This is a genomic window from Limnoraphis robusta CS-951 (genome assembly GCF_000972705.2).
In genome coordinates this window covers 1-53,247 of sequence record NZ_LATL02000253.1, presented here as the reverse complement: position 1 = coordinate 53,247, position 53,247 = coordinate 1, and the positions used below count along the sequence as shown (strand labels likewise).

43 protein-coding genes are annotated in these 53,247 nt (G+C 40.7%); 26 read left to right on the top strand and 17 right to left on the bottom strand.

The annotated features are described in order from the left end of the window. The first annotated feature begins 531 nt into the window (after positions 1–531). Positions 532–1,194 carry an MOSC domain-containing protein gene (locus WN50_RS21595; RefSeq protein ID WP_046280936.1) on the top strand — a complete coding sequence of 221 codons (663 nt, stop codon included), beginning with the start codon at positions 532–534 and terminating at the stop codon, positions 1,192–1,194. 431 nt (positions 1,195–1,625) lie between these two features. Here the strand turns inward: WN50_RS21595 and WN50_RS21590 are convergent, their stop codons facing one another. Both WN50_RS21590 and WN50_RS21585 read right to left on the bottom strand, forming a co-directional pair. Further along, the gene (locus WN50_RS21590; RefSeq protein ID WP_046280937.1) at positions 1,626–1,982 is read right to left on the bottom strand and encodes a peptidoglycan-binding domain-containing protein; all 357 of its coding nucleotides are present in this window, start codon (positions 1,980–1,982) and stop codon (positions 1,626–1,628) included. Between the two features lie 288 nt (positions 1,983–2,270). Continuing rightward, positions 2,271–2,648 carry a rhodanese-like domain-containing protein gene (locus WN50_RS21585; RefSeq protein WP_063847412.1) on the bottom strand — a complete coding sequence of 126 codons (378 nt, stop codon included), beginning with the start codon at positions 2,646–2,648 and terminating at the stop codon, positions 2,271–2,273. Between the two features lie 382 nt (positions 2,649–3,030). Here WN50_RS21585 and WN50_RS21580 point away from each other — a divergent pair, with 382 nt between their 5' ends. From WN50_RS21580 to WN50_RS21555, 6 genes are all read left to right on the top strand, one after another. After that, a complete protein-coding gene (locus tag WN50_RS21580; RefSeq protein ID WP_046280938.1) occupies positions 3,031–4,176 on the top strand; it encodes a DegT/DnrJ/EryC1/StrS family aminotransferase in 1,146 nt (381 codons plus the stop codon). Between the two features lie 156 nt (positions 4,177–4,332). After that, positions 4,333–5,217, top strand: a complete 885-nt coding sequence (crtB, locus tag WN50_RS21575) for a cyanoexosortase B (RefSeq protein WP_046278036.1) — start codon at positions 4,333–4,335, stop codon at positions 5,215–5,217. A 61-nt stretch (positions 5,218–5,278) separates the two neighbouring features. Beyond that, positions 5,279–6,067 (top strand): cyanoexosortase B system-associated protein, encoded by a 789-nt coding sequence (locus WN50_RS21570; protein ID WP_046278032.1) that lies wholly within the window; start codon positions 5,279–5,281, stop codon positions 6,065–6,067. Positions 6,068–6,469: 402 nt separating this feature from the next. Next, entirely contained in the window at positions 6,470–8,110 is a 1,641-nt protein-coding gene (locus WN50_RS21565) for an SLBB domain-containing protein (protein ID WP_046278033.1), read from the top strand. Positions 8,111–8,208: 98 nt separating this feature from the next. After that, positions 8,209–10,431, top strand: a complete 2,223-nt coding sequence (locus tag WN50_RS21560; protein WP_046278034.1) for a GumC family protein — start codon at positions 8,209–8,211, stop codon at positions 10,429–10,431. Further along, entirely contained in the window at positions 10,428–11,144 is a 717-nt protein-coding gene (locus tag WN50_RS21555; protein ID WP_046278035.1) for a 4'-phosphopantetheinyl transferase family protein, read from the top strand. Before WN50_RS21560 ends, WN50_RS21555 begins: the two co-directional genes overlap by 4 nt. A gap of 31 nt (positions 11,145–11,175) precedes the next feature. On the opposite strand, the gene WN50_RS21550 is transcribed toward WN50_RS21555, so the two are convergent. Both WN50_RS21550 and WN50_RS21545 read right to left on the bottom strand, forming a co-directional pair. After that, positions 11,176–13,428: a GumC family protein gene (locus tag WN50_RS21550; RefSeq protein WP_049560682.1), complete on the bottom strand. Its 2,253-nt coding sequence runs from the start codon at positions 13,426–13,428 to the stop codon at positions 11,176–11,178. Positions 13,429–13,499: 71 nt separating this feature from the next. Continuing rightward, the gene (locus WN50_RS21545; RefSeq protein ID WP_046276974.1) at positions 13,500–14,978 is read right to left on the bottom strand and encodes an SLBB domain-containing protein; all 1,479 of its coding nucleotides are present in this window, start codon (positions 14,976–14,978) and stop codon (positions 13,500–13,502) included. Between the two features lie 105 nt (positions 14,979–15,083). Here WN50_RS21545 and WN50_RS21540 point away from each other — a divergent pair, with 105 nt between their 5' ends. Beyond that, entirely contained in the window at positions 15,084–16,436 is a 1,353-nt protein-coding gene (locus WN50_RS21540; RefSeq protein ID WP_049560680.1) for an O-antigen ligase family protein, read from the top strand. Here WN50_RS21540 and WN50_RS21535 read toward each other — a convergent pair. Next, positions 16,426–17,349: an alpha-1,2-fucosyltransferase gene (locus tag WN50_RS21535; RefSeq protein WP_049560224.1), complete on the bottom strand. Its 924-nt coding sequence runs from the start codon at positions 17,347–17,349 to the stop codon at positions 16,426–16,428. The genes WN50_RS21540 and WN50_RS21535 overlap by 11 nt on opposite strands. A 144-nt stretch (positions 17,350–17,493) precedes the next feature. On the opposite strand from WN50_RS21535, the gene WN50_RS21530 reads away from it, so the two are divergent. The 10 genes from WN50_RS21530 to WN50_RS21485 all read left to right on the top strand — a co-directional run bounded on the left by WN50_RS21530 (position 17,494) and on the right by WN50_RS21485 (position 29,137). Next, entirely contained in the window at positions 17,494–19,032 is a 1,539-nt protein-coding gene (locus WN50_RS21530; protein ID WP_046276976.1) for a lipopolysaccharide biosynthesis protein, read from the top strand. A 3-nt stretch (positions 19,033–19,035) separates the two neighbouring features. After that, the gene (locus WN50_RS21525; protein WP_046276977.1) at positions 19,036–19,878 is read left to right on the top strand and encodes a sulfotransferase family protein; all 843 of its coding nucleotides are present in this window, start codon (positions 19,036–19,038) and stop codon (positions 19,876–19,878) included. Between the two features lie 7 nt (positions 19,879–19,885). Then, the gene (locus WN50_RS21520; protein WP_046276978.1) at positions 19,886–21,016 is read left to right on the top strand and encodes a hypothetical protein; all 1,131 of its coding nucleotides are present in this window, start codon (positions 19,886–19,888) and stop codon (positions 21,014–21,016) included. A 29-nt stretch (positions 21,017–21,045) separates the two neighbouring features. Next, the gene (locus WN50_RS21515) at positions 21,046–22,272 is read left to right on the top strand and encodes a glycosyltransferase (RefSeq protein WP_046276979.1); all 1,227 of its coding nucleotides are present in this window, start codon (positions 21,046–21,048) and stop codon (positions 22,270–22,272) included. Between the two features lie 351 nt (positions 22,273–22,623). Continuing rightward, the gene (locus WN50_RS21510; RefSeq protein ID WP_046276980.1) at positions 22,624–23,541 is read left to right on the top strand and encodes a glycosyltransferase family A protein; all 918 of its coding nucleotides are present in this window, start codon (positions 22,624–22,626) and stop codon (positions 23,539–23,541) included. A gap of 35 nt (positions 23,542–23,576) precedes the next feature. Further along, positions 23,577–24,296 (top strand): CatB-related O-acetyltransferase, encoded by a 720-nt coding sequence (locus WN50_RS21505; protein WP_072075606.1) that lies wholly within the window; start codon positions 23,577–23,579, stop codon positions 24,294–24,296. Continuing rightward, positions 24,293–25,531 carry a glycosyltransferase family 4 protein gene (locus WN50_RS21500; protein ID WP_046279664.1) on the top strand — a complete coding sequence of 413 codons (1,239 nt, stop codon included), beginning with the start codon at positions 24,293–24,295 and terminating at the stop codon, positions 25,529–25,531. The genes WN50_RS21505 and WN50_RS21500 overlap by 4 nt, the downstream gene beginning before the upstream one ends. Positions 25,532–25,550: 19 nt before the next feature. After that, positions 25,551–26,804, top strand: a complete 1,254-nt coding sequence (locus tag WN50_RS21495; RefSeq protein WP_049560214.1) for a glycosyltransferase — start codon at positions 25,551–25,553, stop codon at positions 26,802–26,804. Between the two features lie 29 nt (positions 26,805–26,833). Continuing rightward, positions 26,834–27,967, top strand: coding sequence for a glycosyltransferase family 4 protein (locus WN50_RS21490; RefSeq protein ID WP_046276623.1), 1,134 nt, complete (start codon positions 26,834–26,836; stop codon positions 27,965–27,967). Between the two features lie 45 nt (positions 27,968–28,012). Further along, positions 28,013–29,137 carry a glycosyltransferase family 4 protein gene (locus WN50_RS21485; protein WP_046276622.1) on the top strand — a complete coding sequence of 375 codons (1,125 nt, stop codon included), beginning with the start codon at positions 28,013–28,015 and terminating at the stop codon, positions 29,135–29,137. A 170-nt stretch (positions 29,138–29,307) separates the two neighbouring features. On the opposite strand, the gene WN50_RS21480 is transcribed toward WN50_RS21485, so the two are convergent. Then, complete coding sequence (locus tag WN50_RS21480; RefSeq protein WP_046276621.1) at positions 29,308–29,796, bottom strand: pentapeptide repeat-containing protein; 489 nt, start codon at positions 29,794–29,796, stop codon at positions 29,308–29,310. Positions 29,797–29,916: 120 nt separating this feature from the next. On the opposite strand from WN50_RS21480, the gene WN50_RS21475 reads away from it, so the two are divergent. Then, positions 29,917–30,273 carry a phage holin family protein gene (locus WN50_RS21475; RefSeq protein WP_046276620.1) on the top strand — a complete coding sequence of 119 codons (357 nt, stop codon included), beginning with the start codon at positions 29,917–29,919 and terminating at the stop codon, positions 30,271–30,273. 72 nt (positions 30,274–30,345) lie between these two features. Here WN50_RS21475 and cobJ read toward each other — a convergent pair whose 3' ends face one another. Continuing rightward, a complete protein-coding gene (cobJ, locus tag WN50_RS21470) occupies positions 30,346–32,205 on the bottom strand; it encodes a precorrin-3B C(17)-methyltransferase (protein ID WP_049560199.1) in 1,860 nt (619 codons plus the stop codon). 119 nt (positions 32,206–32,324) lie between these two features. On the opposite strand from cobJ, the gene WN50_RS21465 reads away from it, so the two are divergent. Together WN50_RS21465 and WN50_RS21460 are read left to right on the top strand one after the other, a co-directional pair. Continuing rightward, positions 32,325–33,119 carry a cyclic nucleotide-binding domain-containing protein gene (locus WN50_RS21465; RefSeq protein ID WP_046276619.1) on the top strand — a complete coding sequence of 265 codons (795 nt, stop codon included), beginning with the start codon at positions 32,325–32,327 and terminating at the stop codon, positions 33,117–33,119. Between the two features lie 25 nt (positions 33,120–33,144). After that, positions 33,145–34,245, top strand: a complete 1,101-nt coding sequence (locus WN50_RS21460; protein ID WP_046276618.1) for a saccharopine dehydrogenase family protein — start codon at positions 33,145–33,147, stop codon at positions 34,243–34,245. A gap of 6 nt (positions 34,246–34,251) precedes the next feature. Here WN50_RS21460 and WN50_RS21455 read toward each other — a convergent pair whose 3' ends face one another. From WN50_RS21455 to cobA, 5 genes are all read right to left on the bottom strand, one after another. Further along, on the bottom strand, positions 34,252–35,298 hold the full coding sequence (locus WN50_RS21455; RefSeq protein WP_046276617.1) for a diguanylate cyclase domain-containing protein: 1,047 nt from the start codon (positions 35,296–35,298) through the stop codon (positions 34,252–34,254). Further along, positions 35,291–35,707 (bottom strand): response regulator, encoded by a 417-nt coding sequence (locus WN50_RS21450; protein ID WP_046276616.1) that lies wholly within the window; start codon positions 35,705–35,707, stop codon positions 35,291–35,293. Before WN50_RS21450 ends, WN50_RS21455 begins: the two co-directional genes overlap by 8 nt. Positions 35,708–35,735: 28 nt before the next feature. Then, on the bottom strand, positions 35,736–37,166 hold the full coding sequence (locus WN50_RS21445; protein ID WP_046276615.1) for a response regulator: 1,431 nt from the start codon (positions 37,164–37,166) through the stop codon (positions 35,736–35,738). Between the two features lie 286 nt (positions 37,167–37,452). Further along, positions 37,453–38,664: a trypsin-like peptidase domain-containing protein gene (locus WN50_RS21440; protein WP_046276614.1), complete on the bottom strand. Its 1,212-nt coding sequence runs from the start codon at positions 38,662–38,664 to the stop codon at positions 37,453–37,455. Positions 38,665–38,701: 37 nt separating this feature from the next. Then, positions 38,702–40,288 (bottom strand): uroporphyrinogen-III C-methyltransferase, encoded by a 1,587-nt coding sequence (gene cobA, locus WN50_RS21435; protein WP_425354834.1) that lies wholly within the window; start codon positions 40,286–40,288, stop codon positions 38,702–38,704. 224 nt (positions 40,289–40,512) lie between these two features. On the opposite strand from cobA, the gene WN50_RS21430 reads away from it, so the two are divergent. After that, positions 40,513–41,289 carry a hypothetical protein gene (locus WN50_RS21430; RefSeq protein ID WP_046276612.1) on the top strand — a complete coding sequence of 259 codons (777 nt, stop codon included), beginning with the start codon at positions 40,513–40,515 and terminating at the stop codon, positions 41,287–41,289. A 77-nt stretch (positions 41,290–41,366) separates the two neighbouring features. Here WN50_RS21430 and WN50_RS21425 read toward each other — a convergent pair whose 3' ends face one another. The 3 genes from WN50_RS21425 to tftA form a co-directional block, all read right to left on the bottom strand. Beyond that, complete coding sequence (locus WN50_RS21425) at positions 41,367–44,888, bottom strand: WD40 domain-containing protein (RefSeq protein WP_046276611.1); 3,522 nt, start codon at positions 44,886–44,888, stop codon at positions 41,367–41,369. A 146-nt stretch (positions 44,889–45,034) separates the two neighbouring features. After that, positions 45,035–46,714: an AAA-like domain-containing protein gene (locus WN50_RS21420; protein WP_049560675.1), complete on the bottom strand. Its 1,680-nt coding sequence runs from the start codon at positions 46,712–46,714 to the stop codon at positions 45,035–45,037. Positions 46,715–47,060: 346 nt separating this feature from the next. Next, positions 47,061–48,422 carry a hormogonium tapered terminus morphoprotein TftA gene (gene tftA / locus WN50_RS21415; protein ID WP_046276609.1) on the bottom strand — a complete coding sequence of 454 codons (1,362 nt, stop codon included), beginning with the start codon at positions 48,420–48,422 and terminating at the stop codon, positions 47,061–47,063. A 39-nt stretch (positions 48,423–48,461) separates the two neighbouring features. Between tftA and WN50_RS21410 the strand changes: the two genes are divergently transcribed. Next, positions 48,462–48,848 carry a VOC family protein gene (locus WN50_RS21410; protein WP_046276608.1) on the top strand — a complete coding sequence of 129 codons (387 nt, stop codon included), beginning with the start codon at positions 48,462–48,464 and terminating at the stop codon, positions 48,846–48,848. On the opposite strand, the gene WN50_RS21405 is transcribed toward WN50_RS21410, so the two are convergent. Beyond that, positions 48,836–49,162, bottom strand: a complete 327-nt coding sequence (locus WN50_RS21405; RefSeq protein WP_425354833.1) for a hypothetical protein — start codon at positions 49,160–49,162, stop codon at positions 48,836–48,838. The genes WN50_RS21410 and WN50_RS21405 overlap by 13 nt on opposite strands. Positions 49,163–49,350: 188 nt before the next feature. Here WN50_RS21405 and WN50_RS21400 point away from each other — a divergent pair, with 188 nt between their 5' ends. The 3 genes from WN50_RS21400 (at position 49,351) to WN50_RS21390 (ending at position 52,797) form a co-directional block, all read left to right on the top strand. Continuing rightward, on the top strand, positions 49,351–50,436 hold the full coding sequence (locus WN50_RS21400) for a PIN/TRAM domain-containing protein (protein WP_046276607.1): 1,086 nt from the start codon (positions 49,351–49,353) through the stop codon (positions 50,434–50,436). Positions 50,437–50,689: 253 nt separating this feature from the next. Beyond that, positions 50,690–52,096 (top strand): HD domain-containing phosphohydrolase, encoded by a 1,407-nt coding sequence (locus WN50_RS21395; protein WP_046276606.1) that lies wholly within the window; start codon positions 50,690–50,692, stop codon positions 52,094–52,096. A 98-nt stretch (positions 52,097–52,194) separates the two neighbouring features. Further along, a complete protein-coding gene (locus tag WN50_RS21390; RefSeq protein ID WP_046276605.1) occupies positions 52,195–52,797 on the top strand; it encodes a pentapeptide repeat-containing protein in 603 nt (200 codons plus the stop codon). A gap of 125 nt (positions 52,798–52,922) precedes the next feature. Here WN50_RS21390 and WN50_RS21385 read toward each other — a convergent pair whose 3' ends face one another. Then, a complete protein-coding gene (locus WN50_RS21385; protein WP_053221571.1) occupies positions 52,923–53,234 on the bottom strand; it encodes a zinc ribbon domain-containing protein in 312 nt (103 codons plus the stop codon). Between the last annotated feature and the right edge of the window lie 13 nt (positions 53,235–53,247).

The window sequence follows — 53,247 nt, the reverse complement described above, 5'->3', positions numbered from 1 at the left end:
GGTTTATCTCAATCTCTCAGTAGTGCTAAAGATATTGACTGAACCCGCCCCTACAGAATCATTATTGATTAGTCGGACATGATATGAGTTGAGTTGAAATCAAGGAATCCCACATCTATCAAGGGTTTGACTTCAAGGATTGGTGTTTATAGGGACAATGATCTTCATTTTAAACTCAAAACCTTCTGAAAGTTCAGTAATTCCCCTGTTGCCTGTCTCCGCTTTAGAGTTTAATCTTGAAATCGAGAATTCATCAAATCACCCCAGAGTTTAACCAGGAGTCAATGCCTTAATCCTGATTGCCTCTATCTCAATCCTCAAAAAAACCCCGAATTAACGTTAATAAACCTGCCCGGTTAGATTGGAAAAAATCCATGCAATGTAGAGGCGAGTTTATTAATCAAGTTAGGGTTGGGCGGGATCAGTCAAATTCTGGGTGAGATTTGAAAGGTTTTGTCGAATCGCCTGATCATTTTGATTTTTATAGACTGATTGATATAAAATATAACAAGGATTTGAAAATCGACAGATATGCTCATTCCTCAACTCGATTCAATTCAAGTCGGTCTACCGCAACAAATTGGTATAGAAGAAGCAACTGATCCGATGGATCGTCCTTGGTCAACAGGATTTTTTAAAGAATCCGTTCAAGGATTAATTTGGCTTGGAAAAACTCACCTCGTTGGTGATGGTCAAGCGGATCTCAAAAATCATGGAGGTGTTGATAAAGCAGTTTTGGGTTATGCTGCGGATCATTATCCCTGGTGGAAAAATTGTTTAAATAAAATTAATTTTCCCTACGGTGCATTTGGTGAAAATTTTACCATTAGTGGACAAACTGAGACATCGGTTTGTATTGGTGATGTTTACCAAGTGGGTGAAGCGGAAATACAGGTGTCTCAACCTCGAAAACCCTGTTGGAAATTATCTCGTCGTTGGCGGATTGAAGATTTAGCCCTGCAAGTGCAGAAAACTGGACGGACAGGTTGGTATTTTCGAGTATTAAAAGAAGGTTTTGTTGAACCGGGTTTACCGCTCATATTAAGCGATCGCCCTTTTTCTGAGTGGACAGTTGCTCAGGCTAATGACATCATGTACAATCGTTGTTGTGATTCATATGTCAAAAGCCAACTGGCAACTTGTCCTTTATTATCTGCTAACTGGCAAGAAAAACTCTTGAACTCTTTATATTAATCCGTTAATAAACCCCTGCTCAAACTTTCATTTCATAGCCTTGATCAGTAACTCTGTCAGGAGTGCTGAGGCTATTCTTTCTAGTCTCATGGATTGTCCACTTCTAGGATCACTAAATAAATGGACAGCAATGAGATTACAACAATACCAGTCAATCCGAAAAGGCTAATACTGATAGCGGTAGTGATGGTGATCGGGTCCATGATTTTGGTGTTCTCCTAATTGATTGAATAGTTCAGGGTTGACTGAATAAAACTCAGCAAGTCCGAAGAAGTTGGATGATATTTGAGTGGATTAACTCTACTCTTAGAGTAACTCAAAAAAGCCTGAAAAAGCCAGAGTAGTTTTACGGATTTTTTTGATTTTTAGATGTAAACAAATCCGGATATGACCCCGTGAAATTACGGATTTAGCGGCTCTTAGGGATACATTCAGCGAAAATCACCGAGCCTTGGTATAGATGAAGGAGTTGAGATCGAACTTGAAACCGGGGGAGAGTTGAACTGAGATTCAATCGCAGCCTGAGTCATGGAGCCAACAATACCATCGAGTTTTAATCCAACATCACTTTGAAAGACTTTGACGGCTTGCTGTGTAGAAAGATCATAGTAACCTGTAATGGGTTTGTTATAATATCCCATGACTTGAAGATATTGCTGAAGTTCGATCACTTCAGAACCGCGACTTCCTAATTTTAAAAGTGATGTTTTTAGGGAAGTTTGGCTAGTGTTCGCATTTGTTAGAGCAAGGAGTGCTAGAGTTTTAGGAGTGGCAATTCCATATCTCAATAAAAGGATGGCATTCGATGAATGAATGATTGATTTATTGCTTTGAAAAACTCTTCGTAGGATGCGCCGCTATCAGAGCTATAGCGCTTCGCGCTAGGCAAGAGGCAAGAGGCAAAAGGCAAGAGGGGGAAAAAGTTCGGTATAGTCAGGCTTTTGGCTATTCTTCGTGCCGTAGATTTGTAAATATACCAGCGCGAACTGCTATAAAAAAATAAGCCCTACAGAAACTTATCTGCAAGACTCTAATCAGCTATTGGGATTTTTGTTAGAAGGAAGACCCAATGAATTTTAGGTAACGATCGCACTAATTGCTTCAACCGGATAACCCACTGCTCTCCAGGCTGCAAGTCCACCAATTAACTCAGCAACATGAAGATAACCTGCTTCACGGAGTAGGGCTGCTGCTTGTGCTGTTTCTTCCTCAGTTTCAGCATAAAGATAGATATCACGAGCAGGTTCCAAAGTTTCCGGTACTCGCTCAACCAATTTGTCCATTGGTATGCCAATGGCGCCGAGAATATGACAAGCGTTGAAGGCTTCTAAGCCTCGCACATCAATGATGGTTAAAGCAGGTTCGCCCCAGTCCAAACGGGATTTCAAATCTTGAACTCGAGATTTAGGTTTGATCGGTTCAGGAGTGGGGATTAGCTTAGAAAACATATTCATAGATAAAAATACTCAACATTCAGAATCAGATCATTACTCTCAATGTAACTAAATATTTCACAAATTGCAAATTTTTATTGCTAAAACTTGACGAAAATTATAAATTTATATCTAAAGAGAGAGTCAGCAGGTCTTCTCTATATCTCTATATCTGTAGAAAAATCACAGCGACTTGAGATCACACAAATCCCAAGTTTTCCTGAGCTATGCTATTCATGCCCAGATCTGCTGAGTCGCTGCCAATCAACTCACTCCTATTCTGCCAGGAGACCGATCGCGATGACTCACTCGGCCTCGTCACTCTAAAACGCTCTAAAATTAAAAGCTTCTGGGCGATTCTGGCCCCTCTATTTACTATATAAAAACTCAACGGAAACTCACGATGACTACCGCTTTAAGCTCTATTCCTTTTGTTGATCTCAAGCTGCAACAGCAACCCATACAATCTCAAATCGAACAAGCAATACAAGCCGTTATTGATCAAGGAGATTTTGTCCTCGGTCAAGTGTTAGGAGAATTTGAAACAGCTTTTGCTCAAGCTAGTGGAGCGCAATATGGTATCGGGGTCGCCTGTGGCACCGATGCGATCGCTTTAGGCTTACAAGCGATCGGTATTGGTCAAGGTGATGAAGTGATTTTACCCGCTAATACCTTCATTGCGACTGCGATTGGTGTGATCCACTCGGGGGCAACTCCTATTCTGGTTGATTGTGACCCTCAGACGGCTTTAATTGACCTAGAAGCTGCCCAAAAAGCAATTACCGCTAAAACAAAAGCAATCCTTCCCGTTCATCTCTACGGTCAAATGGTTTCGCCTCACGGCTTGATCGAGTTAGCGAACAGCCATAACTTAGTGATCTTTGAAGATGCAGCCCAAGCCCACCTCGCCCAACGAGAGGGCTATCGAGCGGGTTCAGTCGGGATGGCGGCGGCGTTTAGCTTCTATCCCAGCAAAAATCTCGGTGCGTTTGGGGATGGCGGAATGGTGATTACCCACAGCCAAGAAGTGGCGCAAAAAATGAAAAGCCTGAGAAATTACGGCGCACCGAAAAAATATGTTCATATGGAACTGGGAACCAATAGCCGTTTAGATACAATACAAGCAGCGATTTTAAACGTGAAACTCCCTCATTTAGAAAGCTGGAATCGCGATCGCAATTTTGCGGCTGAACAATATGATACCCTGCTGTTACCTCTACGGGAAAAGGGGATTATCCCGATCGAAAATCAATGCGAAGATGGTCATGTGTATCATTTGTATGTGATGCGGGTAACAGAAGAATGTGTCGTTGATCGCGATACTTTACAGGCGAAATTATCTGAGATGGGCGTACAAACTGGAATTCACTATCCAATTCCCTGTCATCTGCAACCTGCTTATCAACATTTAGGGTATTCTGAAGGTGATTTCCCAATGGCGGAAATGCTCAGTCGTCAAATCCTCTCCCTGCCGATGTATCCTGGACTTAGGAACGAGCAAATTAATCATGTGGTTGCATCTATTAAATCTGTGTTAGGGATTAATTAGTAAACAGCTTTTACAGTGTAGGGGCGGGTTCAGCCCAAATCTATGTTGATCATAAACAGCATACATAAACCCGCCCCAAGAGTGCCTGTTTCCTTTTACCTATTTTTTGGGAAAACTTTTGATCGGAACGCATTAAATACAGGGTTAGTAAGAACGATGCAAATTCAACGAAAAATTCCCATTGCAATTGAGCGATATGTGTTAAATGCCGCTCTTGTGGTACTGTTAGGCTTGCTGTATGCTCCTCTGTTAGTTTATTGGTATGATGGTTGGCTTGAAAAAAGTATCAGCATTGAACATGAATATTTTAGTCATGGTTTAATTGGTTTACCGTTTGCAGCTTATATTGCTTGGACACAGCGATCGCAATGGAGTCAACTTCCGAATACTAGCCATCCTGCGGGTGCAGTTTTGGTGATCATTTCGGGGTTATTTTATGCGTCAGGATTATCAGATTTAGTCAATCTTTCCTTTCCGATGATGTTAGGGGGACTGTGTTTGTGGTTGAAAGGAATTGCGGGTTTAAGGTTGCAGAAATGGCCGTTAATTTTTGTGGCTTTGGCGACTCCGACTCATTTACCTTATTTAATTGAACCGTTAGCATTTCCGTTGCAAAAATTTATTGCAGCCGTCGCCGGATTTATTTTAGTACAGTTTAATTTGAATGTTACGGTTGAACAAGTTTATCTATTTGTGAACGGACAAATTGTTGAAGTTGCGCCTCATTGTGCGGGACTGAAGATGTTATTTACCAGTTTGTACGTTGGGTTGATGCTGTTGTATTGGACGGGTACAATATCAGATCGCACAAAAAGCATTTTATTTTTAGTGAGTGCTGCTACCATTAGTGTTGTTGCTAATATTATTAGAAATACGCTGCTTACACTGTTTCATGGTACGGGTCAAAATGGATTATTTCACTGGCTGCATGATAGTTGGGGGGGTGATCTTTATTCAGCTTTGATGTTGGGTTTATTGGTTGTGTTGATTAATTGGGTACAAAATTATTTTCCGAATGAACCGGAACCTGAGACTGATTAAACGGTGATCAATTTCCAGATAAATAACTCTAAAATCATCAGAATGAATCAAAAAATCACCTATGGTTGTAAAAGAAAAACTCCCCCAAAAATGGGCTAAAATTATTGTTTTAATCTTTCTGTTTTTGCTGTTAATGGTTGCAGCAATTCCGGGTTATCTAACGGGAAAATGGACTTGGGCAGATCAACCGCAACTGCAAACCTTAGCACAATTGCAACAAATCCGAAAACAGGGTTTAGATTTAGCCGGATGGAAAACCCTCGAACAAAAACTGATGAAAATTCGGGGTCAAGAGTGGTTAATTCAAACGGTTGAACAGGATAATCAAACGGCTATTTTAGTCATGCTGGTTCAGAAGTATTATAAAGATAGACCGCAAGTAGAATGGATGGATATCAACGGATTTCAACAGTGGAAAACGGATTCTTCACGTCGTCTACGCTTAACCGTTGAACCGTCTAAAGAAGAATCATCCTCTGTAAAATTTACCACTCATTTTTTTCGCAGTTGGACGCAAGCGGCTAACCCGTTATTAAGTTTATTGTGGAAAGATTGTTCCTCCGATCAACTCTGTGAACTTTACCAAAAACAGCGTTTAAAACAAACCTATGCAGTAATGCAATGGTACGCTTGGCCTAATGGTGGTAGTCCAGCCGCGAGTCATTGGTTTATGGCGGATCGCATGGCTCAATTATCCCAGCAACGGGCGGCTTGGGTAGCAGTTAACGTGTTAATTCCGATTGAACCATTAGGTAAAATAGAAAAAGTAGAGGATAGGGCTAGTTCTCTGAGTCAAACCGTTCAAGCGGCATTGATGGCAGAAGCATTTCTGCTCACCAGTCACCAGTAAACAGTAATTATTAAACAGTCACCAATGAACAGTTTGTAGGGGCGCGCCTCCTGACAACTGATATAAACCCGCCCTAAGTGATAACTGTTTACTCCCTAAAAAATGTTTTTTGAACCTCTAAAACCGAATCAAAAATTACAGTTTCAGATTCTCAGGAAATGTTTCCAAATCCTGCATTCGATTTTCAGGCACAATGACCTTAACTGTCGATTCCCCGGCTGATCATCGCTCCGACAATCATTTCTCCTAAAAAACCTGTTGTTTCAGGTTAGGGCGTAACTTTCTGGCTGACCACCAGTAGATCCTTCTTTGAGAATAAAAGTATGATAACACAAACCCCGTCTCCGATTCCCCGTACAACCAAATCTTTGATTATGGTTGCAGTACCCAAGGGAGGCTTAGATGGTTAATTCTATTGATCGATTTATTGCAGTAACAGTAGCGGGTCTTTACTCGGGGAGTTGGACTCTAGGATTAACGGTACTATTGGGGGGAGTCAATACCGTTGTTTTTGTTCGCCAAAGCAAAGCGCAGCAAATCCCGGATAAATGTGTTTTACCGCAAGAGTTTGTTGAGCGCAAGATCGAACTTTTGGAGGGTGTGGAACCGCAAAATACGCCGGAAATTTTAGGATTATTTCAACAACCGGGCGGCCGACCTGTAGAACGAGTCCTTGAACCGAATTTAGTTCCGGTGGATGTATCCTATTTTGAACGGGGTAATGAAAATCAGATTGAACGCTACCGTTTAGGGCCTGGAGATCAAATTTTTATTGATATCTTTGTCAATGGTTTACGTTCAACAGAGTTAAGCATTCCGAATGCGGTGATAGGCCCGGAAGGAACAACGATTATCCCGTTAATTGGCACGGTGAGACTAGAGGGGTTATTTTTACGAGAAATAGAACAGGAAATTCGCGATCGCTTAAATCAGTATGTGAAAAATCCCCTAGTCAACGTCTCACTTTTAGCACAGCGCCCCGTACAAGTCACTGTTACTGGACAAGTCGCCCGACCTGGTTTTTATCCTTTGGGAACCCCTCAACTGGCGATCGCCCTCTCAAGCGCAGGGGGGACTCGCGCCAATGCTGATTTACGTTCAGTTCAACTGCGGCGGGCTTTACCTGATGGGAGAACCCTAGCCGCAGAAATTGATTTATTGACGCCTCTCGTCTCGGGTTTAGCTCCCCCAGATATTCGTTTAGAAGACCGAGATATTATCTTCGTTCCCACCCAACAAACCTTACCCACTCAAGGCCCAGAACGGGAGATAGTTGAGTCCTACAGTTTAGCGGCAGCGCCTACCCCTGTGGAAGTAACCATAGTGGGAGCGGTGGTCAAACCGGGTTTTTACACCTTACCAGCAGGGCTAGGACGGGTGTCTGCGGCGATTTTAGCGGCGGGAGGGGCAACTTTAACAGCAGATTTGCGATCGGTGATTGTCTGTCGTGTGACCATTGATGGTCAAGTGATTCAAGATCGGGTTGATTTGTATTCTCCGTTAAAAGAGGCAACGGCTTTACCGAATGTGGCGCTGTCGAATGGGGATTCGGTAATTGTACCGCAATTGTCGATTCAGGATCAACAAGATTATGATCGAACTTTGGTCGCGAATTCAACATTGGTTAATCAACAGATTACGATACGAATTCTCAGTAATGCGGGCGGTGCAGTGGGATCGGTGACGTTACCGAATGGCAGTACCTTTGTCGATATTCTCAATAACGTTCCTTTAGCGACGGCGAAGTTGGATGAAATCACCTTAATTCGTTTTGATCCCCAAGCGGGTAAAGCGATCACCCGGACACTCAATGGTAGACAAGTGTTACAAGGTAATCCCACCGATAATATTTTGTTGCAAGATGAAGATGTGATCGTGATTGATCGCAATTTCTCGGCTAATTTGAGTTATTTCCTCAATAGCTTTACTCAGCCGTTTCGGGATATTCTCGGTTTTCTCCTGTTTTTTAGAGAGATTAGCAATGCGGCGGAAGAGCTATTCGGGCCGAATAATAGTAGTGGGGGAAGTGGAAATCGCCGTTGATGATCAGTTTTATTCTTGGAGTAAAGCCGTTAAAAATATTCCTAAAACAACACTTTTGTAGATTTTAATTTGATGTTCTATTTAGACAAAAATTCCTTATGACTTTACCGATTGTTAAACGATATCTGATTGCCTTTGACCAGTATAAATGGGCGGGATTTTCGACTTTTATACTGGTTTTGGGCGTTTCGGGGGCTGTAGCCATGATTCTCGAACCACCAGAGAAACCCCCTTACACTGCAACCGGAGTATTGACCTATCAAAATCCACCTGTACTTTTTTCAGAAACGGGTCAAAGTATTCGCGAGAGAGGACAGCAACTTAATGAGGGAATGTTACTGCAACCGCGAGTTATTGAAACAGTTTTGGAGAAGACCAAGGTGACTCCAAAACAGTTGAAAGATGGTTTAAAGGTGACGGTGAAGAATCAAGTGGATGCACCGAGTTTTATTCAAGTGAATTATACTGATCCCAACCGGGAACGAGCCGTCGAAATTGTGAATATAATGATGACGGAGATGATTGAACAAAGTCGCTTGATTAATACTCAGCAGCTTCGGGATATTATTGATACGGTTACAGCCCGTTTGAGTCCGGTCGAAAAAGAACTGCGACAAGCCGAACAAGACTTAGAACAATATGATAAACGGGAGGGAGCAACCTTACTAGCGATAGAAAGTGGTGTTTTACCGGAAGCAATTGTTGGCAATCAAAAACAACAACAAGATGTACAAATTCAGATTGAAACGCTGACGGCACAAATCAAAAGTTTGCAGTCGAGACTCGGATTAAATGTGGATCAAGCCTATGTTTCTCAAGCCCTAACGGCTGATCCGATTATCGCGCAGTTACGGGTTCAACTGTATCAAATTGAGTCTCAACTTGGGCTTTTACGTCAAGATTATCGAGATGAACATCCCCAAGTTGCCGCTTTAATTAAACAAAAACAAGCCGCCGAACGACAATTACAAGAACGAGCCTCTGAAGTGTTGGGGGGAGATGGAGTCGCGGCACCTTTAAGACAAGCGGATCAAATTAGGGTAGATTCTTCTCTCGATCCGGCTCGCCAACTATTGGCTCAAAATTTAACAGCCTTGCAAACCCAAAAAGAAACACTCCAACAACAATTAGAAAATCTCAAAAAAATCGAAGTTGATCTGCGAGAAAGTTATGCCACTCTCCCCAATAAACAGTTAGAAAAGCAACGCCTCGAACAAGAACTCCTCTACAAAAAAGCCTTACATGATAAGATGAAGGCTCAGTTGGTGGACTCTCAAGCAGCAGAAGCGGAAACCGTTAGTAGTTTAAAGGTGGCTCAAGAGGCTTATGCAAAGGATGTAGAAGTTCCAGAAGCGATCAGTATGGCGCTGATTTTAGCCGGGGGTGGACTGGCTGGGGTTTTAGGGGGAGCGGTGTTAATTTTTGTTCTGGGAATGCTCAGTGGCAAGTTCTACACTTGGGAAGAAATCAAAGGCGCATTGCAAGAACGAGAGGTGCCGTTGTTGGGTTTATTACCGAATGTGATGATGTTAGAAGGATCATCTCAGGCGATGCCTCTATTGCTCAAACCTCATTCTCCCTATTTAGAATATTACGAAAAAGTCCGCAGCAATTTACAACGAATAGGAGAAAAACCCGCTAGAGTGGTACTGATTACCAGTGCGGGTGAGTTGGAAGGAAAAACGTTCTGTGCTTATAATTTGGCAATTGCTACAGCTAGAGCGGGAAAACGGACGTTGTTAATTGAAGGAGATTTGCGATCGCCCTCTCAGGTAGAATCTTTGAGATTGGCACCAGAACCGTTGAGTGGGACTGAACCTTTACGCTACTACGGGGATGCTAATCATTGTATTCGCCTGGTTCCTGATGTGGAGAATTTGTATGTGATTCCCAGTCCGGGGCCATTGCGACAAGCGGCTAGGGTTTTGGAGTCGAGCGAGATGAAACGTTTACTGGCAGAAGTTCGTTATCGCTTTGATATGGTGATTATTGATGTTCCTTCTCTGAGTTCTAATAACGATGCTTTGACGCTTGAACCTTCAACGGATGGTTTAATTTTAGTGGCTCGTCCAAGCTATACGCTATCGGGTCAGCTAGGAGAACTAGCGGAGCAGTTGACAGAAGTCGATGAGGATGAAGGCTCAACAAAATACCGTCCGCGTCTGTTGGGTGCAATGATTAATGATGCGGATATTGCGGTTGAATGGTTTGATGAACCTATAGATCAGAGCAAACAGGCTGTAGACGCTCCCTTGTATCAACCGACGCTCCCTTCCCAGTCCCAGACAGTACGCCAGTTACCCTCAAAGGTTAAACGATGAATTTGATTTGGCATCGACCTGCGAAGGTGTATGATCTCTCAACGGATGGGGTTGAGGTTTGGCAGGCTGAGTTCGGGTTACTCAGTGAACACCTGGAGGAATTTGAGCAAGTCCTTTCCCCCGATGAACAAGAACGAGCCAGACGTTATCGCCAAAAACGGGATCACGTTCGGTTTGTCGGGGCGAGGGGGGTTCTGAGAATGATTTTGGCGGGTTATTTGGGGGTGTCACCGTCTGAAGTTGAGTTTAGTTATAGTGAACGGGGAAAGCCTTTTTTAAAGGCAAATTCAACGGGTATTAAGTTTAATGTCTCTCATTCTGAGGATAAGGCATTGTTGGCGATCGCATTAAACCGTCGAGTGGGAATTGATGTTGAATATATTCGTCCTATTGAGGTATTATCCCTGGCGAAGCGGTTTTTTCGGGAGTCGGAATATTCGCTGTTGAGTACATCGCAAGGAATGGAACAATTGAGGGGATTTTTTCAGTTGTGGACAGCAAAAGAGGCGTATTTGAAGGCGACGGGGGAAGGGTTAGCGGGGTTAGAGGCGGTGGAAATTTCGTTATCGGAGTTAGAGTCTGCTGAGAGTTTAGAGATTCATAATACAGGTTGTGATTGGTTGCTGCAACCTCTAGATTTGGGTGAAGACTATTGTGCGGCGATCGCAGTGGAGGGAAAAGACTGCAATATTCGTCCGATTAAAATGTTGTAGCAAAAGGGAAAACCGGATCGGGAAATTTCATTTAGCGTCTCATGCGGTTAGCGACTAACCCCAAAACAGAGTTACTGAGGTTGAGTCCTTCTAGGGATTTTAGCAGGGCGGAACGGTTGGTTTTTTTGATGCCAACGACTAAAATAATACCATCGGTTTGAGCGGCGATTAAACTGGCATCTGCTAAACCTGTGACGGCGGGTGTGTCGTAAATAACTAAATCAAAGAATGCCCGAAATTGTTCCATCAGGTATTGTCTTTTTTTGGCGGAGAGGACTTGTACGGGATCGGGGGGAATTTGTCCGGCGGTGAGGACGAATAGGTTATCATCTTGAGGCGATCGCATAGCGTCTCGGAAGGAGAATCGCTGAATGGCATCATTGAGACTGAGATCGCTGGTAATGGCATCTCGAAAGCCTCGTAAATTGGGTAAACCGAGTTTATGATGAATTTGGGGATTGCGTAGGTCTGCGTCAACCAGGAGGACACGCTGACCCATAAAAGCGGCGGTTTGAGCCAGATGAATAGCAATGGTTGATTTACCATCTCCTGGAGTCGCTGAACTGATGGTGATAGAGCGTAAGGGTTTGTTAGAACTGAGTAAACAGATATTGGCATAGAGGGAGCGAAAGGCTTCTGAAACTGGGGAAGCTGTATAGTATTGATGGACTTGAGGGTTGACGGGGGCTGAGTGGCGATCAACGACAGGGGTTAAACTGGCGACTGAGCCGATGGGAATAAAAGTTTTGGATTTTTGGGCGACTTTTTTGAAGTGTTTGGAAAGGGGAATAACGCCTAAAACGGGTAATTTAGTGTTTGATTTAATTTCGTCGGGTGTGTGGAATACGGTGATCAAGACGTCTATGATGAAGCCAATGCCAATTCCGAGCAAGGTACTCAAGACGACTGCGATCGCGAGTTGACGTTTTGTACTACTAACGGTAATTGAGATGGGTTTTCCAGAGTCATCTATCGATACCGAGGGAGGGGAAACCAGATGCCAGGGAATTTGTTGTTGAGCGGCGTCAATACCGAGGGCTTCTCGTTTTTCAAGAAATTCTGTGAGGGTTTCTGAAGCGACTAGAAGTTGTTGTTGTAATTCGGCTTCTCGGTTTGCTAAAGCCGGGAGTTCTTGTATTCGTTGGTTGAGTTGATTTTGAGCCTCCTGCAAGACATTAACTCGGGCTTCTAGTGCTTCTATACGTCCGAGGGTACTGTCTATAACTTTTTGAGCTTCTTGTTGTAGAAGTGATTGCATCTTTTGCTGCTTTTCTCGTAGTAGCTGCATGGGAAGACTGTCTTCACGGAGTCGCTTTGATTCTTGGATGATCTCGGCTTCGGTGTCGTAGTATTGCTTGATTAACCAAGAATAAGAGCCTGTGTCATTTCCTAAAATTTCGGCATAGTTTCCTTGGGCGTATTGTTGTTGCAGAACTTCAGCCCAAACTCTTTTTTCGGCGAGTTCGGATTGGTTGTTTACGATTTGTTCTTGCAGGTTTCGGGCTGCAATTGCGAGTTCTCGATCTTTATTGTCGGGATTAATTAGATTGGCTTCTTGGCGAAATATTTTAATTTGTTTTTGTATATTATTATATCGTGCTTCTAACATCGGTAACTGTTTATTTATAAATTCTAGTCCCTGATTAATACTGGTTAAACGTTCTTGTAAACTATAATTCAAATAAGCTTCTGAAATTTGATCTAAAATAAATTGGATTTTTTCAGGGTCTGAATCCTGATAGCTAACTTTGATCAGTTTTGTTCCTTCTTCTTTTGAATCTTTTTCATACATGATCCGACCAATTTCTAGGCTAGACAGGAAGGAACGGGAACTCAAATTTGGATAACGTTGTTTGATTTCCTCTACAACAGGTTCCATTAAACTAGGACTTTTCAAAACTCGAATGAGACTTTCATAATCGACTAAACTATTATTCACTTGAATTCGATTAATATCTACACCTCCAGCTTGAGCAGATAGATATTTTTGGGCAAACTGACCTTCTACCGTGACGGGTTCTATTAATAGTTGAAATGCTCCTTGGTATTTCGGAATAACTTGGCGAGATTTCAAAACGATTAAACTTCCTAAAGCCCCGCTCAGAGTCAGGATTACAAATAACATGATTGGTAAGCGTCGTCGGAAAACGGCAAAGACCCAGCCGATATCTAGTCGTTCTTCATCTTGATCTTGAACTTCTCCTGAAAATCCTTGATTCATTTCGGGATTAAGCTTCCCGTTATTTTGGACTAAAAATCGTTGTAAATCTCGTTCAGTGTCCATGATTTTGATTGATTTTTTATAGCAATTATTTTTAATTGAAGTGAAGAGCCTCTATCAGCTTGAGATTTCAATTAATCTTGGAACCCTTCGATAACCTCCAGAAGTCGAAAAATAGATAGGGCTTGATTGATGAAACTACCTGTTGGAGTTAGAAGTAAACTCGTCCGATCTGAAAACTTTGCTAAACCAGAACGTTCGACAACAATGATGTCGTTATTGCGAAGTAGAGGATTGTTTTGTTCATTCGGACTGGCAGAAAAATCAATGGCTATCGTTCGCTGAGATATTGTACCATCGGGGTTGAGGCGAATCAAATCCACGAACTGTCGGCTTGATCTGGGATTAAATCCACCTGCTTTGAGTAAGGCTTGGTTCAATGTTGTATCTGGGGCTACGTCAATTGTACCGACACCGGGATTTCTAATTTCTCCGACTACACTCACCCTAATTGTAGCAGGGGAAAAACTGGCCCGAGCGATTGGTGTAATTTCGGTTAAATCAACAGTTGTTGCTTGCGGAATAACAATGGTGTCTCCATCTTGTAAGAAGGGGTCTTTGTTGAGGTCGCCTGTTTGCAAGAGTTCCCATAAATTGACGGGGATAATCTGTTGGGTTCCGGCTTGGGTGATGCGATAAAGTTGAATTTGACGAATATCGGCTTGTTCTGTAATTCCTCCGGCTTGTCGAATAGCCCAAGTGACGGTGGCGTATCCGCCCGGACTTTCAGTATTGGCATCGCCCCCAATTAAGACATAGTTCCCCGGACGGTTCACTTGTCCAACGACAATAATATTATGAGCGGCATCGGCTGAGATCGCTAAGTTACTGTTGGCAACCTGACGAACTTCTGCTTGATTAAAATGGGTGGTCGCTGGAATAATAATCGTGTCTCCATCTCGTAGGGTTATATTAGAACGAGTATCCCCATTCTGAAGAAACTCCCAAAAATTAATGGCGATGATTTGTTCACCCCCTGAAGGTTGAGGTCTACGAAGCTGAATTTGACGGATATCGGCTGATAATGTTACTCCTCCGGCTTTTTGAATGGCTTCTGCTAGGGTGGGATAACGCAGTTCAGGTTGACGGGACTCCGGGTCAAACAGGGTCAAGATGTAGAACCCCGGACGAGAGACTTCTCCTGAAACGGCGATTTTTATAGGCCGAGGTTTAGTGAGGGTAACGGTGATTAAGGGATGTTTGAGGATACGAGCATATTCTGTTTCAATCATCCGAGTCACTTGCTCTAGGGTACTCCCTTGAACGTATAATCTCTTGATGTAGGGGAGTTGTAGGGTTCCATCCGCAATCACCTGAGCTTCTCCACTGAAATCTTCAGCGTCAAAAATTTTAACAGAAATAAAATCACCTATTCCTAAAATGTAGGCAGGTTCAAGGACAGTTAGATTATTGTCCGACTCGGATACAGTTTGACTCGGTTGAGGTAGGGATTGAGTAGAACCGCTTAGATGCCCCCCGACAGTTGTCAGTATGATTAGAGAGAGGTTAACGATCACTCGGGTCATTTTGTAGGGAGTCTTTAGGCTAACCATAGAGACATCTTTTTTCAAAATATATGAGGCTTTATTTCTATATCTTAATCTAGTTTTTTCTTGAGTTGCACCGTCTCTCCTCTAGAACTGCATAATCTTAATCTTATGAAACAGATTCTTTTTGATCCTATTTTTTTGCCTTTGATTTTAGGGGTTGTGATTATTTATGCGTTATTGGCTTTTCATTTGTCGAGTTCTAAAAAAGTTAGTTTTCTCTTCGGAGATATTTTTACGATCTTTTTTCTGTGTTTAGTTCCTAAACTGGTTATTTTCCCGTTCAACAAGTTTGATTTAAGTGTTTTGTCTAATCCGGTTTTTACCTTGGCTTCTGCTACCGGAATTATTGTCATGGCTTTTTATGGTTCTTCGTTTATTCTTTTACATTTATATTATCACAAATATTTAGAGCATACCCTCTCAATTCTAAAAGATCCGTTTTTAGGAACTTTAATAATTTTAGCCGTTTGTTCAACGTTTTGGGCTTATGAAACTGAAAAGACGTTACGAGCGACTCTTGTTATTTTGTTTCTCAGTAGTTTAGCGGCTCATATCAGTCGGCGATACAGTTTACAAAAAATTTCGTCTCTCATGCGAATCTCTCATACAATAGTTGCGTTTTTAAGTGCTTTTTATGCGCTGGCAAAGCCCAGTATTGGAATCCATGAAAAAGGCTGGAAAGGGATTGCAATTCATCCCAATTTTCTCGCCATTATTATGGCTTTAAGTGTTTTAATTTGGACGATTGATGCTTTAAATAAACCCAAATATCCGGGGTTATCTTGGGGAATGGCTGCTTTTTCGTTTTTTATTTTACAAATGGCAAACTCTGCGGGTGCTTTTGTGACGGCGATGTTGATGCTGATGATGATTGGATTGCTGAGAGTCTTAAAAAGTCTCACTTTTCAGCAAGCTTTTACCGCTATTGTGCTTTTTTTAGTCTTGGGAATTGTGATTATGATTTTACTAACAGAAAATTGGGTGAGTGTTCTCAGTAGTTTGGGTAAAGATCCAACTTTAACGGGACGAACGGAATTTTGGCCAATGCTAATTGATGCGATTAATCAAAGACCTGTTTTGGGTTATGGATACCATAACTTTTGGCAACCTTGGCGGGGGGTTTATAACCCCGCCGCAGGCGTTATTACACCGAATGGGTTTAAGCCGCCTCATGCTCATAATGGCTTTATTGAGATTGGTCTAGACTTAGGGTATATTGGCTTATCTTTGTTTATTTTGTCTTTTTTTAGAAATCTTCTTTTGGGTTCCATGCTATTAACTCAAAGCAAAAGACTAGAGTCTTTACTCCCTACTATTTTTATGGGATATTTGCTGTTTCAGAATATAACTGAAAGCCGACTTTTTGATGCTAACTTTGTCTGGTTTTATTATGTGTTATTCACGGTCAAACTCAATCATATTCACGAAGAACTGAAAAAAGAAAGAGAACTTACCCCTTAGTCTCCAACGTTAAACCTTGGGGATATTTGTAGTCCATTCCTGGAACATAAATTTTAAACTGTTCCAAACTCAAACTTAAGTTTTCCTCTGGATTATAAATTCTATACAGGGGAACTTTCCCATAAAAAGATGCCCATGTTGAATAGGTACTCATCGGCCCAATTAAGGAGTCACAAGCGGCTAAAGCATAAAGGTCTTCTAATAAATGATTCGTTCCAAAGAAGACGTTTAGAGGGGCAAACTGTTTGAGGTTATGTTGAGAATCTGAACAGACTAAAAATCCGACTTTTTGTTGAGGAAATAACTGTGTAACGTTCTGCATGACTTGTACATACTGTTCAACGGTAAAAAAGAATTCACCGCCTCGATGCTGTTGATAGTCGCCATGACGAATATGCACCCCAACTAATATTTGACACTGAGATCGAATCTCTGAAATTAATGTTTTAATATTGTTCTGATGATGCTCAACGGGTGTAAAATAGTCTCTAACCTGATCAGCATATTTGATTAAGTTAGATTCATCTCGAAAGCGAAATCCTTGAATGCAGTAGGTTTTCTGGTGATCAAATTGACTGAGAAACTCATCACTATCGAGTAAACAATCCTGTTGGGAATCAATTCTAAGAATCTTTAAACCCCGATTCAACCCTTTGATTTTACTCATCAGTATCACGAAAGAATTAGCCCAACGACCGATTAATTGGCGTAGAATTCGGTTCGGTTTCCCCTGAGAAGGATGAGGCGGATAACGGCAAAATAAGTCGCGACTGGTGGGTTGAAATAAATCAGCGTATTCATCAAACGCCAGATTAGCTAAGGTGATTTTATGGGCGTGAGCAAATGCGATTAAATGTGAAAATAAAATCAATCGATTGCCAAGCTGTCCATATTTTAGAGTGATGATCATCATGGTTTGATTGTGTAAAGTATCTTAACAAAAAACTTCACAGAAAAGTCATACTCTGTTTATTATGTCTAAGTTAAAAAAACAAGTCAACTCAAGACATCGTGATATAGTATTGACAGCAATAGTAGCGGGATAAGAGGTATCATTTTGCCGGAGTCCAAACCCAAAACTCCTGCTAGCACCGATCCGGAACGATTCTTTCGTACTGATCATCTCAAAGCCGATCTCAGAGGGCGTTCGATTCGTGGGGGTGCGATCACCATTTTGGCTCAAGTTAGCAAGTTAATCATGCAATTTGGGTCAATCGTTGTTCTTGCTCGTCTTCTTGAACCCGAAGATTATGGTTTAATCGGGATGGTGACAGTTATTACAGGCTTTATTTCCATTTTTAAGGACTTAGGCTTGTCAATGGCGACGATGCAACGAGAACAGATTACCCAGACTCAAGTCAGTACCCTATTTTGGATCAATGTTGGAATCAGCAGTGCAATTATGTTGCTGACTGTGGCTTTAGCGCCTGTGATTGCTTGGTTTTACGGCGAACCGCGTTTAATTTTGATTACGTTAGTGCTGGGAAGTGGTTTTATCTTCGGCGGACTAACTGTTCAACATCAAGCGTTGCTGAAGCGACAAATGCGTTTGGGTGCGTTAGCGGTGATTGATATTATCTCGATGATTAGTAGCATTAGTATCGCCCTGACGCTGGCAATTTTGGGTACAGGTTATTGGGCGTTAGTCGCCATGCAATTGGCGATGACAATTATTAATTGTATTGGAGTCTGGGTGAGTTGTGGTTGGCGTCCGGGATGGCCGAAGTTTGACTCAGAGATTGCTCCGATGTTAGCGTTTGGGGGATGGAACACGGGTTTTACAGTTGTTAATTATTTTACTCGTAATCTCGATAATTTACTAATTGGAAAGTTTTGGGGTGCGGATCAATTGGGACTCTACGCCCAAGCTTACAAATTGTTGGTTTTACCGCTACAACAGATTAATTTTCCGCTTTCAACGGTGGCTTTACCGGGTTTGTGCAGTGTCCAGTCTGATCCCGAACGATATCGATCTTACTATGGCAAAGCCGTTGAAGTGATGGTCTTGCTCGGAATGCCTATTTCAGTCTATATGGCGGTGGATGCTGATAATTTGATCATCAATTTGTTAGGATCTCAATGGAGTGAGGCGATCATTTTATTTAGAGTCCTTTCACCTGTCGCTTTTATTAGTACCTTTAACGTCGCCACTGCCTGGGTGTTTATCTCAATGGGACGAGCGGATCGTCAATTTCACTGGAATATATTTGCTTCCGTAATCACGGTGATTGCATTTTTAATTGGGGTGCGTTGGGGTGCTTTGGGGGTAGCAATTGCAGCCAGTATTACCTTCTGTGGTTTGCGTTATCCGGGGATTGTTTATTGCTTTCAGTCTTCTCCGTTGACCCCAGGATTTCTGATGAAGATTTTATGGAAACCTGCCGTTGCTTCTTTCGTTGCAGGAGGACTGCTTTGGTTCGTTCGTCAAGCAATATCTTGGAGTATTAATCCTTTTGTTGAAATTGCCCTTCATTGTGCATTATATGCTTTATTCTATCTGTCGTGCTGGTGTATTTTACCGAATGGCAGACAGACCTTAAAACAAGTGTTGCAACTACTCAATGAGTTGCGACATAAGCCTAAAAAGGTGGGATAAAAAATGTCTAAACTCAATCAGTTTATTCCGAGTTCTATTCAACCGTTCTATCAGAAAATACGAAGTTTTCGTTATCAAGTGGAGGGGGAATTAAAAAAATTAACGACTCCAGTTCATCCTCATCCTATTCTGGTGTTAGGAAATCAAAAGTCTGGAACTTCAGCAATTGCTGCTTTACTCGCTGAAAATACAGGCTTATCAGTGACAATTGATATTACCCAAGAAGTTGATTACCCAATTTATCATCATGTCCTTTTAGGGAAACTATCGTTTAATACATATATTCAACGTCACAAACTCTATTTTTCTAAAGCGATTATCAAAGAACCTAATCTCACCCTGTTTTATCAGGAGTTAATTAACTATTTTCCGCAAGCCAAATTTGTTTTTATTATTCGTGATCCCCGAGATAATATTAGAAGTATTTTGAATCGCTTAAATTTACCCGGAAATCTCGATGAAATTCAACCTGAACAGGGCAAAAAAATAAGTCAAGCTTGGCAGTTAATTGTCAATAATGTTGGGTTAAATCTTCCAGGTTTAAACTATATTGAAAGAATGGCTTATCGATGGAATTATATGACTGATGTTTACGACAATCACTCCGAAAAGATGATTTTAATTCGTTATGAAGACTTTCTCAAAGATAAAGTTAGTCAAATTGAAAAACTCGCTCAACAGTTAGGTCTAAAGCCTGTCAATGATATTGCTGATAAAGTTAATATTCAGTTTCAAGGACGAGGAGATCAAAATGTAAAATGGCAAGATTTCTTTGGAAAAGATAATTTAAGCAAAATCGAATTGATTTGTGCTGAAAATATGAGAAAATTTAATTATTCCATTTAGGAAAAAGATGCACCCGGATTATCCAGAAAAAATCTTCTTCTATTGTCTTCCTCAAGGGCCACCCGAAAAAGCGGCTTATCAACATCCTATTGTTTGTTTAGCGGAAGGTTTACAACAATTAGGAATTCCTTTTTATGGGAATGTTAACTATTGGAAAACATCCCTTCAAGAGGATAGGTTTCTCCTGTGCCATCACCCCGAGATTACAGCCAATGAATGTCAGGTTGCAATTATTAGTGGTCGTTGGTTTGACTATGGTTATCCCATTCCTGAAAATTTATTTCATCCCAAACGCAAGTACATAACGGTATATTTCGATGATTCAGATGGCTTAAGAACTCCATCTTTTCACGATGAATTTAGAAAATTTGACTATATTTTTAAGTGTCATTATCACCAACAACTAAAATACCCAAAAAACTTTTATCCTTGGGCTTTTGGGTTATCTAACCGGATTATTAAAATGACTCATGAACAACCCGATTTTTCTCAGAGAAACAAAACATTACTCTATAATTTTAGAGTGAAGCACTCTCTGCGAGATACCGTTAAAAGCCTGTTAATTGAAAATGGTCTTCATCAAATTTTACCTTTAGACGAAACGATTGATCAGTCTGACACCAGTTCTTTGAGTGCTGAAGATCACTTACAATGGACTCAAAGTGGAAGACGTCATTATCCTTCCTATTATCAACGCTTAAAATCATCAGTCGCTTGTGCTGCTTTTGGAGGAACATTTGTTCCGGCTTTTCCCAAAAACCCTAACCATTTATTCAGTCGAACCTTGACGCATTTATTAGGTGAAGAAATGATTTGTAAAGTTGATTCTAGACTCCGAATCATTGTACAGTGGGATAGTTGGAGATTGTGGGAATCTTTAGCTGCCGGATGTGTGACTTTTCATGTTGACTTTGAGCAAAATAACTTTTTATTACCTGTGATGCCAATCAACTGGAAACACTATATTGGCATTGATTTAAAAAATGTAAAAGAAACCGTTCAACGTCTAATAGAAGACGCACAAATTTTAGCCGAAATTTCCACGAATGGTAGGAGTTGGGCTATTGAACATTATAGTCCTGTTCCGACGGCGATTCGTTTTCTCAAAGCGATTGGAAAAGACTATCTCATCAAATAAACTTTTAGGATGGAGTTGAGAGTAAACATATGAAAATTGCCTTTATCGTCGGAACATTTCCTTCCTTATCTGAAACCTTTATTCTTAATCAAATTACAGGTTTAATTGAGCGTGGACATCAAGTCGATATTTATGCAGATTCTCCTCAAGATCAAGATAAATTTCATGCTGATGTCGAAAAATATCAGTTGTCTAATCGGACTTACTATCGCCCCCGTTGGAGTCATCCTCGAACAAAAGCTGTCTTGAAAGGTTTAGGATTATTCCTCAAAAATTTCCCGAAAAATCCCCCTGTTTTGTTACGCTCATTAAATGTTTTTCAATATAAACAAGAGGCCTATTCATTGCGATTACTTTATGCCGCTATTCCCATGATCGGAAAAAAGCCTTATGATATTATTCACTGTCACTTTGGTCAACTCGGTCAAAAAGGTGTAACTCTACGGGAAATTGGAGCCATTCAAGGACGATTAATTACTTCATTTCATGGGGCGGATGTTAACTCACCTGTTTGGTATTCAAGGGGAGGAACGTATAAAAAACTTTTCAAATTGGGCGATAAATTTACTGTCAATTCAAATTTTACGGCGGAGCGAGCGATTGCTTTAGGATGTCCCCCGGAGAAAATTGTTAAACTTCCGATGGGATTAAATTTATCGCTTTATCAGTTTAAAGCCCGTTATCTACAAGCCAATGAACCTGTTAAAATTATTACGGTAGCTCGATTAGTTGAAAAAAAAGGAATTGAATATTCAATTAGAGCTGTAGCTCAAGTTTTAAAAGAATATCCCAACTTAATTTATCGTATTGTTGGGGATGGAGGTTTACGAGAGTCTCTTGAACAACTCATTAGAGAACTAAATGTTTCTGAAAATGTTAAAATATTAGGATGGATGACTCAAGAAGAAGTTCGTCAGCTATATACAGACTCTCATCTTTTTATTCTTTCTAGTGTGACGGCTACCGATGGAGACAAAGAAGGTCAGGGTTTAGTTTTACAAGAGGCTCAAGCAATGGGTTTACCTGTTTTATCAACAATTCACAATGGAATTCCCGATGGTGTTTTAGATGGAAAATCAGGTTTTTTAGTCCCAGAAAAAGATGTTGATGCTTTAGCAGAAAAATTAAGCTTTTTGCTCAAAAATCCAGAAAAATGGTTAGAAATGGGTCAATCTGGTCGAGCCTTTGTAGAAGAAAATTATGAGATTAATAAACTGAACGATCAATTAGTGGAGATTTATTCAAAATTAATATAACAAGAAAAAACAGTCTAAATTTAAAGCTTATTATTGGAGGATAAATCAGCATGATATCTATTAAAAACCACTCAAAGTTTTTCTGAAAAACTCCGGGTATTCTCTAAAAAGGATATCAACATCAAGTTCCCGAAGCTTTTGTTGCAAGAGTTTCTGGGCGAGTCTGGGGAAATCAGAAACGTGGTGCTGTTATTACTCCTGATGATAGTGTTTTAGGAGATGTTTCTAAAGAAATTAATAAACATTATTAAAAAAATGGTATGGTTTGAGGTAATAAATTAATATTAAATTTGGAAAAAACAAGCGAATAAGTGTTCATTAATTAACGGATTATATTGAGAGACAATAAAAATGAAAACTCCAGTTGTTTTTCTGATTTTTAACCGACCCGAATTAACCGCAAAAGTATTTGAGGTCATTCGTCAAGCCCAGCCCCCAATATTGCTCGTTGTGGCAGATGGCTCTCGGTCTGACCGACCAGAAGAAGCTGAAAAATGTCAACAAACTCGGGCTATTATTGATTGTGTAGACTGGAACTGTGAGGTATTAAAAAACTATTCTGATATTAATTTAGGCTGTGCCAAGCGAGTTTCAAGTGGTTTAAATTGGGTCTTTGAAACTGTAGAATCAGCTATTGTTTTAGAAGATGACTGTTTACCGCATCCTAGTTTTTTTGATTACTGTGAAGAACTCCTAGACTATTATCAGCAAGATCAACGAGTCATGTCAATAGCAGGAACAAACTTTCAATTCGGACATCAACGCAGTGAATACAGCTATTATTATTCAGGTTTTCACGACTGTTGGGGGTGGGCGACTTGGCGACGAGCTTGGCAATATTTCGACTTTGAGATGAAGCTTTGGCCGACTTTTAGAGAGAGTAATTTTCTTGATCATAAACTTTCAAATAATAGCCGAGCCGTTAATTATTGGCGGCGACTGTTTCAAGCGACTTATGAAGGGAAAAAAAATAGTTGGTTTTATCGATGGTTATTTTCCTGTTGGGTTCAGAGTGGTTTGGGGATTATGCCCAGTGTAAATTTAGTTTCTAATCTTGGTTTTAGTTTATCATATTCTTCAAATACAACAGCCGAGGCTAAAAAGATTTCTTATGCTAATATGCCCGTACAAGCAATGGGTTTTCCCTTATCTCATCCTCCCTATCTGTTACAAAATTGGGAAGCTGACGAATGGACTCAAGAAACTCGTTTTTCGCCCAGCTTTTTGAACCGATTTCAACGAAAGTTGAACAATTTTTGGAGTTCCTAAATTATTGTTTTTATGAAATCAAAGGAGTTTTTTTGATGTTAATATGGATTAAAATTTTAAAATCAGCCACTAAAAATCCCTTAACTGATTATTTGTCCTATCTCGTGAATTGGTGGAAAAACAAACTCAAATACAAAGATTTAGAACAGGGATATTACTCAAAACTCAATAACACTACAGTTGGAAATAACGTTAAACTCTATGAAAATGTTACCCTTTTAAATTCTGATATTGGCTCTTACACTTATATTTTATCCAATACTCGTATTTCTAGAGTTAATATTGGTAAGTTTTGTTGTATTGGTATCAACTGTATCATCGGTTTTGGAATTCATCCAACCCAAGATTTTGTATCTACTCATCCCATTTTCTACTCAACTTTAAAGCAAGGAGGAATTACATTTTCTGAGCAAAATTATTTTGAAGAAAGAAAAGAAATAAACATTGGAAATGATGTTTGGATTGGAGCAAATGTAACCATTTTAGATGGTGTAACAATTGGAGATGGATCTGTCATTGCAGCCGGAGCTGTTGTCAATAAGGACGTTCCACCTTATGCAATTGTTGGAGGAGTTCCAGCCAAACTAATCCGATACCGATTTGATGAAGAAACGATTAAATTTTTACTAAAGTTTCAATGGTGGAGCAAAGATGAAGAATGGTTAAGAAGTCATTTTAAAGATTTTCACAATATTATTACCTTCAAACAAAAGTATGCTAAAACAGAGTCAGTGCATCCAAATAGCACCCCATGAAAAATATTTTACTTTCAGCTTATGCCTGTCAACCGAATAAAGGTTCAGAACTCGGTTTTGGTTGGAATTGGGCTTGGTATTTGGCACAATTGGGTCACGAAGTTTGGGTTTTAACTCGTTCTCATGCGGAAAGTCAAGCGGCTTGGGAAGAAGTCTTAGCGACTCAACCCCTGCCAAATTTACACTTTTTTCCAGTTGATATCCCTAACCGTTTCAAACCTTATTTGAAGGGAAAAATCGGAGTTTATCTTCATTACTTAATTTGGCAAAGACAAGCTTATACAGTTGCCTTAAAACTGAATGAAAAGCACAATTTTGATCTGATTCATCATGTGACTTGGGGTAGTTTAACGGCGGGTTCTGAGCTTTGGCGTCTCAATAAACCGTTTATATTTGGGCCGGTTGGAGGGGGACAAATTGCACCACCAGCTTTCAAAAGTTACTTTTTAGATCAATGGCGAAGTGAAGCGTTTCGTTCTTTTGCTAATACTCAATTACTTCCTTTGAATTTAATTGCGCGTCAAACGGTTAGCCATGCAGATTTAATCTTAGCAACAAATCAAGATACCGCCCATTTAGCGAAACGTTTGGGTGCATCTTGGGTTGAATTGTTTCTAGATACTGGATTAGAAGAAAACTATTTTCCTGATTCACCGCCCAATCGAAGTCAAACTCAGCCTTTCAAGTTACTTTGGGTCGGTCGTTTATTTCATAGAAAAGGGTTACTATTAGCCCTAGAAGCTCTTGCAAAAGTTAACTCAGAAATCCCTATTCAATTAACAATTGTTGGAGGGGGTTCTCTTGATAAATATATTCCACAATGGCTGAAGGATTTACAACTTGAAAGCAAAGTTGAGGTGAAAGGTCAAATCTCTTGGACAGAAGTTAAACAGGAATATTTAACCAATGATGTTTTCTTATTTACAAGTTTAAGAGACTCATTTGGTTCACAATTAGTTGAAGCAATGGCTTATGCTTTACCTGTTATTGTTCTCAACCATCAAGGTGCAGGAGATTTAGTTCCCGATACAGCAGGAATTAAAGTTTCTGTAACTCAACCGAGTGAAACTGTAGCCGAATTAGCTTTAGCGATTGAATTGATGTATAAACATCCTCAAAAACGATGGGAGATGGGTCAACAAGGTTATGAATTTGCTCGACAACAAATTTGGTCAAAGAAGGCAATTTCTATTGATCACTATTATGAGCGTTTAATGAATTCTAAGAAGCATTAATTTTATCAACGTATAACTTATGGATAGCCGATCATCAAACTTAAAAAATCATTCCAAAAAAATCCTAATTTTGAATTTAGTCTCAACCGGGCATTATGCAAACTATCTGCAATATTTAATTGAATTTATTGCCCTAAAAAATCTCAAATATCAGCTTTGTATTATTGTCTTGAATGAATTTATTTCTAAACATCAAGAAGTCGTTAATCTAGCTTCCCAACTTCCGAATAAAAATTTAGAATTTATTACGATAAAACCGGAAGAAGAGGAAATTTTAAAGTCAACTCAGTCTAAAATTGGGCGTTTTGTTCGAGATTTCCAGGAATTTCGGTTATTATGTCGATATGCAAAATCTTTAGAAGCAACTCAAGGTTTGATGATGATCGCGGATCGCTACCTGCTACCTCTAGCCTTAGAAGGTTATAAGTTACCTTGTCCTGTATCTGGAATTTATTATCGACCTTCCTTTCATTACGTGAATTTTTCTGATGATCAACGCAGTCAAAAAGAACGAATTCAACATTTCCGAGAAAAACTAATCCTAACTCGCGTCATGCAACAACCTCAAGTTAAAACATTATTTGTACTCGATCCGTTTGTTGTGAATAATTTGAATCAAAATAATAATAGAGCAACAGCAGTCTATATGCCTGATCCGGTTAAAACTTACAATTTATCGGATCTAAATCTAGAAAAAATCAAAGAAGATTTGAATCTAAAACCGGATAAAAAAAGTTTTTTATTACTCGGAAGTTTGGGAGAACGTCGAGGAATTTATCAGCTTCTAGATGCAGTTAATTTGCTCCCCGATCACCTTTGTCACCAATTCTGTTTAGTTTTAGTTGGACAGATTATTCCCCAGGATCGTGATGCCGTAAAATCTAAAATTGCACAGCTCTCTCAAACAAAGCCTGTAGAGATTATTTGTAAATTTGAGTTTGTTTCTGAACAGGATGTTCATTGTTATTTTCACTTAGCTGATGTTATTCTATCTCCTCATCAGAAACATATTGGAATGAGCGGAACTCTAGTCTTAGCAGCAGCAGCTCAGAAACCTGTTCTCAGTTCAAATTATGGTTTAATGGGAAAACTTGTTCAAGACTATCATCTCGGTTTAACGCTTGACTCAACACAACCCAGTGAAATTGCTAAAGGTTTAACTCGATTTTTACAAGAACCCGAGACCGTATTATGCGATCGCACTCTAATGAAAAAATTTGCTGAACAGAACTCAGCCGAAAAGTTCGCTGACGTTATTTTTAATCATATCTAAGTTCATCAATCTCCTTTTGAAATCTTTTTATGAAACAAGTTTTAATTGTTCAAACCTTAGTCAAACAATATCGAGTTTCTTTCTTTGAGAAACTGTATCAAGCTCTTGACTCAGAAGGAATTAAATTGAGAGTCGCTTATGGAGATCCGAGTCAAGCCGAACTACAAAAATCAGATAATGTTGAATTAAATTCAGAAGTCGGACTCAAAGTTAAGAATTATTGGTTGTTTAAAGGTAAAATATTGTATCAACCTTTATGGAAAGAAATTCAACGATCAGATTTAATCATTGTTGAGCAAGCAAGCCGCCATGTCATTAATTATGTTTTGTTAGTTTTATCCGCTTTAAAACTCAAAAAAGTTGCTTTTTGGGGTCACGGTTGGGATCGACAAGCTGAACAGGAAAACTTTCAAGAATGGGTTAAACGAAAGGTGATTAATCGGGTTGATTGGTGGTTTGCTTACACAGAAGGAACTGCTCAATATTTGAGAGAACATAACGTCAAAAAAGATACCATCACAATTGTACAGAACTCGATAGATACTCAACAACTCCAAGACGATATACTCAGTATTACAGCCAATGAAATTGCCGAAGCAAAAGCCAAGTATCAGATCGAAGAACCGGATAAAATTGGATTATTTTGCGGGGGTTTATATCCCAATAAACATTGGAGATTTTTAATTGATTCAGGAAAACTAATTCACGAAAAAATTCCAAATTTTAAGCTGTTTATCCTCGGAAATGGCCCGGATCGTCAACAGCTTGAACAGATAGTCAGTGAATATCCTTGGATCTATTATGTAGGTTCTCAGTTTGAGCGAGAAAAAGCACTCTACTTTTCTTTGGCTGATGTCTTTTTAATTCCGGGTTTAGTGGGTTTAGCTATTCTAGATGCTTTTGTAGCGGGACTCCCTGTAATTACAACAGATCTCCCAATTCACAGTCCAGAAATTGAGTATTTAAGTTCAGGTATCAATGGTGTAATGACAGAACATAGTATAGAAGAATATGCTCAAGCTGTGATCAAAGTTATGAACGATCATGATTTTTATTTACAATTAAAAACAGGTGCTTTAATAACAGCAAAACAATATACAATAGAACAAATGGTTGATAATTTTAAGACGGGAATTTTGAAAGGCTTGAGTCCTAATGCTTAATCAGTAATTGAATTTGATGATAAAAACATTTTTAGAGGACAACAGATGCACATCCTTATTTCTGCATTAAGTCGGTTTACTCAACCCACCGGTTTATGTCGAGGCGCTGCAAATTTAGCAAAATGTTTAGCTGCTTCCGAACAAGTTGAACAAATTACCTTCGTTTTGGGAAGTTGGCAAAGACAATATTTTGAAGAAGATTTTCAGCTCAATTCTGATAAAATAAAAGTCCTACAAATTGAGATCAAAAATACTTCCTTGAAGCGGAACCTCTGGTTTATGTTTGAACTGCCAAAACTCGTCAATAAACTCAAGCCCAATATTGCTCACTTTTCCTTTCCAATTCCTTTTTTAAACTTTTTATTTTCAGTGCCTGTTGTTTCGACGATTCACGATTTTTATCCCTATGAAAAACCCGAAAACTTTGGCTTTCCAAATTATCTGTTTAATCAGCTTTTTACCTACCTGGCTGTGATCAATAGTGATGGAATTGTCTGTGTTTCTCAAGAGACTCTAAACCGACTGCAATACTATTTTCCCAAAGTCTATGCTCAAGGCAAAAATCGTGTAGTTTATAACTATGTTGACTTTGAAAATACTCAACCCAAACTTCCAATTAAACTCAATTTAGAGAACCGTCCTTTTATTCTCAGTGTAGCTCAACATCGTAAAAATAAAAATTTACATTTATTGATTCAAGCCTATGCTAAACTAATAGAAGAAAAACGAGATATCGCTCCCTCAACTCAACTCATTTTAGTGGGAAGTACAGGCCCAGAAACAGGGAATTTAATCGAACTTATTCATACAAAATCCCTGGGTGATCGAGTGCTTCTAACCTCATCCATTGATGATGAACAGTTGTGCTGGCTTTATCAAAATTGTCAGCTAGTAGTTTGTCCTTCTTCAACAGAAGGGTTTTGTTTACCCCTAGCAGAAGCCCTCTATTTTTCGAGTCGAGTAGTTTGTTCAGATATCCCGATATTTCGAGAAGTGGGGGCTTCTGACTGCTTTTATTTCGACTTAGATGATGATCCCGTTCACAATCTGTCTCAAGCAATTATTAACGCCTTAAAACAGCCTCGCCCCCAACTCCCTCCTGATGAGTTTCGCTTCTCAAAAACGACTGCAATGACACAATATTTAGAGTTTTACTCAAGTTTATTTTGAGGAGATTCATCTCAACGTAACTAAAGACTTTATCAACAAGACTCTGGATGTTTTACCCAAATCTATTCAAGGTTCTTTAAAATATTTATATGATGAGTTTATCAGGTAGGAGCGGTAAATTGGCAATTCATTAATTTCCCAAACAATCCGCTCCAATCCTATTAAAAAAATCAACGACAACCCAAAGAATATCGAGTTTCAACCCCGGTTTTTGGATTAACACCACTGGCTCTTTTACACAGTTGTCGAAGCTGTTCTCGATCTAAAAGAGCCTCGCTAAAATCTGCACCTGTGATGTTTGTATTTTTAAAAGTCGAACCCAAAAATAGAGCTTCTGTAAAGATAGAATTACTCAAATCCGCATCACTAAAATCAACCTGATCCAACATTCCGTAGGTCAAATCTGCACCCCGCATATTAACTTTTTGCATAATCGCTTTGCTAAAAATTGACCCAACTAACTGAGAATTGTCAAAGGTAGCAGACTCTAAATTTGAGTTAGCAAACTCCGCCGCCGGAAGCGTTTGATTAGAAAAATCCCGTCCTTGTAAGAGGCTATGATTAAAAAATAAACCCGATGGGTTCTCCTCAGCCCATGCCGTTAAAGGCCAACAGAACAACACCAGTGTTGCAATAACAGCGATGAATCCTCGAATCATCCTAAAATCTCCTATTCAAATGTAGTCTCTCATTCCAGCATAGCGATTCTCGGATACAGATGCTGAAAAAATCGGTGAATTTGCTAAAATTACAAGGTACTGATAGAGTTGAGCTTTCCTATGCTGAATTTCTTTCTAACGTGGGTACTTTCGGCGATTGCGCTTTGGATTACCGCTTATCTGGTACCGGGCTTAACCATTGCGAGTTGGCAAGCCGCAGCCATTGGTGTTGTGGTTATGGGGTTAGTAAATGCGATTGTCAAACCGATTTTAATTCTGTTTACACTGCCTTTAACCTTGCTGACTTTAGGGTTATTTCTACTGGTGATTAACGCCATTTCCCTTTCATTAGTCGGATATTTTACACCAGGATTTGACGTTGCAGGATTTTTCCCTGCGTTGTTCGGTTCGATTGTTTTATCCCTAGTTTCTGGTTTAATTGATCGAGTTTTTTCTCGCACCACTCAAGAACTGTAAACCGTTTTTGATTGATTAGAAGACAACACAATTTCCTCACACTCCACTTGACTCCTCTGAACGTTTAGGAGGTTAACATTGTTCAAAGCCTAAATATCCTCTCGGGGTAATCATCCAATTTTCCAGAAACGCTGTACTTTGATTGCCAATTAAAACCGTAGTCAACATATCAACAGAAACTTCCGTTAATTGCCCTAAAGTCGTTAACGTAATCTGTTCATCTTCTCGATAAGCAGAACGCACAATTGCTACGGGAGTTTGTGGAGAACGAAACTGTAAAAAAATCGCCTGAGCCTGATATAATTGTTCGGTACGACTGCGCGATCGCGGATTATATAAAGCACAGACAAAATCAGCCATTGCAGCCGCTTTTAAGCGCTTTTCAATCACCTCCCAAGGCGTCAACAAATCACTCAAACTAATCGCGCAAAAATCGTGCATCAAGGGCGCACCCACCCGAGAAGCGGCCGCTTGCAACGCACTAATCCCCGGAAACACTTGTACTGCTGGCGTTTGCCCTTGCCAACCTTGGGCGCGAAGTTCTTCAAACACTAACCCCGCCATCCCGTAAATCCCACAATCCCCCGAAGACACCACCGCCACCGTTAACCCCCATTCAGCCAAGAAAATCGCTCGTTCAGCCCGAAGACGTTCTTGGGTAATGGGATAGGATTCAACAATTTGCCCTGGACGCAACAACGGCGCAATTAACTCCAAATACAGCGAATACCCAATCACCACATCCGCCTGAGTCACTGCGGTTTGGGCGGCGGGAGTCATTTGATTGAGTTGACCGGGGCCAATACCAATCAGCAATAATTGTCCCTTGCGTCCGGTATATTCTCGTTGGCTTTGGGCAATGGCCACCGTTACCGCCTGACCGATTCTTGGCTGTTCGGAGGGTTGAGGATGACGATAAATCTGTTTAGTCACCAGTAACGTTTCGACTCCAGCCACTTGTAAGGCGGCAGCTTCAGCAACACTGGGCGTTCCCACCTCTTGACGAACAATATCAGAAGGCGTCGGCACCGTCACCTGACGCAACACTTCGGCATCAAACGTGCGTAACGGCCAATCGCGCTCTTGACAAAGTTCCACTAATCCGGTTTCATCGGCTTTGAGATCAATCGTGGCAATTCCGGCAATCGCTTCACAAGCGAGTTGATGAGTCTCTAAGACTTCTAAAATTGCCTTTTCAATCACCATTTTGGGGGTATGGCGTTCACAACCCACACCCACCCACAGGACTCGCGGATGCCATTGGACTTGGGGTAAATCGGTGGAAAGTGGTCGCGCTTTGGGGCTAATCCAGATTTTGGCTTGAGGAGTTGAGGTTGAGGTAAAATCAAAGGGATGATCTGCGGGGAGATGCTGTTGCCAAAGCGTAGAACCTGCTTCTTGCTGAACTTGTAGCGTTTTTTGTTGGGCTAACGCCGCACTCACACCTGTCCAGTCTCCGGCTCCTCGTTTCCAGCCAAACGGCACCCCTAAAACATCAATTCCGGGGAGTTTCAAAGCGTTTGCGGCACCGGTTAATATAGGAGTTGCGCCCAGTTGACGGGCCACGAGTTGGGCGAGTTGATCCGCGCCGCCAATATGACCACTACAGACACTAATCACAAACTGGCCGCTTTCGTCAACCACAATCACCGCCGGATCGCTGGATTTATGCTGTAATAGGGGGGAAATCAGGCGGACAACGGCCCCTAAAGCCAGACAGAAGATAATAGCGCGATGACTTGACCAGAGTTGCGGTAGGAGTTGGCGCAGAGAGTCGGGATAGGTTTGGCTGCCGGGGATGTCGCCCAAGGATTGAGGCAGGTACAGCGTCACATCGGAAGTCTGACACAACGGTTGTAGTCGTTGGGCTGCGTTGGGGGTTGTAGCGATCGCAGCAATGGGCTGAAATGCAATCAGTTGTGATGGACTCATCGAATTTTGGAATTGATGCGCGATTCAGTTATTATATTAATCTTAATTATAAGTTGTAATTTGGGATTTTTGATTGCAGATTTGGGTCATATCTAATAGGCCATCGGGGGTCGGACTTTATGTCTGAGAAAGCAAACTTATTTCTAAATTTGAAGACTTTCAAGGATTTTTACTCGGAAGAAGTCGAACTCATCTGTGAATATTTTTCAATTCATAAGTTTTTTGACCTACAAGAGATTATGCCCAAAACTGGACGTGATACTTCTTTTGGAGTGATTCTCAGTGGAGAAATTAGTATTATCGAGGATCATCGGGACAACTCGACGCGCACAACCGGGGACTTCTTAGGGGAAATGGCACTCTTGGAGTCAATCTCTCGTCAAGCCGATTTTATTGCGGCCAGTGATGGTACGATTGCGATTATGACCTTTGATGATATTGAAAACCTCAAACATAAACGTCCTCACTTAGCGGTTAAATTAATTCATCGTGTTACCCAGGCCGCCGTTGAGGGAATTCGCAGAAGCGGAATCAGGGCGAATCGTAAATATATGATTCTCATGGCAGATGAAACGAAAATCTCCGAGTTGGTAAACTGGGTAGAGAAGGAAATTGATATTTTGTCGAATGTACCGATTTTAGCGCCGGAATGGGTTGCTCAAATTTTAAAGCAGAAAGTCAATCTGAGCGTTAAACAAGTGATTCGTCCCAATCTTTTAGTCGGAGGGTCAGATACAATTGGTGTACAAATTATCTTAGGAAATATCAAGGCAGTGATTTGTTTGAGAGAACCTTTAATTCGCCGGCCAAATCTAGCTTCCTTAGAGGCTATTTTTAGACTTTGTGATACTTATCAGGTTATTTGTGCAACCAATATCCAAACTGCACGAGCAATTTTACCCACATTTACTTAAACTCTAATCAATCAAGGATAAAATGATGAAAAAGCGAATTTTAATTTTAGGAGGACGAGGGAGAGTCGGCCAGAGTGTGGCTCAAGATATCATTAATTTTACCCCAGAGGTTGAGATTACGATTACGGGCAGAAAGACCTTAGAAAAAAAGCCCTTTATTGATTCAAGGATGGAGTTTTTAGAATTAGATTTGGCGGATAAAAACAAGTTAATCTCAGCCATTTCATCCGTTGATTTGGTGATTCATTGTGCGGGGCCGTTTCATTATCGGGATGCAGGTGTTTTAGAATTGTGCATCGAAGCTGGCGTGAATTATATTGATGTCAGTGACAATCGTAGCTTTACTTTAAAGGCTTTAAACCATAAAGAAGCGGCTCAAAAAAACGGAATAACCGCTATTATTAATACAGGTATTTTTCCCGGCATTTCAAACAGTTTAGTCCGTCTCGGGGTGGAACAACTAGATCAAGTTGAAACGATTCATTTGAGTTATGTTGTTGGGGGTTCGGGCGGGGCAGGAATTACCGTTATGCGAACCACTTTTCTCGGGTTACAGCGTCCCTTTGAAGTCTGGAAAAATAGCCAATGGCAACAGGTTAAACCCTATAGCGATCGCGAAGTCATTAAATTTCCCGCACCCTATGGTAAACTCAGTGTCTATTGGTTTGATATGCCGGAATGTTTCACCCTGGCTCAATCTTTTGACGTGAAAACAGTTGTGACTAAATTCGGCACTTTTCCTGACTTTTATAATCATTTAACCAAAATGGTAGCTGATCAATGGCCGCCCAGTTGGTTACAAAATACGGCAGTGATTGAGTTTCTTTCTCAAGTCAGTTATGCGATGACAACTGTTACCGATTATTTTAGTGGAATTGGGGTAGCTGTCCGATCATCAGCGCAAGGTTATAAAGACCAAAAACCTGTTGAATTTTGTTCAACGTTTACCCATGAAAATACAGCCGTCGCCGCCGGAATTGGAACCGGAAGTGTTGCTCAATTAATCCTCACCAATCAACTTCAGAAACCCGGAGTTTGGCCGATTGAACAAGCGTTACCAACAGATTTATTTCAAAAAACTCTCCATCAACGTCATGTTACAATTCAATCGGCTTATTTAAGCTAAGTTGAATTAACCCAAGTCTAAATATTCTGGCTGAGAAGAGAGAGGAAAAGCTTGATAAATCACACAATCTCGTCCCTGTTGTTTGGCTTTATAGAGTGCTTCATCTGCCGCTACTATCAAATCAGAGGGCGAATAATTCGGATGAGGAACCACAGTAGAAACCCCTGAACTCACGGTAATACAATCGGCAATTTTAGATTGAGAATGGGGAATATTTAGAGATTTTATTTCCTGTCGAATGGCTTCAGCAACCTTAACCGCCCCTTTAGCTTGAGTATTGGGAAGAATAATCACAAATTCTTCTCCACCGTAACGAGCAACTAAATCTCCGGGACGTTTAACTTGTTGACGAATGGCATCAGCAACCGTTCGTAAACAATCATCACCCGCCGGATGACCATATTGATCATTATAGTTTTTAAAATAGTCTACATCACACAAAATTAAAGATAAAAATTGCTGTTCTCGCATCATTCTCAGCCATTCATGGATTAAATATTCATCAAATTGACGACGATTTGATAATTGAGTCAAACTATCTGTAACCGCTAAACGCTGTAACTCTTGATTGGCTTGTTGCAGTTCTCCGGCTAATCGCTGTAACGCCTCGTTCATTTGTTGAAGTTTGAAGGTTTGTTCTTGAATTTTTTTATCTTTAATATAACAGTTAACTGCTTCAACCACTGTTAATCTTAAATCCTCAGATTCCCAGGGTTTCGCAATATATCGATAGAGTTTTGCATATTTTATCGCATTACCGAGAGCAGGTAAATCCGCTTCTCCAGTTAGCAATATTTTTAAGGTTTTAGGATATCTTTCATGGATGACTCCCAGCAGTTCATCTCCCTTCATTCCCGGCATTAAATAGTCGGATAAAACCACTGCAATTTCTGAATTTTCTTCTTCAAGTTCATCTAAAAGTTCTAAAGCCTCTTCTCCGCCTTCGGCAATTTCAATCAAACATTGATTTCCTAATGCTTTTCTCAGTTCAATTTTTAAGCTTTCCAAAATAGTTGCTTCATCATCGACACAAATCACCACTGGTCTACTCATAATCCTGATAATGCTGATAATTCTTTAACCCTGATTGAATGGTGGCAATCAGTTCTTCACTGTTCCAAGGCTTAGATAAGCATCGATACAAATTCGCTTGCTCTATTGCCTGTTGAATTGCCTCCATATCTGCTTGTCCAGTCAGCATGATTTTTAAAACATTGGGGAATTTTTGATGAACTTTAATTAAAAATTCATCCCCTTTCATTCCCGGCATTAACCAATCCGAAACAATCACGACAACATTAGTATTGTCTTCCGAAAGTTCCTCTAAAATCTCCCAAGCTTCATCAGAACTTTCAGCCATTTCATAGCCATAAGTATCTCGGAAAGCGTTTTTGAGTTGAATTTTTAAACTATCTAAAACGACAGGTTCATCATCCACACACAAAATAACAGGTTTAGGCATAATGGCTGACCTCAGTTGAGTATTTTGATTAACTCGGAATGGGCAAACACACAGTAAAGGTTGTTTCACCGGGAACAGATTTGACTTCTATTGTACCTTTATGTTTTTCAATAATTTTTTTGACAATATCTAACCCCAGTCCACTGCCTTGACCTGCGGGTTTTGTGGTGAAAAAAGGCTCAAAAATTTTGGATTGAATTTCTGGAGAAATTCCCCCACCATTATCCGTAATCTGAATGAGTAGCCTGTCGCTTTGATTAATCACATTAATGGTCAACGTTCCTTGATAATTCATGGCTTGTAAAGCGTTGTGAATCAGATTTGTCCAGACTTGATTTAACTCGTCAGGATAACATAAAATTGCAGGCAAGGAATCTGGATAATCTCTGATCACGTCTATGCCTTGTTTGATATAATTTTGATAGAGCGTTAATATGGTTTCTATGCCCTCGATAATATTCGCTTCTATCGGATTGCCTAAATGATCATATCGGGCATAAGTTTTTAAGGCAAATACAACCTTTGCGGCTCTATCTGTCGCTGTTTTTATCGTGTTAGCACTTCTTTGAATACTGGAAATTTTATAGGCTAAATTTAACACTTTTTCCCCATCTTGAGCTTGTATGAGTGATGCAATAAAGGCCGAATCCTCCAAAATACCCAGATCAACGAGTGTATCAGCTACAGTCTCGGCATTGCTAATATTGTAAGCTTCGAGTTGACGAGTCAAAGTCCGTCGGGCTTGACGTTTTTCTTTGTTAGAATAAGAAACCGTTTGTTCTAAGGACTGCTGACACAGCGTAAACAAATCTTTTTGTCGTTCAGGACTCAAAGTTTGTAAAACTTTTGGCAGATTTCCTAAACTATCATTAAAGAATGCTGTAATATTTTCGATAGAAGAACGAATCGCACCAAGAGGGGTATTAATTTCATGGGCAATTCCCGCCACTAACTGTCCCAAAGCTGCCATTTTTTCAGACTGAACCAGTTGATTTTGAGTGGTTTTGAGTTGTTCGACGGCGATTTCTAACTCTTGATTTTTTTCAAGCAAATTCTTTTGGAGATAATGAATTTTCAAATGCGTTTCGACTCGGGCTAACACCTCTTGAACTTGAAAAGGCTTAGTAATATAATCAACACCTCCCGCTTCAAAGGCTCTGACTTTATCAGAAACGTCATCTATCGCACTAATAAAAATCACCGGAACATCTTGACTGTGCTTGTTTGCTTTTAAGCGTTGACACACTTCATAACCATTCAGATCCGGCATCATTACATCCAGTAAAATCAGATCAGGTAGTAATAATTCAATACCGGATAATGCTAACTCTCCATTGGGAATTAATCTAACTTTATACCCTTCATTTCTGAGAATATTACCCAACAATCGCAAATTATCCGGCGTATCATCAACAACAACAATATTTCCTTTATGTGTTTTTTCGGTTAATGAAGTCATGTTAAATTTCCTAATTTTATTCTTCCCTAACTAAGAGTTAAAAAAGGGATTTTATACAAAGGTTTAAAATGAAAATTAGAGACTCTCTAGTGATCTGCTTTCTCCAAATTTTGGGGTAGAATTCCATCCTCAGTGATCTGATGATATACAATCTGTTTGCAATTTGACAGACTGCACCTCACCGTTCTCTAATTCTACTATAGCTAAATCTTCAAAAAAGGCAAAAAAATCCAGAAATCAAGATTCTGGAGACTGTCGTTCTTTCCCATTTGAATTATTACATTAGTTACATAGAGGTTTCAAGTTCCTGAATGCGATTAACTGCATCTCGATAGGAAGCTTCTCGTCCGAGTTGGCGATACAGTTGGGCGGCTTGTTTAAAATCTGCGATCGCCAAATCCAACTTTTTTAGCTCTAAATAAGCCAACCCCCGATTATAATAAGCATCAGCATAACCAGGATTTAAACGAATCGCTTCGGTATAATCAGGAATCGGATTTGAACCGCGAACGGTTCCCACTTCTGAGGTAAAATTAGCCGCTAATACAGTTCGAGCCAAACCCAAATTAAAATAAGCTTCGGGGAGATTCGGATCATGTTTCAAGGCTTGATTAAAATCCTCAATCGCCTCCCAAGCATAGCCCTGATCTAAAAACGTTAAACCTCGAAAAAAGAAGGTTTTCGCATCAGCAGGATTATCCAGCGATAACGTCGAATCAGTCGCCGTTGTTGGCGTGTCATCGAACTGAATATCCTCAAGTTTTAATTGAGTTTCTGATAACTGTCGAATAAATAAATTAATCGGAATTGCCGCATTAAATCCCGTTTTAATCGGTGCCACATCACCGGAACTGGTTTGAGCAAATCCAAACTCCCCTTGTCCGTGTAAACCCACCACACGCCCCGCCGCATCAAACACAGGGCCGCCACTCATGCCGCTCCAAGTAACAGCTTGATAGCGCAAATTGTATCCTTCTGGGCGACTTTTTGGGCGACTGGTGACTAATCCCGGTGAGAGTTCAGGTTCTCGTTCCGCCCCCGTTAATCCTCCCGTCGCCGGATATCCATAAACATAAATTTGAGCGCCAATTACAGCCTGTTCAGAATCCCCTAACATCGCCACTGTGTAATCAGAATTACTCTCAAACTCAACAATTGCTAAATCTGGTTCTGTGTTATCAGTTTGTAGGCGAATCACCTGTTTAACTAAATGATTTTCGCCGTCATGGGTGCGAATACTGTAATCGGTACTCGCATCTTCAACCACATGATTCACCGTCAAAACCGTGTATTTCTGACCAGCTTTGGCGATAATTACACCCGATCCATCGCCCAAGGTACTATTAATTTGTACGGTAATTAATGCAGCAATTTCCGCGACTTCTTGAGCCGATTTTGCGACAACAATCTGCTGCTGGCTAATCACTATAGCCGCAACCGTTATTGTCCCTAACAAAATCTGTGTTAAATCACTTTGTTGAAATCGATTAAAACTCATAGTTTCACCCCCAAGGGAGAATATCAATTTTTTGGTCTTAAGAATTACCCTGAATAGTTCTCTGTCCCAATTCCCAGGCAACAATCGCCTCAGTTAACCCTTCTAAAGTATATTCTTTTGCTTCAATATCCAAGCGGCCTAACAAACGGTAACAAGTTTCCGAGGTTTGCGGCCCAATAGAAGCAATACAAACTCCCTCTAATAGATTCTGCCCAATTGATGCAATTAAATCACAAAAATTCTTCACAGTTTTAGAACTCGCAAAAGTAATCACATCAATTTTATGCTGTTGCAAAGCCTCTAATACATCAGGAGCGATCGCATCAGGACATCTAGACTCATAAGCCGGAACTTCCACCACCTCCGCACCTTGTTGGGTTAACTCCTGTACTAACACATCTCGCCCCCCAGTTTCTACTCTAGGAAACAAAATTCGTTTTCCCGCTAGGGACTCAGGAAAATGAGAAACTAAAGAATCAGCCACAAAATCCGGGGGGATAAAATCCGGTTTTAGTCCGTATTGTTTTAAACTGTCAGCCGTTTTTTTCCCCACAACGGCGATTTGAGTTTGAGCGAGGGCGCGAGTATCTTTTTGGTGGGTTTTCAATCGTTCAAAAAAGAAATTAACCCCATTTGCAGACGTGAGAATTAACCAATTAAAATAACCTGGAGAAGTTGCATCAAAATGAGCGATCGCTTCATCTAAAGCCGCCCAACTCGAAGGCGGGCCAATCACTAAAGCAGGCATTTCGATCACCGTTGCCCCTTCTGCGGTTAACAGTTGGGAAAATTTACTCGATTGTCCTTCCGCACGAGTGACTAAAATGGTTTTTGCAGAAAGAGGTTTTTGAGAATTGGGCATAGAATAGACAGGAGATTGTAGGAAATTTCGTAATCGTACCACTTCTCCGACAACAATAACGCAAGGGGAAAGAGAATAGTTAGCTGTCTTTTCAATCATATCGCTTAAAGTTCCCACCCAAACCTGTTGTTGAGGACGTCCTCCTTCGCGGATAATGGCAATTGGGGTTTGAGGCGATCGCCCATTTTGTTGTAATTGCTGGATAATTTCTATTAGATTCCGACTTCCCATTAAAATCACTAACGTCTCAATTTTTGCAACCGTTTTCCAGTCTATTACTTCAGGTTCGTGAGCGGTTAATACGGCAAAACAACGACTGATCATTACATCGGTTAGGGGAATTCCAGCCAGTAGCGGCGCCGCCAATGCCGAAGAAATACCGGGAACAACTTCAAAGGCACAATTGGCTGCAATTAAGGCTTGAATTTCCCCTGTTGTCCGTCCAAAAATAAACGGATCACCGCCTTTGAGTCGCAAAACTTGTTTTCCTTGCTGACAATATTTGACTAAAAGCTGATTAATTTCAGCCTGGGGAGTGCTGGGTTTTCCGCCTCGTTTACCGACATCAAGTTTTAGGCAATTTGTTGGAATCAGTTGCAAGATAGAATCATCAACCAAAGCATCATAAACGATGACTTCAGCTTGGGTCAAAAGTTGATGCGATCGCACAGTTAGATAAGCGACATCTCCTAATCCTGCACCCACCAAATAAACTTTTCCTGGTTTTGAGGTTTTCATTTCTATTTTGACGTTTATATTCATTTTTAACCGTTTTTTTGACGTTAACATCCAATTGTTAAATTGTCACAATGACCTTTATATTTATTCATTTTTTGTGCAATCTTGCGCTCCCTACATTTTTTATAGGTTAGCATCCAATTGTACAATTGTCACAACTATGAAACTTAGAGAACTGTCACATGATTGTCTGGAAACTGAAATCAGCTCGACATAATTTAAACATCTGAATTGATTAGCATTCAACTATGAGAAACTCAGTTAATTTTGCGGGATTTGGTGTGGGACTTTTTCTATTGGTTCTTTTCTGTTTTGGGATTTTACAATGGTTAAACATTCCGACAGGTAATTTTTTAGACTGGGTAATTGGCGGCGCGACATTTTGGTGGTTATTATTAATTGTGACTGTTCCCTGGAATATTCATTTTGATGCGAAGGAAGTTCTCGCTGAAGCTGAAGATTCTGTCAAAAAAGCAATCAAAATTGATGACAAACAACTCAAATATGTTAAGCTCGTTGCTCGTCGTTCACTGTGGGTTGCCATTGGATTACATATCATTTCTACAGTCGGACTTTATGCCTTAGCTTTAGCTGGAATTAGTGTGGTTGGTTATATTGGTTCGGGTGCGGCATTGTTATTAACGGTTTTGCGTCCCGCGATACGTGCTTATCAATATTTAGCAGCCCGTTTAGCGATGGTTCGGCGAGAGTTTTCTTATCCGCGAGAAGATGTTTTAGAACTTCGCGATCGCTTTGCCGTTATTGAGTATAAAGTAAAAGAATTAGAAGCTTTACTTGATGCGAATAATCCCAATTCATTTATTTCTCAACAGGTTAAACGTTGGGAAGTTCAAGAAAGAGATTTAGAGAAACTTTCGGCAGATTTAAAACAGTTAAAATCCAGCAACCAAGCCGAACATCAAAAGTTAGCCAGAGATGCTGAAAATGCCATTTCTCAACTGACAACCGATAGCGAAGTTCTCAGTCATGTCCGCGAAATTGTCCGATTTTTTAAAGAGGCTTAATTGGCTTTGACCCAAAAACCCGGTTTCTCTAAGAAACCGGGTTTTTACTTCTCCTATCAGGAATTGGGGGAGAGGTTTTAATTTACCCCATCACATAAAGTGCGATCGCTGTCTTCAACTTCCGAACTATTTTGTAGATAATCTTTAACAAAATTGCAAGCGTAAGGAAGTTCATCCAAGTTAAAAATTTCGTCTAAATTCCATAAAATCACAGTCTGATCCTCTCCACCAGAAGCAATAAATCCACCGTCGGGACTGAAAGCAACATCCCAAACATTACTCTCGTGAATTTTCAGTTTAACTATCTCAGTTCCATCTATTTTTAACACTTTCACCGAACCATCTCCACAACCCATTGCTAATGTTTGACCATCGGGACTAAAATTAACCGAAGCTATTCCCCGACATTCTCCTTTAAAAGTTTGTAGGAGTGTACCGTCGAGTTTCCAGAGTTTCACCGTATCATCTAAACTCGCTGTTGCAATGATTTCACCATCCGGGCTAATATCAAGTCCCCAAGCTGAATTATTATGACCGTTTAAGGTTTTCACTAGAGTACCATCTGTTTTCCACAGTTTAGCGGTTCCATCTTCACTCAATGTTATAACCGTCTGATTATCGGGGGAAAATTTAACTCTATAAACCCTGGCTTTGTGTCCAATTAAAGTTGTAATTAAATCACCGTCTACATTCCATAACTTTGCGGTTTTATCATCACTGCTAGATGCTAAGATTTGACCATCAGAACTCCAGGACAAATCCCAAATTTGACTAGAATGAGCGGGGAAAGAGTTGATCCGTTGACCCGAACTCCAAAACTCTATTGTACCGCCAGTTTTTGCGATGGTGCGTAGATCTTCTAAACCCGAAGTAGAATTTTGAGTTGATGCAAAACTAATTCTTCTTCCCTCTATTGTTTGTTGTAATTTCCCATCGGTTGACCATAATTTTAGCGTATTACTAGAATTTCCCGATGCTAAAGTTTCACCATCCCCACTAAATTCGAGTTGCCAAATTGTTCCTGCGTTTCCGCTAAAAGCTTGATAAAAGGGATTTTTTGCTTTCCAGAAACGAATTGTATTATCATCGCTACCCGAAATCAGGGTTCGATCATCTTCAGCAAATGCTACCGCTCGAATTGTAGATTGATGTCCTTTAAAAGTTTTTAATAGATTTCCCTCTGTTGTCCAGAGTCTTACCGTTTTATCCCCACTCACAGAAGCAATTTGATTTCCGTCTGAACTCATCTCAATTTCCATGACTTCACCTTGATGACCTTCTAAGGTTTTAATTAACTTGCCATCAGTTGTCCAGAGTTTAATCGTGTTATCTCCACCTGCGGAAACAATAATCGGATTATTCTGTCCGTTTGCATCTTTTAACCGAGTAAATTTGACATCCCAAACGGGTGCTTTGTGGGCTTTTATAGTTATAATTTGTTGACCATTCAGCCTCCAAAGTTTAACTGTTCCATCCAGACTTGCCGAGGCAATCATATTTCCCTCAGGATGGAAGGCAACTCCCCAAATGGAAGTTGAATTTCCTGTAAAAGTGTTGAGAAGTTTACCTTCTAAATTCCAGAGTTTAACGGTTGTATCTCCACTGGCTGAGGCGAACATTTTACCATCTGGACTTATACTAACATTCCAAATTGCACCTTGATGAGCCGAGAATTTTCTAAGCAGTTTTCCCCGAGGATTCCAAAGATAAATTGTACCGAGTGTAGTCGCAGAAACAAGGGTTTGATTATCGGGACTAAAACTCAACGCGAAAACCGTACCATCGTGTTCTAAACTATTAAGTAACTGACCGTGACGATTCCAAAGTTTAATGCTTCTATCGCTACTTCCTGTGGCGATAATTTCACCGTCTGGACTCGTATCAACTCCAACAACCACACCCTGATGACTCAGCAAACGATTAAATTCTGTGGTTCCTAAAGTAGTCTGACGCAATATTTCTGTCACGTTTTTATCGAGAGCGGATGGAATAGTTTTGAGGTTTTTTAATCGCCGTTTTGCTTTAATTGCGGTTGCCAAACTCTTTAAGCGATTTTGAGAGGTAAACAGTCCTTCTGAGGAGTCAATTAAGGCTTGAATTTCTTGCATGGTGGCTTGCTGTTCCCGTTGGAGGGCTTGCTGACGTTGATTAAATGCGATCAATCCCGAGCCAACGGCGACCAAAAAGCCTATACTTATGGAACCGAGCAAGTAACGTTGTAATCTAGCATTTTTACGCTCTTGTTTGAGTTGGGTTTCTATAATTTTAGCGCGTTCGGCTTCGTAGGCTAGCTGAGTTTTTTGGCGATCGCTTTCCTCGCTAGCCGCCAAGAATTGATAATCTAAATTACTCAGACTTTTACCCTGCATCCAAGTTTGAGCATCTCGCAAAGCCTGTCCACTTAATAAACGAGATTCGTCGTTTTTTTCCGAAGCGATCCAAGCATCAAACGCTTGCGAATAGGGTCGCAAATTCTGAAGCTGTTGGTTTACCCATTGAAGGTTAAAAACTTCGCCATAAATGGGATTTCTGACTTGCAAACTGCTATTTTGTTTAATCACCAACCCCGATAACAATAACTCAATTTGTTCTCTGCTTTCATCTGATTTAATATTGTCTCCCCGCAAGATTTGTTGATAAATTCCTAAAATTCGTCCGACTTGCTGGCGATGGTATAACAGGCGATCGCGAATGGTTCTCAGGTGTTCGGGTTCGTCTTGAAATTCCCAATTTTCAATAATCTGCGATCGCACAATTTCCGAAACAAAGCGCTCTGGACTAATATATTCTAGGGCTGATTCTGGCTCTTTTATAGAGATTTCTTCTAATTTTCCTTGAACAAGATAACACAACTTTTGAGTTAAAAAGGGTTGTCCATTTGTCCAGTGAAAAACCTCCGCTAAAATTGCCTTAGCCTTTGCTGTAGACACCGAAAATCCTTCGGAGAGACTGGTAGATTTATCCAGACTCAAATTATCCAAATTAATCGCTTTTCCGAGATTAAACGGGGTGCGAGTTTTGTCCCGAATTAAATCGGAAGGTGTGGCGACTCCAAACAAAGCAAAAGTCAGGCGATTATATTCGGAATTAACAGCCCGTTGGTTGTAGCAAAAACGAATCAGTGCAAACAAGTCATCAACCTGAAAATTTAGACTCAGAATGCTATCAATTTCATCGACAAAAATAACCAATTTTTCTTCGGAAAGTTCAGACAATAAAATATCTTCAATAAAATGGCTGAGTTGTTGTAAGCCAGATAAACCCTCTTGAGTTTGCAACCAAGTTTTTAAAGTTGCACGTTTGGGCAAATTAAATCCCCGCCAGAGTTCAGAAATCATCCCTCTATACCATTGAATGGGTGTAACATCATTACTACCAATTCGGGTAATATCTATAAACGATGAGCGAATATTTTCCTGTTGCAGTCGGTAACGAGTCTGACATAAAAGGGAAGATTTTCCCATTTGACGGGCGTTGAATACATAGCAAAATTCTCCCGCTTTTAGAGCTTGATAAAGGTCAGTATCGGCTTGTCGTTCGACATAGGTTTCTATGCCAACTCTTAAACTTCCCCCAACTTGATAAAAACGGTCATTCATTGAACTCGTTAAATGCTTCACTAACAGTATACAGAAGCTTCTAACATTTGGGTTTCGTTCCTCAACCCCACCTACTATTTACTAACATTTGGGTTTCGTTCCTCAACCCAACCTACTATTTACTACCTCCAAGTTGATCAAAACGGTCACTCATTGAACTCGTTAAATGCTTCACTGACAGTAATACGATTGCGTCCTGTTTTCTTAGATTTATAGAGAGCTTTATCAGCAGCTTCTATAAGTTGTAGCCAATTAAATTGTGATGAAGGTATAATAGTAGCGACCCCGATACTAACAGTAACAATGTTCTCGGGAAAGCAAATCACCCGAGGATTTTCAACGCTCATATGTAAAGCTTTTATTTGTTGTTGAACACGTTGAGCGACTTCCATCGCACCCTGATTGTTACTCCGAGAGAGCAAAATTACAAATTCTTCTCCTCCGTAGCGACAAACCAAATCTGTTGAATAGTTAACGCATTCTTCTAAAGTTTTAGCGACTCTTTGTAAACAAACATCTCCTGCTGGATGACCATAAAGATCGTTATAGACTTTAAAATGATCGATATCTATCAGAATAAGTGATAGGGGGTTGCCTTGATTTCCTAACCGTTGCCATTCTTGTTCAATAGTGCGATTAAACCAACGACGATTAGCCAGTCCGGTTAATTCATCGGTTTCGGAGAGGCGTTTTAAAGTTTGATTTTCTTCTTCGAGTTCTCTGAGACGGTTCATTAATGGATGTTCATTTATGGTGTCGAGTTTGTAGGTGCTAAAGTATTGACGATAAAGTTCACAACTACAAATAACCTGATTCCCGAGAAGTTTTACCAGTCCGACGCTTTCTAATCGATAGGCTATAATGGGGTCGAGTATAATGGCATCATCGATTTCAACAACGTATTGAAAAGCGCTTGCGAGTTCTTGATTGTCTTTTAAGTAGATTAAACAACTTCGCAAATGGTCGCTATAAATTCCCGATGGTGTTGCGGATTCATGTATTATATGAGCGAGTTGTATATCTGGTGCCTGTGAGTTGCTTTCAGTTTGTTTGAGTAGATGATACAAAGCCAGTTGGGTTAAATAGGGATGTCCGTTTACCCATTGGTAGAGTTGGTCAGCAATGGTTTTGCTTAGAGTTGATGAGAATCCATAGCAGTGAACTAAGGCTTTAGTTTGTTCTAAATTAAACCGGGGAAGTTGTAGAACCAAGCCAACGTTAAAGGGAGATTGATTGATTTTTAAAGGGACATAAATTTCTGTAGAATGGGTTAAAACCAACCTCAGTTTTTGAGCGGTTTCTTCTTGTTTTGCTTCTTCATACCAAGAACGCAATAAAGGTAAAAAATCTTGGTAAATTTGCGGAGATTCAAATAAGCGATCTATTTCGCTGAGAATGAGTAATAGCGGTGTTTCAAGCCGTTCTAAAATACTGTTGTACAGGTAGGAAGTACAACTGACTTTGCCGCCTATATCTTCGTCCCAATAGTCATCGAGTTCACATTCCAGTTTGAGTTGATAACTGAGACTTTTACACAACCACCGCAAAAAGGAGTTTAAGTCTGTTAAAAGACTTGAATCGACCTGCCTAAAATCTAGATGAACAACCCGATATCCTAAGGCAATTGCATGAGTTTTTAGCTGAAGAATTAGGGAAGTTTTTCCCATTTTTCGAGGGCTTTTGATCCGCAGTAAACACCCCGGTTGTTCAATGGCTTCTTTGGCTTGTTTTTCTAGGGGTGGACGCTCGATATATACCGTTGAAAAAGGAGGGATAGGCCCGCCGGGTTGTTCGATGAGTTGAGAGTCTCGATGAACAGAACACATGAGAGGTGACTGATGTTGGATTGACGGCATGAGTCTAGTAAAGGGTTAATCTAAACTTATGTGTTGAAAAATCGGCGTTCGTAGAAGTTTTATTCAATTGTGCATCCCGATTTTGCAGATGATGATTTTTTTATAGTTATTATTCATTTTGTGAGTTTCCATCTATTGTATACCAGATCTTTAACTCTGTAAATAAAATTTATGGATTTAAAACAGCCAGCCAAAAAAAACCTCTAATTTTTGCTGTAATTAACGGCTATATTTTTGATTTTTTTCGCCATTTCATCCCCAGTTTGGTGATTGATAATACATTGTTTTGCGATTTAAAAGTTAAAGTCATTTTTCACTACAACACACCAGAGACTTCATAAAGACGTTGCATCAGGGCTAAAATCCGATTTCCATATTGCAAATCATCTGACCAACGTCCACTTAATTGCAGTACAGAAGGAGCAATTCCTCGGGTAACAAAATGAAATCTCGGGTCGATAACTTCTTGTACTAAAGGTTCGGTACTGGCATAAGCTTTTAAGTGTTGAATATGCGCCCGGACGCCCAATCTTGGCGTCGCAAAACAAGCCGTTTCTGCCGCCCCCGCAAGCGTTCCCAGTCCAGCAAAATTATTTTGAGCCGCTTTCACCTCACCGCCAAATCGCAAAAATTCCGTTTCTAAACACATCTGACAAAAGGCAATATCATAATTAACCCCTTCGATATTGGCTTCTTCTTGATACAAATGAACCAACTCAGGAAATGGATACAGAGCTAGAGGATTTGACGCTTTCAAAAAATAAATTAATTGCACTTCTGTGGCGATTCCATTACCCATAATTAGGTCAATTTTCTCAGCATACACACGGGAAAAAGACCGTAAAACAACTGTCCGATTCGGATTATCCCAAGTCACAGAAATTCCCAAACCTCTCAAGTCAATCGTTCGCAAATAAACAATATTTCGATATCGCACCCGACGCGCCCGAGCCAGTTGAGCTAAATTAATTCCCAGGCGATCCACTAAATCAATAGGAATATAAGAATTTCCCTGAATTAAAATTCCCCCTTCTCCATAAGATTGACCGTTAATTTTAATCCCAATCGAACCATAAACTGTAACATTTGACGGAACGGGAGGAGCCGGAGTAATCTGTTCTTTTTGAATCCAGATGAGTATTCCCTCAGCAATTCCTTTAGCAATATCTCGCCGTCGCGATTGAATTAAAGCTCGATCTTGAGGATTAGTTAAAAAACCAATTTCAATGTATAAAGAAGGAATAGTAATCCACCGACAAAAAATTAAACGCCCTAACCCCGTTTCAGTATCCGGTTTCGTTCCGCGACTGGGAAATTGAGGAACTCGCCGCAATAACGCCATCAAAAGCTGTTGTGCATCCTTTTGACGTTCGACATTGTGAGCAATATAAAAAACCGTGACACCTCGTATACTGGGATTAGATGAGCCACCTGTCTGCAACTCTAACGCCACATCACCCGAACGAGAATAAGAGTTAATCCAGTCAATCGTCTCGGCTTGAGACAAATCATCAGGAACCACGTACACTTGAAAATTAAGCGATCGCAGTTCAGCCCCCACCAAGTCACGAATTGAAATCATTTCTTGGGCTTCAGTGGTTCCCCCTGCAACGACGCCCGGATCTCGAACACCGTTTTCAAACCCACCATGACCTGCGGATAAAAAGATTCGTCCCATCTTTACAATTTAAGCGTTAGATTTAGCGATTTTGCCATTATGGTTGTACACTGCTTTAATGCCTTTGTCACGCTAGCAGCGACAGATATCCAGGTTTTGGTTGAGTTTTATAGTCAATTATTAGGCATTCAACCTCAGTCTTCTATTCCAGAGATTTATACAGAATTTCAGCTTCCCGGTTTGAAACTCGGGATTTTTCAACCCAAATCTACCCAGGTGAGTGAGTTTATACATCAGGCGAATACAGGAATCAGCCTGTGTTTGGAAGTGATGAATTTAGAAGAGGCGATCGCTATGTTGTCTCACCTGGGATATCCACCACCGGGAGACATTTTAACCGCTTCTCATGGTCGGGAAATATACGCTTATGATCCGATGGGGAATCGTTTAATTTTACATCAGTCTTTTGGCAATCAAAATTGTTGAGCCACAGAAAGCATCAGATCGATCAAGGTGTAGAGGCTGATTAATATTAACACGACGGCGATCACTTGCGTAACGTGAAAACGAGTTTGGGGAGCTATAGCGAGTCGCACCAACATCGAGGTAGAAGAACCGACGACATAACTCAGACACAGCACTAAATAAGGCAAATCTCCCGTTAGACTCCAAAATCCCAGCAAAATGATCGCCAGCATTAACATCACCACCTCTACAAATTGAGGCGGATTGTATTGAGTAGACAGTACAAGGGTTTGCCACCAAAATCGCCAAAGTCTCATCGCCAGTTCGCTACGCAAGCTCGTTAAGAATATGATACAAAACTGTGAAGCTTTACTGTTTAGGGTGTAGGGTATTGGGTGTTGAGTGTTGGGTTTACCCCACACAATCAGGAAAACAGTCCGATTCAATAGAACGATATAATAGAACGAAAACTTACACAAAATTCCCATAGGGGAATCCCTATCCATTTTATTAGCTTACAGTAATGCTAGATGCAATCATTATCATTCTATTCATACTAGCGGGCGCAGGAATGGGCTTCTATGGTATTGAACTGCTTCCTTACAATGTATTGGAGCAAGTCACCAATATCGAGGGACTGCGCTCAGTCACGGCTGCATTCACCGCCCTGATCGGAGGAGTGCTAGGCTTAGTGGTTCAAACCACCTACCGCCGACTCGAAGAGCAAGTCCGACAGATGCCCCTTGACGTACTGCTGACTCGTGCCATTGGCTTAGTCGTGGGGCTGTTGGTGGCTAACCTACTGCTAGCACCCTTATTTCTGTTTCCAATTCCGAGAGAATTTGGTTTTATCAAGCCGTTAGTGGCGGTGTTATTCAGTGTGATGTTAGGGTTTACCGGAGTGAACCTGGCAGATACACATGGACGTGCCTTTTTGCGACTGATCAATCCCAACAGTTTAGAGAGTATGTTGCTGGCTGAAGGAACACTCAAACCAGCTTCCAGCAAAATTCTCGATACAAGTTGTATTATTGACGGTCGAGTAGAAAAGTTATTAGAAACAGGTTTTCTGGAAGGACAAATCTTAGTCCCTGGCTTCATTTTGCAAGAGTTACAACTGGTTGCAGATGCAGCCAACGACCAAAAACGAGCGCGTGGACGCCGAGGATTAGAGATTTTAAATCAAATTCGAGACAACTATCCCGATCGCATTCAAATTCATCCGGCGGACTATGAAGATGTACAAACCGTTGATGCTAAGTTAGTGCGATTAGCTCTAGAAATCAATGCCACATTGCTGACTAACGATTACAACCTCTCTCAAGTGGCAACCGTGCAGCAAATCCCGGTATTAAACATTAACGATTTGACTCAAGCGGTACGCCCTAACTACTTACCCGGAGATAGCATCGACTTAAAAATTCGTAAAGAAGGCAAGGAACCCTCTCAAGGAATTGGCTATCTAGAGGATGGAACGATGGTTGTCGTAGAAGCGGGTAGTGACTATGTTGGCGATCAAGTCAGAGTCATCGTTACCAGTTCCTTACAAACTTCTGCGGGACGGATGATTTTTGCTCGGCCCGAACAATCTGTTATGGCCCAGGGTTGACCGATAGAACCCTATTATGAGCAGAACTCAACGACAAACGACTCAATACACGGCGATCTCGTCTGATCGTCGTTTTTTTTTATGAGATCAAAAATCGCCCAAGCCAGCTTAATATTGTTTTTTGAGCTACACTGTTGCTGAATCAACTCAGCCCAGTCTGAACTTGATCAGATTGCAAATTTTCCAAACCCGATCTTCCAAGGGATCAATTCTCGCTAAGATTTAAAGAAAAGTCGGGATCGCCTGTCGAATAATGAATCCAGAATCCACCTTAAACCAGCTCAAAACGACATTGCCCAACGGTCAACTACCTTCAAGCTTTGGAGTTTACTATAAAAACACCTTAGTGGCACTGTGCCATGCTTTAGAAGACCATATTTTACAAACTTCCAGTCCTGAACCGAACCAACAACCCCTTGTTTTAGTCACCTTTCAAGAGGGAAAGTGGTATCTACAAGAAGCTGAACGCTACTTTGATATTGGTCAATGTTGCCGTCATGTAGCGATCGCCGCTTTACCCGATAGCGGATTTATCAATCATCGTACAGGTCAACTCGACAATGTATCGCTGATTAACTTAGATCCTAGCGATGACTTGGTTTGGGAGTGGAATCTGATTATTTTAGCTCCGGGCTACACGGCTATGGTTCTGTGTTATGAACTTTCAGACGAAGAATATCTCCCGCACGGGATACCGACGACTGACACCGAACGCAAATTTTACGGATTATGGACGTTTGACAGCAACTCAGTTCGTCAGGCGGCGGAAATTTTAATTCAACGCATCCATCCCTATAACCCAGATTTAGCCAACCGACTCCAACAGCAGCACCAAGAAATTATCGCGACTCCGAGTACAAGCGTTTCTGACTTGAGCGGTGTTGTTTCCCGTATCGTTACTTATCTACAAACCTCTCAACAAGAACTGATCGCCGTCAATCGACAAACCCGAGAACTCCGAGAACTCGAAGATAAAGCCAAACGAGTCAGCCGTAATATTAATGCCAATAAATTACAAGCTTTCCTCAGAATGGTACAACGAGTTGATCAACGAGACAAAGATAACCCCTGTGCTTCCTTACAAGTGTCGGCTTTGTGCGAAACTTTAGGTCAACTCTTAGATTTACCCACTCTTAAGTTACGACGTCTACGCCTAGCGGGATTACTGTATCGCATTGGTTTAGCTTCCGCACCCCCAGAGGTATTTACCCAAACGCCAGAAGAAATGGATGATTCAACCCGTGCTTTTTGGCAAGAACGGGGGGTGATTGGAGCTAGACTGTTAGAAGCGATGCCTGAACTTGCGATCGTTAAAGATATTGTCGCTCATCATTTAGAACATTGGGATGGTAGCGGGAAACCCGATGGTCAGAAAGGTGAAGAAATTAATATCAAAGCCCGAATTTTAGGATTAGTGTCTTATTTTCAAGAATTAACTCAACCTCGGGGAAATCGTCCGGCGTTGAGTTTGTCAGAAGCATTGGAAAAATGTCAACAACTGAGCGGGACTCGCTTTGATCCTGAGTTAGTCGAGTCGCTAACGACAGTGGTTCGGCTGTCAGAAATTGGCTTGATGCAGTTACCTCAACTCCCCACCCAACTCCCGAATGTTTGGTTAGAGGACAACTCACCCTCACATCAGATTAGATCAAATAGTTGAGGTTTGATCTATAAACAAGTTCAGGACTAACCGGAATTTAGAAATTCTCAACTTCTGCGACTTCTGAACTCCTGATTGAACGTTGATTTGAAAAAATTATGAATCTTGATTTAACGGCTATTAGACGGGGAAAACTCAAAGAACTGACTTATGCGTACCTAGCGGGTGCGGACTTATCAGGCGCAGACTTAAGCGATGCAGATTTGTCTCAAGCTAACTTAACGGGTGCGAGTTTAAGCGGTGCCAATTTACAAGGAGCAAACCTTCGGGCTAATTTACGCGGAGCAGACTTAACGGGCGCTAATCTAGTCGGGGCTGATTTGCGAAATGCTGATTTACGGGGTGCAATTTTATTAGATGCCGATGTCCGAGAAGCCAGTTTTGCCGGAGCATTTTTAACCGGGGCCAGTTGTGGGGCGTTGGATCTAACGGGGGTCGATTTGCGAGGGGCTGATTTACGCGGTGTTAGCCTATCTCAAGCTATTTTACAACAAGCAGACCTGAGAAATACCAATCTCTCGGGAGCAGATTTATCACAAGCTGATTTAGAAGAAGCGAACCTGAGTGGCGCTGTGTTACGCGGAACTAACTTAGAACGGGCTAACTTACTCTGTGCCATTGTCGAACAAACCCAATGGTTAGGAACCAATCTCAACGGTGCTTGTTTGGAGGGAACACCCTTAAGAGAGAACAGGAGATAGGGAATAGGGGACAGTCTACATCAACCCGCCGCCTATTGCCTATTTTTTATTGTCTAACTCTGCGTAGGAATACTGAGTCTCAACAGCAGTATTCATAGGCTTTTGCTTTACAGTGCCTGACGGTGTTACGCTGTACATCTGTGGACAAACACATCTGACGCGATGGCAATGCCTTCAACCGATAGGTTGAGAGCAAAGGAGCCGTCCCTCAAAGCACGAATCATAATGTTCCGTGCGCCGCCCCAGTCTCTGTCATGTTCGTGACCGCAACTGGGGCATTTGAATATCTTCGAGGCACCTAGTTTTGAGTGCTGGTGTCCGCACTTAGTACAGGTCTTTGAAGTATAAGATTCGTTGACATCAATTACTGCAACTCCACGCTTCTTGGCTACTTGTTTCAAGTGCAACTTGAACCGATAATGAGACCAAGTTAGCATTTGCCTTGCTGTT

Excerpts from the sequence above, each read along its gene's own strand:
- WN50_RS21535 (WP_049560224.1), bottom strand. The coding sequence starts at position 17,349 with ATGATGATCATCACTCTAAAATATGGACAGCTTGGCAATCGATTGATT.
- WN50_RS21490 (WP_046276623.1), top strand. The coding sequence starts at position 26,834 with ATGAAACAAGTTTTAATTGTTCAAACCTTAGTCAAACAATATCGAGTT.
- WN50_RS21555 (WP_046278035.1), top strand. The coding sequence starts at position 10,428 with ATGAATTTGATTTGGCATCGACCTGCGAAGGTGTATGATCTCTCAACG.
- WN50_RS21420 (WP_049560675.1), bottom strand. The coding sequence starts at position 46,714 with ATGTGTTCTGTTCATCGAGACTCTCAACTCATCGAACAACCCGGCGGG.
- WN50_RS21395 (WP_046276606.1), top strand. The coding sequence starts at position 50,690 with ATGAATCCAGAATCCACCTTAAACCAGCTCAAAACGACATTGCCCAAC.
- WN50_RS21400 (WP_046276607.1), top strand. The coding sequence starts at position 49,351 with ATGCTAGATGCAATCATTATCATTCTATTCATACTAGCGGGCGCAGGA.
- WN50_RS21525 (WP_046276977.1), top strand. The coding sequence starts at position 19,036 with ATGTCTAAACTCAATCAGTTTATTCCGAGTTCTATTCAACCGTTCTAT.
- WN50_RS21560 (WP_046278034.1), top strand. The coding sequence starts at position 8,209 with ATGACTTTACCGATTGTTAAACGATATCTGATTGCCTTTGACCAGTAT.
- WN50_RS21565 (WP_046278033.1), top strand. The coding sequence starts at position 6,470 with ATGGTTAATTCTATTGATCGATTTATTGCAGTAACAGTAGCGGGTCTT.
- WN50_RS21515 (WP_046276979.1), top strand. The coding sequence starts at position 21,046 with ATGAAAATTGCCTTTATCGTCGGAACATTTCCTTCCTTATCTGAAACC.
- cobJ (WP_049560199.1), bottom strand. The coding sequence starts at position 32,205 with ATGAGTCCATCACAACTGATTGCATTTCAGCCCATTGCTGCGATCGCT.
- WN50_RS21550 (WP_049560682.1), bottom strand. The coding sequence starts at position 13,428 with ATGGACACTGAACGAGATTTACAACGATTTTTAGTCCAAAATAACGGG.
- WN50_RS21445 (WP_046276615.1), bottom strand. The coding sequence starts at position 37,166 with ATGACTTCATTAACCGAAAAAACACATAAAGGAAATATTGTTGTTGTT.
- WN50_RS21540 (WP_049560680.1), top strand. The coding sequence starts at position 15,084 with ATGAAACAGATTCTTTTTGATCCTATTTTTTTGCCTTTGATTTTAGGG.
- WN50_RS21390 (WP_046276605.1), top strand. The coding sequence starts at position 52,195 with ATGAATCTTGATTTAACGGCTATTAGACGGGGAAAACTCAAAGAACTG.
- WN50_RS21520 (WP_046276978.1), top strand. The coding sequence starts at position 19,886 with ATGCACCCGGATTATCCAGAAAAAATCTTCTTCTATTGTCTTCCTCAA.
- WN50_RS21545 (WP_046276974.1), bottom strand. The coding sequence starts at position 14,978 with ATGGTTAGCCTAAAGACTCCCTACAAAATGACCCGAGTGATCGTTAAC.
- WN50_RS21430 (WP_046276612.1), top strand. The coding sequence starts at position 40,513 with ATGAGAAACTCAGTTAATTTTGCGGGATTTGGTGTGGGACTTTTTCTA.
- tftA (WP_046276609.1), bottom strand. The coding sequence starts at position 48,422 with ATGGGACGAATCTTTTTATCCGCAGGTCATGGTGGGTTTGAAAACGGT.
- cobA (WP_425354834.1), bottom strand. The coding sequence starts at position 40,288 with ATGAATATAAACGTCAAAATAGAAATGAAAACCTCAAAACCAGGAAAA.
- WN50_RS21385 (WP_053221571.1), bottom strand. The coding sequence starts at position 53,234 with ATGCTAACTTGGTCTCATTATCGGTTCAAGTTGCACTTGAAACAAGTA.
- WN50_RS21570 (WP_046278032.1), top strand. The coding sequence starts at position 5,279 with ATGGTTGTAAAAGAAAAACTCCCCCAAAAATGGGCTAAAATTATTGTT.
- crtB (WP_046278036.1), top strand. The coding sequence starts at position 4,333 with ATGCAAATTCAACGAAAAATTCCCATTGCAATTGAGCGATATGTGTTA.
- WN50_RS21480 (WP_046276621.1), bottom strand. The coding sequence starts at position 29,796 with ATGATTCGAGGATTCATCGCTGTTATTGCAACACTGGTGTTGTTCTGT.
- WN50_RS21455 (WP_046276617.1), bottom strand. The coding sequence starts at position 35,298 with ATGAGTAGACCAGTGGTGATTTGTGTCGATGATGAAGCAACTATTTTG.
- WN50_RS21500 (WP_046279664.1), top strand. The coding sequence starts at position 24,293 with ATGAAAAATATTTTACTTTCAGCTTATGCCTGTCAACCGAATAAAGGT.
- WN50_RS21580 (WP_046280938.1), top strand. The coding sequence starts at position 3,031 with ATGACTACCGCTTTAAGCTCTATTCCTTTTGTTGATCTCAAGCTGCAA.
- WN50_RS21585 (WP_063847412.1), bottom strand. The coding sequence starts at position 2,648 with ATGAATATGTTTTCTAAGCTAATCCCCACTCCTGAACCGATCAAACCT.
- WN50_RS21425 (WP_046276611.1), bottom strand. The coding sequence starts at position 44,888 with ATGAATGACCGTTTTTATCAAGTTGGGGGAAGTTTAAGAGTTGGCATA.
- WN50_RS21485 (WP_046276622.1), top strand. The coding sequence starts at position 28,013 with ATGCACATCCTTATTTCTGCATTAAGTCGGTTTACTCAACCCACCGGT.
- WN50_RS21465 (WP_046276619.1), top strand. The coding sequence starts at position 32,325 with ATGTCTGAGAAAGCAAACTTATTTCTAAATTTGAAGACTTTCAAGGAT.
- WN50_RS21595 (WP_046280936.1), top strand. The coding sequence starts at position 532 with ATGCTCATTCCTCAACTCGATTCAATTCAAGTCGGTCTACCGCAACAA.
- WN50_RS21410 (WP_046276608.1), top strand. The coding sequence starts at position 48,462 with ATGGTTGTACACTGCTTTAATGCCTTTGTCACGCTAGCAGCGACAGAT.
- WN50_RS21460 (WP_046276618.1), top strand. The coding sequence starts at position 33,145 with ATGAAAAAGCGAATTTTAATTTTAGGAGGACGAGGGAGAGTCGGCCAG.
- WN50_RS21505 (WP_072075606.1), top strand. The coding sequence starts at position 23,577 with ATGTTAATATGGATTAAAATTTTAAAATCAGCCACTAAAAATCCCTTA.
- WN50_RS21440 (WP_046276614.1), bottom strand. The coding sequence starts at position 38,664 with ATGAGTTTTAATCGATTTCAACAAAGTGATTTAACACAGATTTTGTTA.
- WN50_RS21510 (WP_046276980.1), top strand. The coding sequence starts at position 22,624 with ATGAAAACTCCAGTTGTTTTTCTGATTTTTAACCGACCCGAATTAACC.
- WN50_RS21495 (WP_049560214.1), top strand. The coding sequence starts at position 25,551 with ATGGATAGCCGATCATCAAACTTAAAAAATCATTCCAAAAAAATCCTA.
- WN50_RS21475 (WP_046276620.1), top strand. The coding sequence starts at position 29,917 with ATGCTGAATTTCTTTCTAACGTGGGTACTTTCGGCGATTGCGCTTTGG.
- WN50_RS21450 (WP_046276616.1), bottom strand. The coding sequence starts at position 35,707 with ATGCCTAAACCTGTTATTTTGTGTGTGGATGATGAACCTGTCGTTTTA.